Origin of the sequence: Mycobacterium sp. 141, assembly GCF_000382405.1 — a bacterium.
Taxonomy (GTDB): domain Bacteria; phylum Actinomycetota; class Actinomycetes; order Mycobacteriales; family Mycobacteriaceae; genus Mycobacterium.
Map to the genome: position 1 here is coordinate 1 of NZ_KB908278.1, position 57671 is coordinate 57671.

Annotated in this window: 49 protein-coding genes and 3 pseudogenes (1 of these 52 running past the window's edge); 18 read left to right on the top strand and 34 right to left on the bottom strand. The window is 66.8% G+C overall.

All coding sequences use genetic code 11. The annotated features are described in order from the left end of the window. From H276_RS25555 to H276_RS0121225, 3 genes are all read right to left on the bottom strand, one after another. Positions 1-111, bottom strand: a 111-nt coding sequence (locus H276_RS25555; protein ID WP_196807971.1) for a PIG-L family deacetylase, incomplete at its 3' end; no start/stop codon positions are given. Between the two features lie 122 nt (positions 112-233). Beyond that, positions 234-1154, bottom strand: a complete 921-nt coding sequence (locus H276_RS0121220) for a hypothetical protein (RefSeq protein ID WP_019973297.1) — start codon at positions 1152-1154, stop codon at positions 234-236. Beyond that, positions 1151-1873 carry a glycosyltransferase family 2 protein gene (locus tag H276_RS0121225; protein WP_036461555.1) on the bottom strand — a complete coding sequence of 241 codons (723 nt, stop codon included), beginning with the start codon at positions 1871-1873 and terminating at the stop codon, positions 1151-1153. Before H276_RS0121225 ends, H276_RS0121220 begins: the two co-directional genes overlap by 4 nt. Before the next feature lie 243 nt (positions 1874-2116). Between H276_RS0121225 and H276_RS0121230 the strand changes: the two genes are divergently transcribed. Beyond that, positions 2117-2695 (top strand): maleylpyruvate isomerase family mycothiol-dependent enzyme, encoded by a 579-nt coding sequence (locus tag H276_RS0121230; protein ID WP_019973299.1) that lies wholly within the window; start codon positions 2117-2119, stop codon positions 2693-2695. A gap of 106 nt (positions 2696-2801) precedes the next feature. Here the strand turns inward: H276_RS0121230 and H276_RS0121235 are convergent, their stop codons facing one another. The 6 genes from H276_RS0121235 to H276_RS0121260 all read right to left on the bottom strand — a co-directional run bounded on the left by H276_RS0121235 (position 2802) and on the right by H276_RS0121260 (position 8733). Beyond that, positions 2802-2996 carry an excalibur calcium-binding domain-containing protein gene (locus H276_RS0121235; RefSeq protein WP_019973300.1) on the bottom strand — a complete coding sequence of 65 codons (195 nt, stop codon included), beginning with the start codon at positions 2994-2996 and terminating at the stop codon, positions 2802-2804. Positions 2997-3243: 247 nt separating this feature from the next. After that, positions 3244-3900 carry a rhomboid-like protein gene (locus H276_RS0121240; protein ID WP_369758545.1) on the bottom strand — a complete coding sequence of 219 codons (657 nt, stop codon included), beginning with the start codon at positions 3898-3900 and terminating at the stop codon, positions 3244-3246. A gap of 103 nt (positions 3901-4003) precedes the next feature. Beyond that, a complete protein-coding gene (locus H276_RS0121245; protein WP_026357275.1) occupies positions 4004-4681 on the bottom strand; it encodes a hypothetical protein in 678 nt (225 codons plus the stop codon). Between the two features lie 132 nt (positions 4682-4813). Continuing rightward, positions 4814-5695, bottom strand: coding sequence for a family 16 glycosylhydrolase (locus H276_RS0121250; RefSeq protein ID WP_026357276.1), 882 nt, complete (start codon positions 5693-5695; stop codon positions 4814-4816). 211 nt (positions 5696-5906) lie between these two features. After that, positions 5907-7757 (bottom strand): Hsp70 family protein, encoded by a 1851-nt coding sequence (locus H276_RS0121255; RefSeq protein WP_019973305.1) that lies wholly within the window; start codon positions 7755-7757, stop codon positions 5907-5909. A gap of 322 nt (positions 7758-8079) precedes the next feature. Then, the gene (locus H276_RS0121260; RefSeq protein ID WP_026357277.1) at positions 8080-8733 is read right to left on the bottom strand and encodes a L,D-transpeptidase; all 654 of its coding nucleotides are present in this window, start codon (positions 8731-8733) and stop codon (positions 8080-8082) included. A gap of 82 nt (positions 8734-8815) precedes the next feature. Between H276_RS0121260 and H276_RS23420 the strand changes: the two are divergent. After that, positions 8816-10278, top strand: a pseudogene (locus H276_RS23420) (phosphatase PAP2 family protein). Here the strand turns inward: H276_RS23420 and H276_RS0121270 are convergent. From H276_RS0121270 to H276_RS0121280, 3 genes are all read right to left on the bottom strand, one after another. Then, a complete protein-coding gene (locus tag H276_RS0121270) occupies positions 10232-10903 on the bottom strand; it encodes a phosphatase PAP2 family protein (RefSeq protein WP_026357278.1) in 672 nt (223 codons plus the stop codon). The pseudogene H276_RS23420 and the gene H276_RS0121270 overlap by 47 nt on opposite strands. Before the next feature lie 234 nt (positions 10904-11137). Further along, complete coding sequence (locus tag H276_RS0121275; RefSeq protein ID WP_019973307.1) at positions 11138-11392, bottom strand: Txe/YoeB family addiction module toxin; 255 nt, start codon at positions 11390-11392, stop codon at positions 11138-11140. Beyond that, positions 11389-11640: a type II toxin-antitoxin system Phd/YefM family antitoxin gene (locus H276_RS0121280; protein ID WP_019973308.1), complete on the bottom strand. Its 252-nt coding sequence runs from the start codon at positions 11638-11640 to the stop codon at positions 11389-11391. Before H276_RS0121280 ends, H276_RS0121275 begins: the two co-directional genes overlap by 4 nt. A 141-nt stretch (positions 11641-11781) precedes the next feature. On the opposite strand from H276_RS0121280, the pseudogene H276_RS24320 reads away from it, so the two are divergent. Beyond that, a pseudogene (locus H276_RS24320) lies at positions 11782-11950 on the top strand (adenylyl-sulfate kinase); the annotation flags it as partial. Between the two features lie 36 nt (positions 11951-11986). Here H276_RS24320 and H276_RS0121285 read toward each other — a convergent pair. The 13 genes from H276_RS0121285 to H276_RS0121345 form a co-directional block, all read right to left on the bottom strand. Next, entirely contained in the window at positions 11987-12751 is a 765-nt protein-coding gene (locus tag H276_RS0121285; protein WP_019973309.1) for a trans-aconitate 2-methyltransferase, read from the bottom strand. Positions 12752-12782: 31 nt separating this feature from the next. Continuing rightward, positions 12783-13718, bottom strand: a complete 936-nt coding sequence (eccE, locus tag H276_RS0121290; protein ID WP_019973310.1) for a type VII secretion protein EccE — start codon at positions 13716-13718, stop codon at positions 12783-12785. Then, complete coding sequence (gene mycP / locus H276_RS0121295; RefSeq protein WP_019973311.1) at positions 13715-15088, bottom strand: type VII secretion-associated serine protease mycosin; 1374 nt, start codon at positions 15086-15088, stop codon at positions 13715-13717. Before mycP ends, eccE begins: the two co-directional genes overlap by 4 nt. Before the next feature lie 4 nt (positions 15089-15092). Next, positions 15093-16502 (bottom strand): type VII secretion integral membrane protein EccD, encoded by a 1410-nt coding sequence (gene eccD, locus H276_RS0121300; RefSeq protein ID WP_019973312.1) that lies wholly within the window; start codon positions 16500-16502, stop codon positions 15093-15095. Continuing rightward, complete coding sequence (locus H276_RS0121305; RefSeq protein WP_019973313.1) at positions 16484-17455, bottom strand: ESX secretion-associated protein EspG; 972 nt, start codon at positions 17453-17455, stop codon at positions 16484-16486. Before H276_RS0121305 ends, eccD begins: the two co-directional genes overlap by 19 nt. 18 nt (positions 17456-17473) lie before the next feature. Further along, the gene (locus tag H276_RS0121310) at positions 17474-17761 is read right to left on the bottom strand and encodes a WXG100 family type VII secretion target (protein ID WP_018602524.1); all 288 of its coding nucleotides are present in this window, start codon (positions 17759-17761) and stop codon (positions 17474-17476) included. 31 nt (positions 17762-17792) lie between these two features. After that, positions 17793-18086 (bottom strand): type VII secretion system protein EsxG, encoded by a 294-nt coding sequence (gene esxG / locus H276_RS0121315; RefSeq protein WP_019973314.1) that lies wholly within the window; start codon positions 18084-18086, stop codon positions 17793-17795. 67 nt (positions 18087-18153) lie between these two features. Next, positions 18154-19701, bottom strand: a complete 1548-nt coding sequence (locus tag H276_RS0121320; RefSeq protein WP_026357279.1) for a PPE family protein — start codon at positions 19699-19701, stop codon at positions 18154-18156. Between the two features lies 1 nt (position 19702). Continuing rightward, the gene (locus tag H276_RS0121325; protein WP_019973316.1) at positions 19703-20014 is read right to left on the bottom strand and encodes a PE family protein; all 312 of its coding nucleotides are present in this window, start codon (positions 20012-20014) and stop codon (positions 19703-19705) included. Continuing rightward, entirely contained in the window at positions 20011-24048 is a 4038-nt protein-coding gene (locus H276_RS0121330; protein WP_019973317.1) for a type VII secretion protein EccC, read from the bottom strand. The genes H276_RS0121325 and H276_RS0121330 overlap by 4 nt, the downstream gene beginning before the upstream one ends. Further along, positions 24045-25604 (bottom strand): type VII secretion protein EccB, encoded by a 1560-nt coding sequence (eccB, locus tag H276_RS0121335; RefSeq protein WP_019973318.1) that lies wholly within the window; start codon positions 25602-25604, stop codon positions 24045-24047. Before eccB ends, H276_RS0121330 begins: the two co-directional genes overlap by 4 nt. Further along, positions 25601-27370 carry a type VII secretion AAA-ATPase EccA gene (gene eccA, locus H276_RS0121340; protein ID WP_019973319.1) on the bottom strand — a complete coding sequence of 590 codons (1770 nt, stop codon included), beginning with the start codon at positions 27368-27370 and terminating at the stop codon, positions 25601-25603. The genes eccB and eccA overlap by 4 nt, the downstream gene beginning before the upstream one ends. A 186-nt stretch (positions 27371-27556) precedes the next feature. Beyond that, a complete protein-coding gene (locus tag H276_RS0121345) occupies positions 27557-28456 on the bottom strand; it encodes a class I SAM-dependent methyltransferase (RefSeq protein WP_019973320.1) in 900 nt (299 codons plus the stop codon). Positions 28457-28599: 143 nt separating this feature from the next. On the opposite strand from H276_RS0121345, the gene H276_RS25560 reads away from it, so the two are divergent. The 3 genes from H276_RS25560 (at position 28600) to H276_RS0121360 (ending at position 30710) form a co-directional block, all read left to right on the top strand. After that, positions 28600-28905 (top strand): hypothetical protein, encoded by a 306-nt coding sequence (locus tag H276_RS25560; protein ID WP_019973321.1) that lies wholly within the window; start codon positions 28600-28602, stop codon positions 28903-28905. Continuing rightward, a complete protein-coding gene (locus H276_RS0121355; RefSeq protein WP_019973322.1) occupies positions 28902-29708 on the top strand; it encodes an AraC family transcriptional regulator in 807 nt (268 codons plus the stop codon). Before H276_RS25560 ends, H276_RS0121355 begins: the two co-directional genes overlap by 4 nt. A 177-nt stretch (positions 29709-29885) precedes the next feature. Then, positions 29886-30710: an SAM-dependent methyltransferase gene (locus tag H276_RS0121360; protein ID WP_036461547.1), complete on the top strand. Its 825-nt coding sequence runs from the start codon at positions 29886-29888 to the stop codon at positions 30708-30710. Positions 30711-31046: 336 nt separating this feature from the next. On the opposite strand, the gene H276_RS0121365 is transcribed toward H276_RS0121360, so the two are convergent. Genes H276_RS0121365 through H276_RS0121385 form a run of 5 tightly spaced genes read right to left on the bottom strand, consistent with a single transcriptional unit; the run spans position 31047 to position 38450 of the window. Further along, entirely contained in the window at positions 31047-31346 is a 300-nt protein-coding gene (locus H276_RS0121365) for a hypothetical protein (RefSeq protein WP_019973324.1), read from the bottom strand. After that, positions 31340-35785, bottom strand: coding sequence for a cation-translocating P-type ATPase (locus tag H276_RS0121370; RefSeq protein ID WP_036461549.1), 4446 nt, complete (start codon positions 35783-35785; stop codon positions 31340-31342). The genes H276_RS0121365 and H276_RS0121370 overlap by 7 nt, the downstream gene beginning before the upstream one ends. Before the next feature lie 12 nt (positions 35786-35797). Continuing rightward, on the bottom strand, positions 35798-36259 hold the full coding sequence (locus H276_RS0121375) for a NifU family protein (RefSeq protein ID WP_231376731.1): 462 nt from the start codon (positions 36257-36259) through the stop codon (positions 35798-35800). Continuing rightward, positions 36259-38199 (bottom strand): ferrous iron transport protein B, encoded by a 1941-nt coding sequence (feoB, locus tag H276_RS0121380; protein ID WP_019973327.1) that lies wholly within the window; start codon positions 38197-38199, stop codon positions 36259-36261. Before feoB ends, H276_RS0121375 begins: the two co-directional genes overlap by 1 nt. Beyond that, positions 38196-38450, bottom strand: a complete 255-nt coding sequence (locus H276_RS0121385; RefSeq protein ID WP_019973328.1) for a FeoA family protein — start codon at positions 38448-38450, stop codon at positions 38196-38198. Before H276_RS0121385 ends, feoB begins: the two co-directional genes overlap by 4 nt. 115 nt (positions 38451-38565) lie before the next feature. Here H276_RS0121385 and H276_RS25445 point away from each other — a divergent pair. The 4 genes and pseudogenes from H276_RS25445 to H276_RS0121400 all read left to right on the top strand — a co-directional run. Further along, a pseudogene (locus H276_RS25445) lies at positions 38566-38646 on the top strand (hypothetical protein); the annotation flags it as partial. After that, a complete protein-coding gene (locus tag H276_RS0121390; protein WP_019973329.1) occupies positions 38622-39602 on the top strand; it encodes a 2-hydroxyacid dehydrogenase in 981 nt (326 codons plus the stop codon). The pseudogene H276_RS25445 and the gene H276_RS0121390, both read left to right, overlap by 25 nt. A gap of 115 nt (positions 39603-39717) precedes the next feature. Next, complete coding sequence (locus H276_RS0121395; RefSeq protein ID WP_019973330.1) at positions 39718-41934, top strand: acyl-CoA dehydrogenase; 2217 nt, start codon at positions 39718-39720, stop codon at positions 41932-41934. Between the two features lie 396 nt (positions 41935-42330). Beyond that, entirely contained in the window at positions 42331-42678 is a 348-nt protein-coding gene (locus H276_RS0121400) for a hypothetical protein (RefSeq protein ID WP_019973331.1), read from the top strand. Between the two features lie 66 nt (positions 42679-42744). Here the strand turns inward: H276_RS0121400 and H276_RS0121405 are convergent, their stop codons facing one another. Next, positions 42745-43527: an SDR family NAD(P)-dependent oxidoreductase gene (locus H276_RS0121405; protein ID WP_019973332.1), complete on the bottom strand. Its 783-nt coding sequence runs from the start codon at positions 43525-43527 to the stop codon at positions 42745-42747. Between the two features lie 29 nt (positions 43528-43556). Next, a complete protein-coding gene (fadD2, locus tag H276_RS0121410; RefSeq protein WP_036461552.1) occupies positions 43557-45260 on the bottom strand; it encodes a long-chain-fatty-acid--CoA ligase FadD2 in 1704 nt (567 codons plus the stop codon). Positions 45261-45315: 55 nt separating this feature from the next. Between fadD2 and ligD the strand changes: the two genes are divergently transcribed. The 7 genes from ligD to H276_RS23425 all read left to right on the top strand — a co-directional run bounded on the left by ligD (position 45316) and on the right by H276_RS23425 (position 52909). After that, positions 45316-46545, top strand: coding sequence for a non-homologous end-joining DNA ligase (gene ligD, locus H276_RS0121415; protein ID WP_019973334.1), 1230 nt, complete (start codon positions 45316-45318; stop codon positions 46543-46545). 141 nt (positions 46546-46686) lie between these two features. Beyond that, a complete protein-coding gene (locus H276_RS0121420; RefSeq protein ID WP_019973335.1) occupies positions 46687-47421 on the top strand; it encodes a (Fe-S)-binding protein in 735 nt (244 codons plus the stop codon). A 28-nt stretch (positions 47422-47449) separates the two neighbouring features. Then, the gene (locus H276_RS0121425; RefSeq protein ID WP_019973336.1) at positions 47450-48925 is read left to right on the top strand and encodes a LutB/LldF family L-lactate oxidation iron-sulfur protein; all 1476 of its coding nucleotides are present in this window, start codon (positions 47450-47452) and stop codon (positions 48923-48925) included. Further along, complete coding sequence (locus tag H276_RS0121430; protein WP_019973337.1) at positions 48922-49542, top strand: LUD domain-containing protein; 621 nt, start codon at positions 48922-48924, stop codon at positions 49540-49542. Before H276_RS0121425 ends, H276_RS0121430 begins: the two co-directional genes overlap by 4 nt. A 239-nt stretch (positions 49543-49781) precedes the next feature. Continuing rightward, complete coding sequence (locus H276_RS0121435) at positions 49782-50225, top strand: STAS domain-containing protein (protein ID WP_019973338.1); 444 nt, start codon at positions 49782-49784, stop codon at positions 50223-50225. 288 nt (positions 50226-50513) lie between these two features. Then, the gene (locus H276_RS0121440) at positions 50514-52403 is read left to right on the top strand and encodes an acyl-CoA dehydrogenase family protein (RefSeq protein ID WP_019973339.1); all 1890 of its coding nucleotides are present in this window, start codon (positions 50514-50516) and stop codon (positions 52401-52403) included. A gap of 155 nt (positions 52404-52558) precedes the next feature. Continuing rightward, positions 52559-52909 carry a hypothetical protein gene (locus tag H276_RS23425; RefSeq protein ID WP_019973340.1) on the top strand — a complete coding sequence of 117 codons (351 nt, stop codon included), beginning with the start codon at positions 52559-52561 and terminating at the stop codon, positions 52907-52909. A 10-nt stretch (positions 52910-52919) separates the two neighbouring features. Here the strand turns inward: H276_RS23425 and H276_RS0121450 are convergent, their stop codons facing one another. Further along, entirely contained in the window at positions 52920-54374 is a 1455-nt protein-coding gene (locus tag H276_RS0121450) for an NAD-dependent succinate-semialdehyde dehydrogenase (protein WP_019973341.1), read from the bottom strand. A gap of 165 nt (positions 54375-54539) precedes the next feature. On the opposite strand from H276_RS0121450, the gene H276_RS0121455 reads away from it, so the two are divergent. Further along, a complete protein-coding gene (locus H276_RS0121455) occupies positions 54540-56003 on the top strand; it encodes a PucR family transcriptional regulator (RefSeq protein ID WP_019973342.1) in 1464 nt (487 codons plus the stop codon). A 27-nt stretch (positions 56004-56030) separates the two neighbouring features. Here H276_RS0121455 and H276_RS0121460 read toward each other — a convergent pair whose 3' ends face one another. Then, positions 56031-57671: the 3' portion of an RND family transporter gene (locus tag H276_RS0121460; protein ID WP_019973343.1), read on the bottom strand. Its footprint extends 1293 nt past the window's final position; 1641 of the gene's 2934 nt are visible here — the last part of the coding sequence; the start codon falls outside the window, past its right edge — the gene reads right to left on this strand; it ends in the stop codon at positions 56031-56033.

Here is a 57671-nt window from a genome sequence, read left to right on the forward strand (position 1 = left end):
GGCGCCACCATCGGTCACCGAAAGCACCTGGAAGTCGACACCCGCGTCGCGCAGCAGGGCTGCGGTCGCACCCAAGCCCAGGGTCTCGTCGTCGGGATGCGGGGCCACCACGACGAGGCCGGGGCACTCGGTGAGATCGAGCTCGGGAAACGTTCTGCCCTAATCGATCCACTCCTGAGTGGAAGTGCCTCCATCAGCCAGCGGTTTCGCGGCGAACCGATGCCCGTTGCCGATCATCGGGCCACCAGTCGGCCCAGCGCCGCGAGGTCGCGTTCGGCGTGACTCTGCCGCACGTACACCGTGAGATCGGCGACTCGCTGCGCGTGGTCGGTATCCTGCGTCAGCAGACCCGGACCCAGCGCGCGCCCGGTCCGCGTGAGGGCCTCGTCGAACGCAATCTCGACGATCGCGCGCACGCGCCGGGCGCGGACCTCGCCCACACCCGCCTCGTCGGACGGATCGCCGTCGATTTCGGCGGCCGCGACCTCCATCGCCGAATCCGCCGCGGCCAGTGCTGCGTCGACGGCGCCAAGGTGTGCCAGGGCATGCTCGTCCGACCCAGCCCTCCGATACAGCGGCGCAGCAACGGCTTTCGCGGCTCCCAGCCAGCACGCGGCAACCCCGATCGCGCCGTGCCAGAAGCCCGGGCGCTCCAAGTACGCACCGGGCGAGCCGACCGGCACACCGATCGCCCCGTCGAACTCGACCGCTCGGGTGTCGCTGGCGAGCATGCCGATATTGCTCCACGTGTTGTCCGAAGGGCTCACATCTGCGACTGCGACGGCGAACAGCGCTCGGCGACCGTCCTCGAAGCGGGCGGTCACCAGTGCGTTGTCACACAGTCCCGCTCCCGAGCACCATGCTTTGGTGCCGGTCAGATGCACGACGTCACCGCTCGGACGCGCCGTCACCACCGCGTCCGGTGGTTCGGCGGCCCAGACCCCCCATAGCTGACCCGGACGGGGAGCCGGGCCGTCCAGCTCAGCCAGAATGGCTACGGCGTCGGCGTGCGCTTCCGCCAATCGTCCGGCGACAGTGTCAATCTCGGTCAGTGCCGATAACGCGCGCCACCGCGGCAACGTCCCTCCCCAACCGGGCAGCGGCAGGTCCAGTTCACCGGCGGCCAGCCATTCGCGCAGAAGGTCGACGCTCACGCCGCACCTCCGCCAACCTTGCGCAGATAGCCTGCGAAGCCGCGCGGAGCACGACCCGCCGGTCGTGCCGACGTGACCACGGACAGTTCGGCGTCGCGATGGATGTAGTACCCGGCGGCGGTGAAGCGTTCGACGATTTCGACGTCCTCACCACTGGGCAACGCGCGGAAACCACCGACGGCCCAGTAGGCGTCGGCCCGGAAACCCATGTTGGCGCCGTGCACGTGGTCGTGACTGCGACCGCGAGCCTTCCGCCGATACGCCAGCAGATAGCGCCGCACTGCCGCCGCGGAATGCTGGCGCCAGTCGTTGACTCGGACCACTCCGAGCACCATGTCGGCGTCCGCGTCGATCTGGCGGACCAGCCAGTCCGGGTCGACCTGGGTGTCGGCGTCCGTGGTGGCGTACCAGGTTCGCGCGAGATTAGCTGTGGTGCAGATTTTTTCGGCGTAGGTGAATCCCGCCGCGCGGGCTGCGCCGACATTGCCTGCGTCCACGGTGACGAAATGGACGTCGGGCCCGAAATCGCCTGCCAACTCTTCGCTGCGGTCACCACACCGATCCAGCACCACCACCGTCGAAGTGGGGACGGGCGAGCATGCGGCGGCGGTGATGACCGCGCGCAGGGTACGCGGTAACTCCCGCATCTCGTTGTGGGCAGGGATGACGATGGCCGCCGTCTCGACGGCGCCGCTGCGGAGAGGACCAGGTTCTGACACTCGGACGGAGTATCCCGATCGCCCCAGTTCCACACCCCGGCTGGGCGTGATATTCACGTGGAACGATGTGATGGTGACCGCAACCGTCGGCATCGCCGTGTTCGACTTCTCCACGCGTGGGCGAACCGCGACCCGATAGCGAAGTGCATCGGGTTGCCGCGGCGGACGGTATCGTGGCGGCTCGGTCGCGGTTCGATTCCCGTCATCGGCTCCACGAAGATCGGTCATCAGTACCGTTCGGATATGGACTCCGATGCAATCTGGCGCACCATCGACGAGCAGCGCAATGCACTTGCCGATCTGCTCGACACCTTGACCCCGAAACAGTGGTCGACGCAGTCGCTGTGCGAGGGCTGGACGGTGCGCGACGTTGCGGTCCACATCACGCAGTCGCAGCTCGGCCGCAAGGACCTCGCGTTGGCGGCATTGAAGTCAGGCTTCCGTTTCGACACCATGGTCCGCCGGTCAGCGCTGACGGACCCGGCCACTCCACAGGCCATCACCGCGCGACTGCGGGCCATGGCCGGCTCGCGGCGACGCCCACCGATGACCACCGAAGTCGACCCCCTTATGGACATTCTGGTGCACACCCAAGACATCTGCACTCCCCTGGATATCGACCGGCCGATGCCTGCAGAAGCTGCCGTTACCGTCGCAGAACGGTTGTGGCACATGAAGTTTCCGTTCAACCCGCGGCGTGACCTGCCGGGCTACCGGTTCGTGGCCACCGATGCGGGCTTTGCGGCGGGCCCGCAGTGGGGAACCGTCAGGGAGGAACCCATCCGCGACATCGTGATGACCTTCGCACGGCGCCGCCCTTGAGATCTCATCCGACAGCAGTATTCCAGCCTGCCGCTGCGGTGAAATCCATGTCAGGAAAATGCAGGCGCGCGCAGCCAACCGAATGATGCGGTTCTAGCACCCACATTCACGACTCGCAAGCGATCCCGTCACCGTCGCGATCCCCGCCTGGCCAGTAGGCCGGATCGTCCTGCGGAATATCCCATCGTCCGTCTTTGTGCGCCTGGGTGCAGTTGGCATACGGCCGCGCGACGGCAATGGGTGCAAGACCGGTACCGGCGACGGCGACGGCCGCAAAGACGAGGAACGTGCGGAGAAGCATGGAGACCCAACCCTGGTATTGACGTGACCGTAAAACTCACGACAGAGTAACGGTTCCGCGAAGTTCGTCACAAATCGGATTCCCGCTGCGGTACGGACCGCGTCACGCAGGAACGAAGGCACGGGCGCCACCGCACCGCCCTAACCCCTTCATACGACAGCGTAGACAGAAGACTGAATATGGTTTGAGATAACCGTGTCGGCCCGCGATGAGTCGGACACACGAGCATCTGGCATAAGTAGCAGTGTCAGACGGTAGTCCGGGATCTGCTGTTGGAGTCCGGGGTACTGGCCCGAGCTGTCACCGGCCGCCGCGCGAACGGGTAACAGCACAGGCCGATCAGGAGCGCCGACAGGTGCCCGATCGCGGTGAAATTGATGTTGCCGATCAGGGCGGCCCCGAAATAGATGAACGCCGTGCCGAGATACACCCACCGCCAGGGCCGCACGATGCGGTAGGCCAGCACGGCACCCACGCCGACAAGGAAGTAGCTGACCCCGACGTCGCGTACCTGGATAAGTCGCGCGGGTGCGACATGGTCGTGGATCGCCAGGTACAGCAGGCCTTCGCTGATGTAGGTGGCCAGTATGTGCGTAATTAAACCCACACTGAGCCAACGGATTTGGCCGAGCCAGCGTTCGGCCGGCGCGAGGATGAGGCTGAACAACACCAGGTACGGAGCCCAATACTGGCCGTCGATCCAGAACAGACTCGTCGTCAGTACGTAGAGGGGATCGGTCTCCAGGTGGTGGATGTTGGTCGAACTCTGGACCAGCAGGTCGTGCAACTCCCGGCCATGCGTTTGATGCTGAACAATCGTGGTGACCAGCAGGACAGCCAGCCACGCATAGGTCAGCGGAGCGCTGCGTACATATCGCCCCGCCGCCGTCAGCCACGATTTCACCTGCACAGCACCAGTATGTGCATGTCAGCTGCTGCAGACTCTCAATTCCCGTGCGCAGCATGCTGTGAAGTGGCTGGGGACTAACGCTCGAATGACCGACGACTCAGCGCGGATAGACCTCGCCACCGGTGGGGTAACCGCCGCCCGTGGTGGTGAGGTGTACGTGGTCGTAGTGACCGTAGCCGCTGCTCTGCGGACCGCTCGGCGTGTAGTAGGTGCCGCGCCAGATCGCGTCCTGCAGCCCGAACCGATCGGCATTCTTGAGCGCGTACGCGACGATGGCATTGCCCAGCGCGATGCCATCGGCACTGCCGGGGTTGGGGATCATCACGTCGAGTGCCAAACCGTCAGGATGCCACCGCAGCGCGTCAGGACGGACGCCGCCGATCTCATGTATCTCGGGGAACGCGGCGCTGACGGCGCGGGCTGTCAGGATCGTGCGGACCTGCAGGCCCCGTTCGGGCGCGACCCCGACCGGCAGGAATCGGGGAACGACGGCGACGGGGACGACGCGGTAACGCGACCGCGATGCCACTTGCGGGGAGACGACGGCCATGCCCGATTCCTCGTCGGACGGGGCTGACGAGAACTTGCTCAGCACCGGTGTCACCACCCGTAGACCATCCGCCATGCCGCCCTCGACGACAGACCTGGCGGACTGCGCGGCGGTGAACTCAGCGGCGCTGCCACCCGCCGCGAAGCACACCGCGACCGAGGCGAGCAGAGCAGCCCCGACGGCCGGTGCTACCCGCCGTCGGCTGGCTAATGCATGCCGCGCCACAGAGAGCACCATACGAGTGCTCAAAAACAGGCGCAGCAACCCCGTTGGTGATCTTCGAGTTTCCTCAGAGCCCCGCCAGATAACACACAGTTGTCTTTCAGCGCGCAATGACGCGTAATGCGAGCCGGACACTCAGCCTTGGAAGACGCGAATCCAGTCGACCAGCATCTCGGCCGGGTAGCTGCCCCCACTGGGGTCGCGACCGCCCGAGCCGCCGACGGCGATGTTGAACACCGGCACCAGTGTGTAGCCGGGATCGTTGAATGGCCAGTCGTCCAGAGAGTACGCCGGCACCTGGAAGTACGGCTCCATACCCGGGGCGTAGTCCTTCCAGAAGTACATGCCCTGCGGTGTCCACGACATGCGCCAGTTGTGCCATCCACTATCGATCGGGTGGGGATCAGTGGCGAAGGACTCGCCGTCCAGACGGGCGTGCACCGTAGTTCCCGAAGGCCAGTCACGGTTGCCGTACCACTCGACCAGATCGACCTCACCACCGCGGACGGGATCGTCGTTGAGAAGCCAGAAAGCGGGCCAGGCCCCGTCGGTGAGGCAGTTGAGCTTGATGCGCGCCTCCCAGGTGGTGCCGATGCCACCGTGCCAGGTCCCGACGACCTTGGCGCTGGCGTATTTCTCCTGGATGGTGGTGCCCGGCCCACGCGTCGCGCGGATCACCAGGTTGCCCTTGCCGTCCTGGAACGCATGATCCGTGTCGGTCACGTACCGCCCCATGTTGAACGGTTTGTCCCACTCGACCGGGTTCTTGATGGTCTCCCGCTCCGGTACCAGGTACCACCACGCCGGATCTGGTGGCGACCCAGCCGGCCCGTTGAATTCGTCTTGGAAGATGAATGTGGGTGTTGCAGCAGCCGCCGGTGTCGGCATCCCGGGCGCGGGCGCAACAGGTCCGGGCGGGTCACCTCCGACGACCGGGTCGGCATTGGCTACTCCAGCAGGCAGCGCAACGGCTGCCACCCCCAGACCCATCATGAACATCACACTGCGACGATCCATATCAGGCACAGGCACACAATAGATGGGCTAAGCACGTTCTCGAGTACATAGGTGCTGTGAACATGTTTGCGCCCGCTCGTCCTTACCGCGGCACTGGCGTAAACGCGCAGCTCACCCCCGTCGAGCCCGATCGCGTGCGCCCTGGCGGGTATCGCGACGAGTAGCCCCACCGCGTCGTCCGATCCCGTCCGGCGATCTGCGGGGCCGCCCGCTACGGCTGATACGGGCTCTCCTGCTGGTACGGGTATTGCTGCTGGTAGGGGTTCTGCTCGTACGGGTACTGCTGCTGCTGCGTGGTCGGGCCCGTGTTGGGCACCTGTATCGGGATCGGTACCGGGACGAACGGCACCGTGATGTAAGTCGTGGTCATCGGGTTTGTCGTCGTCGTTGGCGGCGGCGTGGTGGTCGTCGTAGTTGTCGTGGTCGGCGGCGGTGTCGTCGTGGTGGTAGTGGTGGTCGTCGTCGTATGCGTCGGCGGCGGGGTCGACGTCACGGTCACCACGCGGGTCTCCGTTTCCGGTGGAGGGGGTGGCGGCGGCGCCTCCTTCACCGGCGTCGGAGGCGGCGGGGCAACCTCGGTTACGGGCTCGAGTGGCGGCGGCACCGCGGACGGGGGCGGTGGCTCAACAGGCGCCGCCTGCCGCTGAGTGACGGGTTGCGGCGCAGGTGCAGGTGTAGGTGTTTCCGAAGTCGTCACACTTCCTGTGGCACCGGTCAGCGCATAGGTCACCCCGCCGATAGCGACGAGCACCAACGCCGCGGCGACCCCGAAAACCGCCAGGGGAAGTTTCTGCCACGCCGACCGCGGCTCCTCGATCGGCCCGGTCGGCGGCACATACTGCACGGTGGGCCTAGCGGCTGTGCGAGTGCTGAAGGAGTCCATCAGGTCCGGCCCCGTGTAGGGCACCACGTCGTCGTCGGCGTCGTCTTGCGACCAGGCCAGCGCCCGGAATGTCGACGAATCCGGTTGCTGGGCAGTCATTTCCGGTATCGGGGTGGCTGCCACGCCGACGGTCGGTGCGACCCCGGTCTGGGCGTCGGCATCGGCCGCGTACGCCGCCGACAGCGCAACGCCGATCGCGGCGTCCAGTGCGGGTTGCGGTGTCGTCACCACCGGCGCCTGCGAATGCTCCGAAAGTCGTTGGGTGACAAGTGGGATGCTGGCGCCGCCACCGATGGTGACCACGGCGGCTACCGCAGGCCAGCCGATCCCGTTGCGTTCCAGCGCAGTTTCCAGCGCGGCCAGTGCTCCGGAGAGAGGCTGTTGGATCAACGCCTCGAGCTCGGCACGGGTAACCCGGACCGTGGCCGAGTACCCGGGCAGTTCGACCATCAGATCGGTCGCAGTCTCCGCCGACAATCGCTCCTTGGCCTGCCGGCACTCCTCGCGTAGCCGCACCAGTGAGCCGACCGACGTGGTGCCGGCTGGATCGATATCGCCGGCCTGCGCGGCATCGTCGAGTACGTGCGTCATGAGCGCCTGGTCGATCTGATCACCCGAAAAGTCCAGATAACGAGTGGTTTCGTCAATCGGCTCGAACGCCGCCGCCGCGTCGGCCAGCGTGATGCTGGTGCCGCCACCACCGAAGTCGAGCAGGGCCACCACACCGCTGAGCGGTAGGCCCGGGTTTGCCCGCAGCGCCGTCAACGACGCCAGGGCATCGGACACCAAGCGGGCCGGCATCCCGTCGTGGCACAGGTTCGGGTTGGTGCGCATGGCGCTGCGCAACGCTCGCAGGGTAGGGGCACCCCAATGCGCGGGAACGGCGATGGCGAGCTGCGATGACGAGCCGCCGGCCGCGTCGACCATCGCGTCAAGCGCCTCGACCAGGAGGGCATCGGCGGCATACGCGGCCCCGTCGGGAGCCACGAGCGGTACCGGGTCACCGACCCGTTCGACGAATCCGCCCAGCGTCACCCCGTGCCCGTCTGCAGGCATGCCGACTTGCGGCGTGCGGTCTGCCGTCAAGGTCAATACCGATCGCCGTATGACAGGGTGATTGCCGACGCGCGCCGCAACCAGGTTGGTGGTCCCGATCGACAACCCAAGCGGGTCGCTCATAACGGAGATCACAGTAGTCGGTCCGGCAGGCACACAGTCCTCTGACACACTTTCGTAATCGAATCGAACATGTTCCGCCATCGCAGTTTTGGACTTCACATGCGTTCACAGCGACCTCTATACCTACGCACACACGCCGCATAGGCCCTGCTGTTGTGGTGCAATCCCGAAATCTGCGGTCTTTTACCACGACACTTATCGCCGCACCAGCGATTGCTGGCGGATCAACAGTACCGGATGCGACCGCTCCTACGATGCCACAATGTCGGCCTCGGGCTTGACCGTCAATCTCAAACCCCGTACAGGCCTGTATATTTGACGCCTACTTTGCCACCGCGATCAACGCGCCGGGCCGCAACCACTGCATGATCTGTACGAGTTTTCCGTCGTCGATCGCCACGCACCCTGCGGTCGGTCCACCGTCGGTGGTGTGCACGAAGAACGCACCACCATTGCCCGGCACCCGCGCCTTGTTCACTCCCATCACCACGGCGTGCTTGTACGCCGAGATGTTCAGGTTCTCGGTGCCGCTGGCCGGGTCGGTGTTGAACGGGCACTGGGCTTTCTGACATACCTGCATGGTGTTGTAGGTCGGGCTGTTGACGTCGCCGTCCCACCAGTGGTTGTTGTCGGCGATCTGAACGTACTGAAGTCCGCCACCGGGATTCGGCGCGGTGCCGAACGCGAAGTCGAGGGTGAATATGCCCATCGGGGTAGCCATGTTGCCGTCGTGGGTTTCCGCGGCCATGCCGTTGGCACCGATGCTGGCGGGGATTCCTGCGGCCACGGCCTGCCAGCCGGTGGGTCCGCGTTGATACACATCCATCATCGCCTTCGAACCGCCAACGCCGACAACGGAAATCACCTGGGTGGCATTACCCACCGAGTTGGCGAACCACGGGTCGGTGGCGTTGGCCACCGGCGCACCCGCCAGGGCCAACACTGCGGCGCATAGCAAGGCTCCCAGTCGTCGCACCCAACCATCGTTACCGCAAACCGCATCGTCGGGGTAAAGGTTCGGACACGATCAGGTCGCGGACACTCGGTACCGTGGTCTGATGAACGCGCGGAAGATCGCCAGAGACCTGGGCACGTTGGACCGCGAGGTCTTCGACGCCGTTGCCGAATCCCCCAGCCCACTGCTGGACACCGCCATGCCGCGGCTGACCGACGTCGCCGACCACTCGAAGCTGTGGCTGGCCATCGCCGCGGCACTCGGAGCATTGGGCGGCCCCGCGGTGCGGCGCGGCAGCGCCCGCGGGGTGGCCAGCCTGGCTGTCACCAGCTTGGTGACCAACCAGATCGCCAAACGGCTGTGGCACCGGCCCCGGCCCGACGCCACCCTGATCCCGCTAGCGCGCCGATCCCGGCGCCTTCCGACCTCGCATTCGCTGCCGTCGGGTCACTCCGCCAGCGCCGCGGCGTTCGCGGTGGGGGTCGGCCTGGAGAGTCCGCCCGTCGGCCTGGGACTGGCCGTGCTCGCGGGCCTGGTCGGGCTGTCCCGGGTGGCTACCGGGGCGCACTATCCGGGGGACGTGTTCGCCGGGTTCGGTATCGGCGCAGCCATCGCCATCATCGGCGCCAGAGTGGTGCCCACAATTCCCACTGCCAGCCTGCCCATCGCCGACCCGCTGCGGTATGACACCGACCCCCGGCCGGACGGCGAAGGAGTGGTCCTGGTGATCAACCCGGACTCCGGTGAGGGCACCGGGGGCCGCGTCATCGAAGAGATCCGAAAGACGTTGCCGCGCACCGATATCGTCGAGCTGGGTGCCGACGACGACGTCGTGGAGGTGATGCGCGCTGCCGCCGCGCGCGCCGCGGTGCTCGCCGTCGGCGGCGGTGACGGCACCGTCGCCTGTGCTGCCGGGGTGGCGTTCGATGCGGGAGTGCCACTGGCCGTGTTCCCCGGCGGGACGTTCAACCACTTCGCCAAGGACATCGGATGTGACTCCGTGGCGCAGACCGTGGACGCCATCCGGGATGGCAGCGCCGCCTACGTGGATCTGGTGTGCCTCAACGAGAAGACCACCGTGGTGAACACCGCGAGCATCGGCGCCTACCCGCGCTATGTCCAGGCGCGGGAGAAGCTCGAGGGCAAGATCGGCAAGAGGTTGGCGGGGGCCTACGCGGCGTATCTGACGCTGCGCCGCGACCAGTCGGTCCGCATCACCTATGACGACAAGACTTTGCAGACTTCGCTGTTCTTCCTGGGCAATTCGACATACTTGCCGTCAGGGTTCGCGCCGTCGGTGCGCCCACGTATGGACGACGGGCTACTCGACGTGCGGATATTGGAGAGCGGCCGGCGGTTCAGCGGGCTGCGGATCGCGGTCGCCATCGCGCTGGGACGGCTTGTCCGTAGCCCGCTCTATCACGAGCTGCAGGTCCCTGAATTCCGGCTTTCCACCGTGGACGGTCCACCGTGGTGGCCCACGACGGCGAGGTCGGGGAAACCTGCACCGATGCCCACTTCAGCGTGCGATATCGGGCGCTACCGGTGTTCCGTCCACTTCCGTGACCGTCGGGTAGGGCCGCACCACCAGCCAGCAGATGACGAAGTAGACGTATCCGAGCGCCCAGCCTGCCACCACGTCGGATGGGTGGTGAACGTTGAGCACCACCCGGCCCACGCCGATCGCGACGACGACGACTGCCCCCGCGACCATCAACCAGGTGCGCAGCGGTGCCCGCAGCAGCGGCCAGGCCACCGTCAGCAGCGCCAGCACGCCGACCATCGCCCCCAACGCGTGCCCGGATGGGAACGACGTCGACGGCGCATGCGTCAACGCGGTGGCCGGACGGGGCCGGTCGGCGAGATTCTTGGCCAACACGGTGACGAGAGCGCTCAGTTCGATCGCGAGCAGTAGGAACAGCGCGATCCGGAGCTGCCGACGCACAAGCGCCACGACGATAGCCACCAGGGCCGCGATCCGGAAGGCCACCGGGCTCAGCACCGTGCAGAACAGGTCCCATCCCGCCACCCAATCCGGATGTGCTGCGTCATAGCGGTAGGGCCGGGTGAGCCCGGCCGTGTCGAACTCCGCCAGCCAGGTCCAGTGGAACCCATAGCCGATCCACATCAATGCGTACACCGCGACGGCAAGGACCGCCGACGCGATGAGCCATCCGGTTCGCGTGCTCACCGCTCCATTCAAGCGCGCCCCGGCAGCACAGGCGCGCCCGCGATGTAGAGCACACGAAGGCCCTACCTGGCGCTCAACCTTATCGTGAGCCGACCCGACGTGCTCGATGTTGCGTGCCCCGCGCCGCGAGGACCACACGATCTGCACCGCGATCCCCCGAGGCAGTCTTCACAGTGCGCACGTACGCCACCCGCGCCTAACGACCAACCACGCCGCTGAACATGAGCCAAGTCGTCAGTAGTGGTAGCGGACTTGGAAGATCTCTAGGTTGTCATCGACGACGCGGTAGACGAGTCGGTGTTCATCGGTGATCCGGCGCGACCAAGCCCCCGCGAGCCCGTACTTGAGTGGCTCGGGCTTTCCGATGCCTTCGTATGGAGCGCGGCAGGTTTCGTTGATGAGTCGGTTGATGCGCTTGACGATCGTCCGATCGGCGGTCTGCCAGTGCTGATAGTCGTCCCATGCCTGGGGCGAGAACACAATGTTCACTCGTCGATGTCGAGTTCTCGACGGACCCCGCGGCCGGCGTCGAGGGCTTCGGCGGCTTCCAGGAGCCGGCGGGCGTTGGCTGGCGATCGGAAGAGGTAAGCGGTCTCCTGCCATGCTTCCCACTCGTCGGCCGCGATGAGGACCGCGCTGCCGTTCTTCGAGGTGATTTCGACGGGTGCGCGGTCGTCGTTGACCTGTTGGATCAGGGGGAATAGGTTTTTGCGGGCTTCACTCGCTGAAATCGCCATTAGCAGAACCTTCCAAGTGGTACCACTTATGGTACCACTTGAGGGCGGCCGGTTTATTGCCCACGGATTCCGCTACCCGGACTGCGCGTCTGCGAAGACCCGACGTGCAGCGCCTCCGACGGTTGTTCCGACGAGGGTGACGCGGCGAAGCTGCCATTCATCGAGATCCACGTAGCGACCTCGTTGGCCGAATGCGAACGGCGCGATCCCGAGGGACTCTATGCCCGGGCGCACCGGTGAGCTCCGCGGACTCACAGGTGTCGACGCGCTCGTTGCACAGGTCATCGAGCAGCTGAATTCGCGTCGTTGACTTGCGCGTTGTGGTTGCGGTGTCGGCGTGATCGCATCAACCGACCTGCGCGACCACGAATACGCGCCGGAACGGGAAGAACGTGATTCCGTCGGCCCGCCGTGGATACGCCTCGGCCAGCAGCGGGATGATCTGCTCCCGGTACTGCTGCCACGCCTCCTCGGTGAGCCGGTCCTTGACCTGGGTCAGCGCGGTCCCGGTGATCCAATCCAATACCGGTGTGTCGCCGGTCAATTGATGTGTGTAAGTGGTTTCCCAAGCATCGACGGCGCAGCCCGCATCCGTCAGTAGACCTGCGTACCGCTCAGGCGCGTCCACCACGTCGATCTCCCGAAACGGCATGTCCCGCAAGGCATCGGCGAATTGTGGGCGACGTGCCACCTCGCGCACGGCCTGATGCGACGGGGAGTCGAAGTTGCCGGGTACCTGAAACGCGATCCATGAGCCGGCCGTCATCTGCACGGCCCACCGCAACAGCAGCTCACGGTGTATCGGCACCCACTGCAGCGCGGCATTGGACACCACCACATCGGTGTCGGGCTGAGGTGACCACTGCTCGATGTCACCCACCCGCGCGTCGAGGCCCCGCTCCTGCGCCGCAGCCACCATCTCGGGGGAGCTGTCCCAGGCTTCCACCACCGCATTCGGCCAGCGCTGCGCGAGCGTGACGGTCAGGTTGCCCGGCCCGCAGCCCAAGTCGACCACGCGGCGCGGAGCGTCCGCGCCCACGCGTCCGACGAGGTCGAAGAACGGTCGGCCGCGGTGATCGGCGAAGGCCAGGTAGGTATCGGGGTTCCACACTGTTATAAGGATCCTCCCCGCGTGCGGGGCACTATGTGGCGCCCTGCAGTCCCGCTTCCTGGGGAATGTCGTGTTCGAGTAACGGCCCCTCGAACAGCACGTCGAGCGCGTCCACCGGGATGCCGTCCAACCGCACCGCGGACAGCGGGCTCAGCGCCTGCAGTGCGAGGCCGTGCCGTCCCTGCTGGGGGGTGAGGCCGGGTACCGGGGCCTTGGCGCCGGGACGCTCATCGGTGTGGACCGCGCATCCGACGACGAGCTGCGGCTGCGACGGCTCTCCGATGAACTCCAGCACGGTCCAGAGCTCCCGTGCCGACAGACCACGTACCGCGGCCAGGGTGTTAGCCAAGGTGTCGGTGACCGCGACGCGGTAGGCCGCGGTGAAGCCGGAGTCATCCTTCACACCGCGCCAGGTTTCCTTGGCCGCGTCCGGCAGCGGAGTATCCACACCGTCGACGATCGTGACGGTCCAGCCCTCCTCGCGCAGATGATCGGCGAGCCGACGGGCCATGACTTCGGCGGTGTCGCGCAAGGGAATCCGCGATGACCGGGCCTGTAGTGCCGCGAGATTGTCGGTGGCGGCCACAGTCAGGCTGATCCAGCTGCGCCGGGTGCCGTCGACGTCGCGGTGGGTGAGCCGTACTTTGTCACACCGGATGCCGTAGCGGTTCAGGTAGCTGACCACGATCGGCAGTTGCGCTTCGGCGGCCGGGTCGACCCGCAGCACGACCGTCTCGACGTTCGGATCAACAGCCTTGCCTCCCTTGCCCTTCGAGAAGTTGCGCCACCACATCCCGAACAGGCGACCGATCCGGGTGGTCAGGAACATCCCGCCCCACCATGCGATCAGCACGAGCACTGCGGCGACGGAGACACCGAGCACCCAGCGTTCCACCGGGCTCTGCCAAGGCCTGGCCAGCACCGCCGCCACGACGAACAGGGACGCCAACGCGAGGCGGGCGGTCATGTGGTGTTGTCCTTTCGTCGATGCGCGATCAGCGCTGCAAGAGCCGCGAGTGCCAGTACTGCGGTACCGGCGAACGCGATGGTGCGCGGGGTGTGGTCCCGTGGAGCTGGCGCTGCCGGCGCGGCAATGGGTTTGGCGGCCGGTGGTGTCGGCCCGTCAGCGGGGACGTCGGCGACGTCCCAGGTGAGCGCAGCCACCGGGTCGACACCGCCTGCCCCGGTCAGATTCGACGGTGAGCGGGCGGCGCCCTGCGCGGTCGCGGTCAGCCGGTGCACGACCTGCCGAGCGGTCAGCCCGGGGTACCTACTGCGCACCAGCGCCGCAACGCCGGACACGTAGGCGGTGGCATAGCTGGTGCCGCTCAACGGGGTCAGCTTGTCCTGTTCGGTGTGCGCGGCATTGGCCAGTCCACCGCCCGGAGCGTTGCTCACCGAGACGACGTTCTCACCCGGTGCCGCGATCCCCACCCACGGCCCGGCCATGGTGAAGCCGGACGGCTGCCCACCGGCGGTGAGCGAACCGACCGACAGCACGTACGGCTGCCACCAAGAAGGTATCGACACCGATGTCACAGCATCCCAGTTCCGGGGATCGCCGGTGCCCGCGACCGACAGCGGATTGGATTCACAGGCCGAGCCGGTGCTCACGCCGCCGCGGTTGTTGCCCGCAGCGGCGACGATCACGGCATCCTTCTCGACGGCCGCATACCGCAGTGCCGCACCGAGATCGGTCTGGTCGATGGGTTTGTCGGCAGGCAGGCACGTCACCACCGAGATGTTGATGACGCGGGCCCCCAGATCAGCGGCCCGCACCACGGCACGCGCAAGGCTTGCGACGTCGGAAGACGCGCGGGCCACGGCATCGGTGCCGGGAGTGCGCGGGGCGAATCGCGGTGAGTTCTGCCGGATGGAGATCAACCGTGCCGCGGGCGCCACCCCGGAAAAGCCATCGGCCCCTGGCTGTCCGGCGATCAGGCCGGCGATGGCGGTGCCGTGCCCATCGCAGTCGGTGAGCCCGTCCGTCGACTCGATGTAGTCGCCGCCGGGTTCGACGTTGGGCAGGCGCGGTCCCGGCTGCACACCGGTGTCGATCACCGCCACGGTCTGTCCTTCGCCGCGACTGTACTGCCAGGCCCCGGAAAGGTTGAGCGCCAACTGGTTCGGGCTGACCGCAGCGGGATTGCTGCCGGGCAGAACCGTCGTCGTGGTGCAGGCGGTGCGCTGCATCATCGGTTGCAGCGCACCGGCGCTGCCCGGTGGCGGGCTCACCTGCGAGTCGACCACCGGCGGGCTGATGGCGCCCGCGGACGGGCAGCCGATCAGCGCCACCAGTGCGGCCGTCGCCACGACGCCAAGGTTCTTGCGGATCACCGCGTCACCTGTCGAGAACCAGGCTGAAAAGCCCGACCAGATAGGCCATCACCGGGATCAGCGATGCGTCGAGACCGGTGGACAGGAACCCGACCAGCCGGCGCATCGGCAGCGAGTAGGTGTCCGGCGAGACGACGCGCGGGCTGACCGCGGCCACCACCCAGGCCAGCACGAGCACGGCAAGGGTCGCCAGCGCCCACCACGCCGCCTGATGACGACCCTCGACGGCGAACGCCACCAGCAGGGCCACCGTCAGCAGGTAGGAGTGCCCCAGCAGCCACGCCTTGCACGGCGCCGAGTCCCAGATGCGGGCCCGCAGTGCGGCCCCGAGAGCGGCCGCAACCACGACGTACCACGCCCACCGCGACGCGGACGACGAGGCCACCAGCGCCAGCGACCCGGTCACGCCGAGCAGCACCCCTGCAGCAATCACGCCGGTCTGGTGCGACTGGCTCACCCGAACCCGTCGCGGCAGATCAGCCAGTACCGAATCCGGCAGCGCGGAGGGGGTCGGGTCGCCGGGTGCAGGAATCGCGGGCAGCGGGAACCGGGCCCACATCGCCGACAATTGCGGCGCCTGCACGGTGACCAAAAGACCAGCGAGTACGAAGGCGCAGCCGAGAACGACGGCCGAAAGAGCCCATAGGGACGCGGCGCCCGCGGCCAGCAGCACAGCCACCCCGGCAACCGCGACAGCGGTGAACACTGCGATACCGCGGTCATCGCGAGATCCGGCCATGCTGATCAACGCCCATGCGGTGACGCCGGCGGCGGCAAGCACCACGCTGGGCGCACCGAACCCGCCTGGCACGGCCAGCACAAGCGCCGCGGCGACAGGGATCAGCGCGGTGACCGACAGCGCTGTCGACAGCGCGGGTGCGTGGGCGCGGGTGGTCAGGGCGGCCAGCACGGTGACCGCGGCGATGCCCGCAACGACTGCCAGGCCGAGCCATTGCCCGGTGGCGATCCGCTGAGCCACCGCCAAACCCGTTCCCACGACAATCAGTCCGATCACGGCCAGCAGGGCGCCACGAGCGATATGCGCAGGGCCCCAAGGTCGTTGACGTGCGTCGGAGAAGATGACCGCAGCGTCGGCGATGTCCTCGACAATGCGCGGGGCCGGCGGGCCTACCGGAACAGACTGCAGCGCAAGCAGATCGCCATCGGCGACTCCGACGGTGTCCAAGGTGGCATCGAGACTGAACGGCGCGCCGCCGACCGGGGCCAGGCTCAAGCGCACCGGATCCGGCGCTGCCGGGTCCTCGCCGGCGGGCAGAACGATCCGTTGGACCGCAGGCAGGATCTCACGCAGCGGCAGCTCGGAGGGCAGCGCCATCTCGGTCAGCCGACCACCGTCGTCTCCGGAGGCCAGCACGGCCACCCGGACAATCGGCATCACAGTGTTGTCGAGCATTCGTTCTCTCTGGGTCTTTCTCGATAGGTTGCTGAGTTGTCGGGCAGAGCGGACTCGTGGAAGTCGCGGGTGAGCGGATGGTCTGGGAACCAGCGTCCGCCGGGCAGGGTTGCGGTCAGCCGTTCGACCGCCACGGCGATCGCATCGGCATTACCCGAGTTGAAGGTCGAAACCCATTCCCCGTCAAACGCTTTGGATGGAGCAACCAGGATACGGCCGGCGGTGGTGTCGACGATGCTGACCCCCACCTCGGTCGTCACCCGGTGACCGTCGCGGTGTTCGCCCGCGACGATCTCGACATAGGTGCGTCGGCCGTCGAACACCGACTCCACCACGGCGTGCGCCGAGCGCGGGATCCCGAGGAACCCAAGCACTTCGGCCAGCGGCGTGCCGGAACGGAGCTGTTCGTCGGCGCGGGCACCGGCCGAGGCCGGCATCGCGAACTCCTCGAAACTGGCCGGCTTACGGTTCGACAGCCCGGCGGTCAGCACCGGCACCAACGCATGCGGGTGGCTGATGTCCAACTCGGTGAAGGTGACCAACTGCGCATTGCGCAACACCACGACGGTACGGCCGTGACCAAGGTGTTCGTCGGCTCCTCGCGCAAGCGCTCGTCGGGGTTCGTCGGCTCCTCGCGCAAGCGCTCGTCGGGGTCTCGCCACGATGCCGCGCAACAGGTCCCCCGACCCCGACACGAACCGTAGATCCAGCCACCGGTCCGGCCGGCAGGCCAGCCGAACCCACTGGGCGACTTCGGTTCTGATCTCGCCGCCGGGACCGATCACGCCCAGCCGGGTCAGCTCGGCGACCTGCTCGGCGGCGAAGGACGCACGCTGCGCCGGGTCGCTGTAGGGCTGCGTGATCGCCAGCACCCATGGGAACGCTCCGGCGCCCAACGCATCGGCGAGGTACCAGGCCTGCTCGGTCGTCAGCTCGACGGCGTTAACGACCACTGCACCGGCGGCCGTAGGTCAGCCCCACTTGGCGCCCTCGGCCTGGTCCCGTGCGCTCATCGACATGGTGTTCATCTCATGAGTGCTGGCCATCGAGCGGTAGGCGTGGACCAACTCCTCCATGGCCTGGTTCCACTGGGCCTGCCAGGCCTGGTAGGTCATTCCGGTGTCACCCTGCCAGGCACTGGCCAGGGCGGCCTGCTCGCTGGCGATGTCGGCGCCGACGGCGTGCAGTGCGCCCGAGTAGCCGGTCATCTCGCTGGCATGGGCGAGCATGGCCGGGTAGTTGTACATGATCTGCGACATGAAAACTCCTGTGTCTCTTGGGCTCGGGTGATCAGACGGAGGTGTAGGTGCTCGCGGCCGCGGCGTCCTGTGCCACGTAGGTGCTGGCAGCGTCGCCCAAGTTGAACTGTGCAATGTCCAGCAGTGCGTTGACCTTGGCCGAGACCTCGACGAATCGGGCATGCGCGGCCTGGAAAGCAGCCGATGCCTCGCCCATGTGGAACGCCTGGGCAGACATCGCGGCCTGCTCGGCCTGGGAGATGGTGGTGCGCATCAGCGCCGCCTTGGCGCCGAAGGCCGCCTCGGAGGCAACCAGCTGAGGAATGTGAGCGTCCAACAGGCTCATGGACTTTCCTTTCGGATCGGTGGTGCGTGGTGGGCTTGGTAGGTTGGAAAGTGCTGGTGTGATGTGGTCAGCGGCGCGAACCCCCGTCCGGATCGGCCGGGTTATCTCGCGGCTCCCAGCTGCCGGGCAACATCGGCGCGGCCGGGCCCTCATCGAGCCCGGAGTCGTCGGCCAACGTGGTCAGCCCCGTCGCGGCGGAGTCGGATTTCGTTGCGGTACCGGTGAATCCCATCTGCCCGGCGCCCTGTGCGGAAGCACTCGCCGTGGGTTCCCGCCGCGGTGTCGGCTCCGGATCGGGTTCTTCGTAGTCCATGTAGGCGTCGGCGTAACCGTAGTCCTGGAGGTCGGCGGTACGCTTGCGCCGCCGCTTACGCCGTGCCGCCACCGATGCCGCGACTCCTGCTGCGGCGGCGGCCGGGATGCCCGACGCAGGCGCCTGCGCACTGGTCTTGTCGCGCAGCGTCGGGGTGAATCCCTCCCCCGGATCACCTCCCGCCACCGCATACAGCGCCATCGGTGCGGCGGGTGCCGCTGGTACTGCTGGGGCTCCTGCCGCGGGCGCCGCGCCGGCCGGCGCACCGGCGCCGGCTGCACCGACGCCGGACGGCACGCCCGCCAGGGCGTAGGCGCTGGGTTGTTGCGATCTGGGCTGTGCGACGTCCTGCGCCTGCTCAGGTGCGGCTTCCGGCGCCGGCTGCTCGGCCGGGTCGGCCATCTGCGCCATCCCGGTGACGCCGAGCACTATCAACAACGGGATCAGAAACGGAGCGGACAGGATCATGGCCCAGGTCGGCCAGCCCACCAGGTTGAAGAAAACCTCGTAGGCCACGAGAAACAGCAACGGCCCCCAGGCGACGAGGGCGGCCGCCGGATCGGTCTGGAAGTCGGTGATCAGATTCTGCAGACTCCCGATGGGATCTTTGAGGAAGTCGATGAGGTCCTGAATGACGGGAATATTCTTGAGCAGGTCGGACAGCGAATCGGAAAGATTCAGGGACGACCCGGAATCGGCCGCCTGGGCTTGCGTTGCCATCTGTTGTGCCGTCGCAGCGGAATTGCCGGCCTCACCGACGCCGGGGGAGAGCAGCATCGGTGCCGGCGTACTGGTCGGCACGGCGGCCACCGTCGCACTCGACACTGCCTGGTAGGTGCTCATCGTGGTGGCCGCCTGGACCCACATCCTGGCGTAGTCGGCTTCGTTGACCGCGATCGGAATCATGTTGATACCGAAGAAGTTCGTCGCGAGCAGCACACCGTGGACGGTGTGGTTGAGTGCCAGCTCAGGCAGCGTGGGCATGGCCGCCAGAGCCGTGGTGTACGCCCCGGCCGCGGTCTCGTGCTGCACCGCGGCGGCAGCACTGTTGGCGCTCTGCTGCGCCAGCCACGCCAGATAAGGTGCGTGTGCGGCGACGTACTGCTCAGAACTCGGCCCTTCCCATGAGCCGGCCTGCACTGTACCCATGACACTGGTGAGTTCAGCTGCAGCAGAAGCATATTCGGCACTGAGTGACTGCCAGGCCCCCGCGGCGACGAACAGCGGACCCGGGCCCGGGCCGCTGGACAGCAGCGCCGAATGCGCCTCGGGTGGCAGCGCCATCCACACGGGGGCCGTCATCTCAGATACCGCCTGCGATCAGGTACGACGCCGCCGCCATCGCATCACCGGTGGCATAGCTCGCTGCGGACTCGCCGATACCGACACCCGATCGACCGAGTTCCTCGACCCCCTGGGCGGCGGCCGCGTTGTGTTCAGCCCCGTGGGCGCTGAAACCCGTTGCGGTCAGCAAGGAGACCGGATCGGCGGCGGGTGGGACCACCGCGGATATCACCGGTGCGGCCGCGGCGTGGACGGCGGCCAGCCGAGCGGTCAGCGCCTCGACGGCCGAGCTCGCCGCGGTCAACCCTTCCGGGATTACCAGCAATGTCATCGGTATTCCTTTCCTCTGGTGTTGATTCCGTTGTTCGCCGACAGCGCGGTCCCGGTACCGAACGGGTTGACCAGCTGTACGAATTCGGGTGTGTCACCGTCACCGAGCAGCATGCCGCGGCCGGCGGGGAACCGGGCGAACCGGTGGCCGCGGATCTTGCCGCTGTCGGCCGGATTGCCCGACAGCATCAGTGTGGTCGCCTGTAGATCGTTGAGCCGGCGCAGCAGCGGCGCAGTCATCACCGCGTGGGCTGATCCGGTGGCCCGGGCCGTCACGATGACGCGCAGCCCGAGGTCCGACGCTTCCGACAGCAGACCGACGATGTTGGTCCACGGTCGCTGCCCGGCAAACGGACCGCTGACCGACGGGCCGTCCGGAATCTGGTCGACGTCATCGACGATCAGATAGTGCGTGTGGCGCCCCGGATTAGCCCGGTAGCTCCACCCGCTGAGCTCCTGCGGACTCAAACCGACAGGTGGGCGGCGCTTTTCGATGAGTGCCGAAAGTCCCAGCATCGCCGGTAGCACGCGGTCGATGTTGGCCGTGTACTCGTTGTCCGGAAACAGTGGTTCGTCGACCAGGTGCAGCCTGCGGTCGATGACCGTGAACGCGACCTCGTCCGGAAGCGAGTTCTCCCGGATGGTCCGGATGATGTGCCGCAGCAGTGTCGTCTTGCCGGATTTGGAGTCGCCGAACACGGTCAGCAACGGGTTGTTCGCGAAATCGATGGCGACCGGAGCCAGATCCTCTTCGCGTTGCCCGATGACCACCGTCTCGGGCGCCCGGTACAGCGGGGCAACCGCGGCGGGTGCCAGCTCGGTGGGCAGCAGTCGCACCGGTGGCGCACTGAGGCCGGGGTGCCGGGCGTTGATGACAGCGATGTCGCGCTCCATCGATTCCCCGGTCGCTCCGCTCCTGCGCGCCGGGGCCGGTTGGGCGAACAGGAAGTGCTCGGCCGCCATGGTCAGACCACGCCCCGGTTGGTCGGCGGGCACGGACTCGGCCGGGCGGCGCAGTGCCCCCACCACCCGCACGATGCTGTCGTGTGCGTCGTGCAGCTTCAGTTCGAGCCGCAGTCCCAGGCCGTCGCGCATCGCCAGCGGCACCTCAAGCCAGTTCGGCGTGGTGATGACGACATGGATGCCGTAGGCCAGGCCGATGTTGACCAGCTCGGTCACCTTGGCCAGCAACGGGTTACGGGTGTTGAAGGTATCGGTGTTGTCGCGGCTGAACGCGTACAGGTTGTCGATGACCAGAAATACGTTGCCGTAGCCGTCTTCGAAATTTCCGGCGGAGCCGCTCCCGCGGTTCACCGAACCCTGCTTCTGTCGCGCCCGCAGCAGCTGCTCCAACTCGCCGAAGGTGCGGCGGATCCGCTCGGGTTCCAGCGGGGTGGCAACGCTTCCGACGTGGGCCAGGTGCTGTAACCCGGTCAGCTGCCCACCGCCGTAGTCCAGGCAGTAGAACGTCACCTCGCGCGGCGTGTGTAGGGCCGCCGCAGACAGGATGAACGTCTGCAGCGCAGTCGATTTGCCCGATCGCGGTCCGCCATGGATCAGCACGTTGGCAGCCGACGAGTTGGCGTCGAAGACCAGCGCGTCGCGGCGCATCTCGAACGGCTTGTCGATCTCGCCGAGCGGCCAGCGCAGCTGGCCGGCGTCGATTCCGGTGCGGGCCAACAGATCGTCGAGTGGGATGGCCTCGTCGAGCGGCGGCAGCCACAGCTCGGGTGCGTGCGGACCGTACTGTGCCAGCTGGTCGCCGACCGTGGTGATCAGTTTGCGTGGCGGGAGTGCGATCAAATCGTCCTGGTCGCCGCCCGTCGCAACGATCGTGTCCGGTTCGGGCTCCACGCGGCTTGCCGTGAACAACTGCGGCTGTGGAAGCGCCCGCACCACAATCGACTTCTCCACCTTCGGTGGATCGTAGATGCCGTCGACGTAGGTGCTGCGGAACTTGATCGGCACCGCCCCGGGCGCGGGCACCAGGAAGCCTTCGCCCTTGTGGTCGCGGCCGGATTCGATGTGGTAGGCGTCCTCGACCCCGATGATCTGCCGCGAGACGCTCGGGCTGGCGACCTTGAGGCCGATCCGGTAGGAGGTGTTCTTGTCGATGTCCTTGATCCGGCCGACATCCAGAGTCTGGGATGCGAACAGGATGTGGATCCGGAACGAACGGCCCTTGCGCGCAACGTAGTCGAACAGCTCGGCGTATTCAGGATGGTCGGCGAGCATGAGCGTGAACTCGTCGGCCACCACGAACAGCGTCGGCATGGGCGGCAGGTCGTACCCGGCGGCGATCGCTGCTTCGTACTCGGTCACCGAGTTGAAAGCGCTGCCCTGCACGCGACGCCCGGTTTCCTTGAGCAGCTGTTCACGGCGGGCCACCTCGCCGCGCAATGTGTCGGCGAACCGGTCGGCCAGCGACCGCTTCTCGGCCATGTTCGAGATCACCGCGACGACCTGCGGGAAGTTGCGGAAGATGTCGGCGCCGGCCTCACCCTTGAAGTCGGCGTAGATCACGATCAGCCGATCGGCGGAATGGGTTGTCAACAACGACAACAGGATCGACATCAGGGTCTGCGATTTGCCGGAACCCGTCATACCGATCATCAGACCGTGCGGGCCCATACCGCCCTCGGCCTCGTCCTTGAGGTCGAAGTACAACGGCTCGCCGGTGGCGGTGACGCCGATGGGAACCCGCAGTTCCTCGTCGCGGGGTCGCGGTGCCCACAGGGCCGCCACGTCCAACGCCGAGGCGTCGGGTATGTCGAGCAACGTCGTGAAGGTCGCGCCGCCGGTCGACGTGGACCGCACGTGACCCGGGTTGGAATCCCAGCGCGACAATCTGCGGGCGATGTGGGCAGCCTCGGCGGCAGGCATCTCGTCGGCCCGGTCGACGTACGGCTGCCACCCGCTGCTCTGCCAGCGCTCGATACGGCCGTCGACGATCCGCAGGATGGGCCGCTCAGGATCGGGATACTGCTCGCGGTTGGGCAGAGTTGTCGAACGGTGGATCACCGTCACACCGGCCAGGCCGGGTCGCCGGGCGATGTCGTCGGGGTCGGCCTCGGGGTCGTCGATGATCACCAACAGATGCTTGGCAGCCAGGTCGGTGTCCCCCGGGAACGGTGCCCGGTCGGCGAGCGCCGGTTGCAGCAGCGCATGCAACTCGGCCACGTTCGCGGCGAGGTAGCGGGCCGGGCCGACGCCGTCGGCTTGACCCGGGATATCTACGTGCGGAAGCCATTTCAGCCACGACCAGTCTTCGGAGTCGACGCCGGGCGAGGCCAGGGCGATACCGAGCATGGTGGGGTCGTGCCAGGTCACGGCCTGGGCAATCCAGGCCCGTACGGCGGCGCGCACCTCGTCGCCATCGCCGAGAACGGTGATGCGGGCCAGCTTGGTGACGTCGACGCCGGTGGGCGCATCGCGGACAGTGCGCTGCGCGTCGAGCAGGCCACGAAGGGTGCTGTGCGACACCGGTTCCAGGTCGATCTCGTCGACGGTGTCCTTCACGCGCATCGCGGCATCCAGCGGGACATCGTGCAACCCGGTGCGCAGCACCAGGAAATCACGGTCACGCGGGTCCCGCTCCCACTGCCTGCGGCTGCCCGGAATGGTGGCCAGCACCTCGGGCGCAGGATGCGACCACTCCAGGGCCGCACGCTGTTCGGCGGCGTGGGCGCGGACGTTGTCGCGCACCACCGACAGGTAGCGCAGGTAGTCGGCGCGCTCGGCGTCGACCTCCTCGGTGCGCATCTTGTCACCGCCGCCGCGGTACAGCGCGGTGGCTGCCAGCAGCATCACGAACGGGAAGAACAGGATGGTCGGCGAGATCAGCCGCATACCGGTGGCCACCAGCGCCACGATGATGCCGACGATCAGGATGACGATTAGGTACGGCAACACCCGACGCAAGAGCGACGGCGGAATCACCCGCGGCAATTCCGGTGGCGCTTCGATGGTGATGGTGCCCTTGCGGGTGGTCGGCGGCGCGGCGCGGCGCTGGTGTTCGAAGATCAACCTGCTCATGAACGGGTCTCCAACCGGGCCGGGCTCGAATCGGCCGACAGGGCGTCGTGCGCCACCAGTGCGTCGCCGCGGGACAGGGTGGGGCCGGCCGCGAACTGGGCCAGCACCGACCACGGAATAGGGAGGGCGGGGTTGCTGAGGCCAAGTGCACCAACGACTTTGTCGTCACCGGCGGTTTCGATGCCGTACCGCACGCCGGTGTCGCTCACCCAGAACAGCGAGCCCGCTGTCGGCGAGCCGGGTTCGGCACCGACGGTCTGGACGAAGTACCCGGTACCCGGCACCAGCGCGACGCGGTCGGCCGTTCCGTTGCTGCCCGCGCCGACCAGGTCGACGGTGTGCAGGCCGTCCGGCACCGGCAACGTCGCACCCGACAGCAGTGTCAGCGAACTCTCGGCCGCCCCATCGGGTTTCGTCCATTGGGCACACGTGACCGGGTCCGCCGAGGCCTGCACCAGGGTGACCGGCTGTTGGGGAAACGCCGCCGTATCGATACGTCGGGAGACGGGCGCCCCTGCGACCGCGTCGGGACCCAGCCGTGGCGGCTGCTCGAGACCGTAGGAGTCGGTGTTGCGCAGGATCGCGGCCAATACCGGGGACACCGGCTGCAGGCCATCGGCCAGCACCGCGTAGTACCGCAGGCTGTTGTCCGCGGCGTAAGCGGTCACCACGGCGCCGACGGGTACCTGGATCGGCAGGTCGAAATGCGGGGGCGACCCCGCCTCCGCGATGGCGGGCGCGGCCAGTGCGGGCGCCTCGGGGATCGCGTTGAACAACCCGGCCGCGATCGGGCGGGGTGCCGGGATGTCGGCGCCGAGGCCCAGCGCGTCGGTGACCGCACGGTTGCCCACATCGATCGGGCTGCGCTTGCCGTCCCACAGCAGCCAGTCACCCGGGTTGGGGCCGGAGTCGTTGTGCACCAGCACCCCCTGATCGGAGGGCAGCGACACCGCGCGCTCACCCGCGGAGCTGGGCGCGCCGGCCAGCACCGTGACGCCGGTGACGGCGCCTGAAACCGCGTCGCACACCGTCCAGTCCGCGTCGCGGGAGGTGCTCTGCACCATGCGCTCGGGAGCGCCGGGGATGCCCAGCAGGTTGCCGCGCGGGTATTTGTCGATCTCGCTGGTCTTGACGGTGGTGGGATTGTCCGCCGCACCGGCGATCAGCCGCGCCGAGGTCAGGTTGAGCACCGGGTGCAACTGCTCCCCGACCAGTACGTAGAGCGCCGCGGTGGACCGGTCGGCGAGTATCTTGTCCTGGCCCGCGACCCCGCCGGGGCGGATCAGCGAGAAGACGAAACAGCCGATCAAACCGGTGACGACGATGAGCGCGCCGGTCATCACGGCCCGGCTCTGGCTGCGCAGAGGGTCGACCAGCATGCGGGTGTCGTGCAGTGCCACGCCGGACGCGATGCGGCGCATGACGAACCGCCAGCCGGTCACCTGGTGGCGCGTGACGAAGCCACGGCGGTACTGCACCCGCTCGGGGTTCTCGTTGACGGGGGTGCGCGAGCTGAACGAACGCCGATCGTCTCGCCCTGGTCCCGGCGCGGTCATTCGGGCACCGTCAAACCGAGGCCACGCAGCAGCGGAGCAGCGGAATTACGGACGTCACCGGCCGTGATCGTCATCATCTCCTCGTCGGTGAAGTCGTCCTGTTCGGAGTGGTCCAGCCGGTATTCGCGTTCCTCCTCAGAACGCTCCACCAGGTTGCGGACGAACCGGCCGTTGCCGGCGATGTCGAGGCTGCGCCGCGAAACCCCGTTGGCGTCGGGTGTGGTGGCCTCGGCGAGGTGAGCGAACAGCTTCTCCATGTCGTCGTGCGCCTCGGTCTCGAACACGCTGTCGCGTTTCTCGGCCATCCGCACGGCGATCTCCACCAGCTCCGACGGGTTGTACGACGGGAAGTCGATGCTGCGGGTGAAACGCGACCGCAGACCCTCGTTGGTGTCCAAGAAGTTGTCCAGATCCTTGCGGTAGCCGGCGACGATGACCACCAGGCGGTCGCGGTCGTTCTCCATCCGGGCCAGCAGAGTGTCGATCGCCACCAAACCGAAGTCGTTTTTGGCGCCCGTGGAGACCAGCGCGTAAGCCTCGTCGAGGAACAACACGCCGTCCAGGGCGCTGTCGATGATCGCGTTGGTCTTGGCCTCGGTCTCACCGATGTGCTGGCCGATCAGGTCGGCACGGTGCACCTCGCGAACCGTCTCCTTCTTCAAAAGGCCCAGACCGCAATAGATTTTGGCGACGACACGGGCGATCGTGGTCTTACCGGTACCGGGCGGTCCGGCGAACACCAGGTGGTTGGTCCGCTGAGCGACGGTCAGTCCGCGTTCCTGGCGTCGGATGGCCATCGCCACCGAACTCTTGAGCCGGGCCACCTGAAACTTCACTTCTTCCAGGCCGATGAACTCGGCGAGCTCGGACTCGGCCTCGATCAGCAGATGCGCCTTGCGCTCCTTGGCGCCGGGGTCGATGAACTCGTCCTCGGTGGGCTCGGTCGCCGGATCCCACGGATTGCTCCTGGCGTCGATACGCGCCGAGGTGCTGGTGACCAGTCCGAAGGTCGGGTCCGACAACGCCTCTTCGACCTGCGTGTTCTCCGGATGGGCCGCGAACAGATCCTGCAGCACCTCGTTGGCGTCCTCGTCCTCGCCCTGGCCGCGCAGGGTCAGGGCTTTGGCCAGTGCACCGTCGACGGCAGCCACCACGATCGGTCCGGACGGCTCCTCCAGGTAGGACAGGGCGGGCGCGTACATGCCCAACCGGGCCAGCGCGATACCCAAGGTGGTCTTGGCCGCATGCGCGGTCACGTCGTCGAGGGACTCATCGGTCACCACCGGCGTCAGCAGGCGCACCACATCCGACCAGCGCTGCGCGCGGTGGTTGATCGCCACCCGCAGCCAGCGCGCGTTGAACCAGCCCGGTCGCCGCGTCGCAACCTCGTCGACCAGTGCGTCGGCCTCGGCCAATTCGCCCGCGGCGCATCGCCGCGCGGCATACGCGAGCTGGAAGTCGTCCGGCCCAGTGGCCCGGAACGCCAGGTACAGCCCGGTGTCGTAGGTGAATCCGAGGTCGCCGGCCGCGAGGTCGATCTCCCGTTGCAGAACGCCTGCGCTCGCCGCCGTGCGCCACACCGCGTCGATGACCGGTGCAGACACATCCCCCGCGGCGGCGAGCCCGATCCAGGCGTCGCAGTGATCGTGTGCGATGTGGGTCAGCCCGGCAAACCCGGATCTGGCCGCGGCCAGATCGGCCGGGCGCTGCCGGTCGTTGACCGTCAGACCGAGCGCACGACAACATGTGGCAAAGCGGCTGACCACATCGCGGTCGAGTCGGGGTGCTCCCTGAGCTGGAGCGGCGAGCGTGTTACTACCCATATGTGTGCACGGGAGCGACTGACGCCCCCGACTCTCTCCTTATGTATGGCTAAGCTAACTTTCGCTGAAGTTAGCATTGCATAACTTAACTGTCGAGAGGCACGTATCTACCCGAGGAGGTGCAGCCACTCACCTCTTAGTCGCGGTCACCAGGCTGATAGTTCCCGTCATCACGGCGGCCTCGGAAGTTACCGCGGGAATGGGCCTGCCGACGCGTTCCAGGTAGTCGTGCAGGGCAGTGGTCTCGACATCCCAACCACGTGGCGAAAACCACTGTTCAGCGGGTGCATGCTGCTGGTTGTAGACCAGCGAGAAGAATTCGGTGTCCTGCCCGGAGACCCGCCCCTCGGCACGCTTGGCCTCGAACACCTCGCGGTCCATCGGCACCGCCTCTTCGACCGCGACGAGGCTGCCGGGGGCCGCCAGGGCGTCGATACCGGCGAACAATTGCTCCTGCGCGGCTGCTGGCAAATAGATCAGCAAGCCCTCGGCAATCCACGCCGACGGCTTCGACGGGTCGAAGCCGCGGGTGCGCAATGCCTGTGGCCAGTCGTCGCGCAAATCGACGGCGATCTCGCGGCGCTCGGCCGTCGGAGCGTCGCCGTGGCTACTCATCGTCTCCCGCTTGAACTGCAGCACACGGGGCTGGTCGAGTTCGTAGACGACGGTGCCCGCGGGCCAGGACAACCGGTAGGCCCGGGAATCCAGGCCCGCCGCGAGCAGCACGATCTGCTGCACACCGGCCTGCGCGACACGCTGAAAGTAGTCATCGAAGTATCGGGTGCGGGCCCCCTGGAAATTGACGAAATGTCCGCCCCACTCGGTGCGCAGTGGGAAGTCCACGTCGGCGCCGTCAAGGACCGCGGCCGCAGCGCCGCCGACGGCGCGACAGAACACCTCGGCATACGGGTCGACAGCCAGCGGGTCAGGCTTCTGGGCTTCCAAAGCCCTTGCCGCGGCGACGAATAACGCGGTCTGGCCGACGCTGGTGGAGATGTCCCAAGTGTCTTTATCGGTACGGCTGCTCACGGCCGCGAGGGTACGCGCCGAAGCTGACAAGCTTCCTACACCAGCGGCCGTTGAACGGCGATGGGCCGGGCACAGCGGAACGCCGTGCGTTTCCTGATATCCGCTGCATACCTGACACGTTGTCGAGATGACACGATATCCGGGTGACACCCGTACAGCAGTACCGCGGCGTCGACACTGCCGCGCGCTTGGCCCGGCGGCGTGACCAACTCTTGGCGGCCGGGCCGGATCTGCTGGGTGCGGACACGATCGGGGCCACCGATCCGGCACGCAAACGAGCCGATCCGGCGACGTTCTTCGCCATGCCACCCGGCCAGCACACCGGGGCGATGCCGAATCTCGAAGAGAACAGATTATTTTGTGCCACAGCGTATTTCGTTGCCATAGGGGCCACCCGGACGATCAGCGAGCGGCTCGTCGGCGTCGAGTCGCAGCGAAAGACGCCATGAGCGGACCCGTGTTGTTCCAACCCAGCGCCCTGCTGGTATCGCACGTCGACTTCTTCGGCTACTGGGACCGTGCCGGCGGGCCCATCCATCGCAGTCGGGCGTTGCCTCGCGGCGCGGCAACGGTGATCATCGATCTCAGCCCACGCCAGCAGGTCGACTTCTACGCCGCCGACGGAATCACCCGCCTCGACGTACCGACGGCCTTCATCGCCGGGGCAGGCAGCGTCTCATACATCACCCAGATCGATTCCACCCAAACCGTCTTGACGATCCATTTTCGTCCCGGCGCGACGATCTCCACGGGGTTGAGCGAGTTGGAGAACTCCTGTGCGGGCCTGGCCGACGTGTGGGGCGCCGCGGGAGCTGAGCTGCATGACCGGCTGCTCGACGCGCGGTCGGTCCAGTCGCGGATCGCACTCGTGGAGGCCTTCCTGCTGGCCAGGATCAAGCCCCGGCACGCCGACGTGGACGCGGTGCTCGATGCGGCCGAACGCGATCCGTCGATGCGGGTCGCGCAAGCCGTTGCGTTGACCGGACTTTCACCGAAGCGGTTGATCGGACTGTTCCGCTCTGAGGTCGGGTTGACACCCAAGTCCTACCTACGGGTGCGCCGGCTGCAGGCGGCCCTGCGACTGCTCGACACCAGCGCGCGGCGAGGTGCCGATGTCGCGGCGGCCCTCGGCTACTTCGATCAGGCCCATTTCGCCCGGGAGTTCCGGGCCTTCACCGCGATGACGCCGACGCAGTACGCACACCGTCGTATGTGGCTGCCCAGCCATGTCGGGCTCAGCAGCCAGCCGTAGCATCCTCCAGGCGAGCGCCGAAGGCGCCGAGGAAATTACCGACCATTTGTGGTAGAGCCCGGCGATCAGAGTGGGGTCGGGCTGCCATTGACAGAAACCGGCCCAACACCAACAGGGCCCGTTGACTGGGCAAAAATATCCAAGACGGCCCGCCGGCCTGCCCCGCATGATGGCACCATGAGTTCTGGACAGGGCGTGGCCGACACCGGGCTGCTGGTGGCCGCCATCCGAGCCAAGGAAACCCAACGCGAAGACCGGCTGTTCACCGATCCATTCGCCGACAAGCTGGCCGGCGAATCCGGCCGACAACTGCTCGAGGAGACCGTCGCCACCGCCGGCGACAAGACCACCTTGCAGATCGTGATCCGCACCCGGTTCTGGGACGAGGCACTGCTGCGCGCGGTCGCGACGGTCGACCAGGTGGTGATCCTGGCAGCCGGGATGGACGCGCGGGCATACCGGCTGCCGTGGCCCGCCGCCACCACGGTCTACGAGCTCGACCAGCCCGCCGTGATGACCGCCAAGGCCGAAGCGCTCGCCGGCGAGGAGCCGCGGTGCCGGCGAGTGGCAATCGGCGTCGACCTCGCCGACGACTGGACAGGTTCGCTCCGGGCGGCGGGGTTCGACCCGCAGCGCCCAACGGTCTGGCTGATCGAAGGACTACTTCAGTACCTTGATGCATCCGCGGTGCAGACCCTGTTCGAGCGCGTCGACGCGGTCTCGGCACCCGGATCGGTGCTGCTCTACGACGTGGTCGGTAAGACCTTGCTGGACAACGTGATGCTGGCGGCAGTCCGCGAACACATGGCCCGCAACAACGCTCCGTGGCTGTTCGGCACCGACGAGCCCGAAGAGCTGAGCGAGCGGCTGGGCTGGTCGGCCGTCGTCACCGACGTGGCCGAACCGGGCAACCGCTGGAACCGGTGGTTCGCCCCCGCGGTGCCGCTGGATGTGCCCAACGTTCCGCGCGGCTATTTCGTCGAGGCGGCCAAAGGCGCCTGAGCCCTCCCCCGCGCCGCAGCCCCTTTGTCACACTGCCGAGCCCTCGCCACTGGCCCCCGCCGCTGTCCCCCGCCGTCACGCTGGAGTGGCACTCAGCACCGACAGCCACTCTGCCGTGACAAAGCCCGTGGTTGCCACGCTCGACGGGCGCCCGCGCCGTCCCCCCCACTACCGAGCCCTCCCCGTTGTCACGCTGGAGTGGCACTCAGCACCGACAGCCACTCCAGCGTGACAAAGCCGGTGCGACAAGACCCCGTGCAGTGCGACAAGACCCCGTGCTCGGCCGACACCATCGCCCGACGGATCGCGAACCGGTGGCGGTGAAGCTGTTTCGGCTCAGGCGTCGGGGGTCGAGTCATCCGCAGCTTCCGGCGGAGAAGCCGGTTTCGCCGATTCGCCATTCCCCGAGCCGCGTACCGTGAGCGCGTGTCCGACGCCGATGCCAAGCGCGACCGGCCACGGGATCAATTCGGTGACTCCCAGGACGCCGAGCACGCTGTAGAACGCCATGTGCTTGGGCGGCGGTACCGAGACCTTGCCTACCACCGGCAATGTGACCGAGAACTTCTCGGCCCCGTGGACGACCTTGGAAACATCGTTGTGCGAGGTTACGAAATCGCGAACAGAATTCAACATTGGTTAGGTAACCCTTCCCTATCGTGCGACACGGCATTACGCTCACTCGTGTGGACGACGTCATGCGCAAGCTCGGCACCGACACCCTGCTCGATTCCGGTGTCCGCCTCCTGACCCCCGCCGTCGAGCACGTCTACACCCTCCTGGTGCGTGTCGGCGTCCTCGACATCGACGACTGAGAGTCTCTCGGCTACCCGATCGATCACGCCGGGAAGTAGCGTGGCCACGCCACCGGCCAGCAGAGCCGAGACAATGGCTTGACCCCATCCGACCGGACCGACGGGCGTGCACCCGAACAACTGACTCAGCCCCGGCGTGCTGATAATCCCCGCCATCACCGTCACAGTTCCCACATTCGTGGCGATCACCAACGGCCCGTGCGAATCCGAGAGCGTCTGCATCATCTGCGACAGCACCAGCCCGATCAGGCCCACCGTGGCCGCGCGCTGCCGAGACCCCGTCGGGAGCGCCATTGCCCAGGCCAGCGTCGCCCCCAGCGTAGTGAACACCCCGCGTACCGCGACCGCCCGCCAGATCGACGCCTCGTCGTGATGCGCGACGTCATCGCGGGGCACCTGGGTGCTGACGGCGACCGCCGCCGCAGGCAGCGCATCGGTGAGCATGTTCACCAGCAGCATCTGGCGCGCCGACAACGCGGGCCGGCCCGTCAACAACGACGTTATCACCCCGAATGTGACCTCACCGACGTTGTGTCCCAACAACATTGACACCGCAGACTGCACCCGGCGCCACAGTTGCTCGCCCTCGTCGAGGGCTGATACCAGTGCGCCGATCTGACCGTCGAGCAGCATGACGTCGGCCGCCATTCGGGCAGGGTCGCTGCCCGCCGACACCACACCCACCCCGACGGACGCGGCTCGGATGGCCGCGGCGTCATTGGCCCCGTCACCGACCATCGCGGTCACCACACCCGCCGACTCGAGCGCCTGCACCACTTCGACCTTGTGCTCGGGCGACATTCGCGCGAACACGCGATAGTGCTGCGCGGCCCGGCTGCGCTCCGGGACCGTCATCGCATCCCACTGGGCACTGGTGAGCACCTCGTCGGTGGTCACCGGGAGGCCGAGCTGTCCGGCGATCACGGCAGCGGTGAGCGGGTGGTCGCCGGTGATGAGTTTGACGCCGATCCCGCGTGATTGCAGTTCCTCCAACAGCTCACGAGCGCCCTGTCGCGGAGTGTCTGCCAGCCCGAGCAACCCGAGCGGGTACAGCTGGGTCCGGCACAGGGCCTCGAACGCAGCGGGATCTGCCGCGGCCTCCCGCGCTTGCATTGCGGTCACGTCACGGTAGGCAACGGCCAGCACCCGCAGCCCGTCTGCGGCCATCGCGTCCAGCGCTGTCTCCATCGAGCTGTCGGGAACAGCGAACGCCCGCACCAGAACGTCGGGAGCGCCCTTGAGCACGATGCGGGTGCCGACGAGCGCGGCGGCGAACGGCCGGTCGGACTGGAACGGCAGCAGCACGTCGAATCCGTCGATCGGGATGCCACGTTCGTCCGCTGCATCGTGTACGGCCTGGTCGGTGGCGTGCTCAAGCCGGACGCCGTCGCCGATCACCATCGTCGCGGCCGCGGCCGCGAGTACGTCATGCTCGGCGAACCCGTCGAGGGGCCGCACGGCGGTCACCCTGAGTCGGTTCTCCGACAAGGTGCCGGTCTTGTCGAAGCACACCGCGTCCAACCGGGCGAAGGCCTCGATCGCGCGCGGATTGCGGATCAGCACCGAGGATCCCGTCAGCTGACGAGCCGAAGCCGACTGGGCCAGCGTCACCACCAGTGGCAGTCCCTCGGGCACCGCAGCTACCGCGATCGACACCGTGCCCGAGGCTGTGTCGCGAATCGGGGTGCGCCGCAACAGCGACAGCAACCCGACGAGCCCGCCGCCAGCCAGGCTCCACGGGAGCGCCTTCTTGGTGATCGAGCCCAGCTGCGCCGCGAGTCCGACCTCACTGATACGCACGGGCGACATCGCCAACGCCCGGCGAATCTGGGAAGACGGCCCGACGCCGACGACGATGCCGACAGCCCGACCGGCGACCATCGTGGTGCCGGCGTGAAGCGTGCCGCTGCGTTCGGCCAGCGGCGCGCCAGGCGTCGGCTCGGTGTCCTTGGCCACTGGCAGGGATTCACCGGTCAAGGCGGACTCGTCGACCTCGACCCCGTCGGCCTCCAGCAGTCGCAGATCAGCCGGCACGACCTCGCCGGAGCGGACCTCGACCAGGTCACCGCGAAGCAGAGTCGCCGACGGTAGTTCGCGAAAGCCACCATCGCACAACAGGAGTCGCGCCGGCGGTTCCTGAACTGCCAGTAGGCGATCCAGCAGGTGTTCGGCGTGCACGGTCTGCTGTGCGGAGATTGCGGCGTTGCCGAGGAGCACCGCGCCGACCATCAATGCGTCCAACGGAGAGCCGAGCAGTGCACTGGCCACCGCCCCGGTCGCCAGAACCGGGGTCATCGGATCGGACAGATCCGCGCGCATCGTCGCGACATAGTCGCGCGCGGAACGCCATATTCCGACGACGGGCCCGGGAGACGACGCCGCCGACTCGGCGCGGGTCGGATCGTTCGGACGCGGCAGCAACCGGGCGATTTCTTCGACGGGCAAGGCATACCAGTCGTGCCCCGACTCCGGATTGGGCAGCGGTTCACCGAACACCTTGCGGCCCAGGTCGAATCCTGACCACAGCCCCAAGGTCGCGGTCATGTCCACCGATGCGGGGCCACTGCCCGGCACACTGGGAATGAGCATGAGGGTGCCCAGCACAGAGCTGCCCGCCGACATCGCCACGCCCTTGTCGGCAGCAGCGCGCGCTGCCGGCAGGGTCCGCAGCACCCGCCAGGCGGCGGCGAGATCGGGCACCAGGATGTCGGCACCCCATGGCGGCGTTCCGCCGTCGCGCATCACTCCGACCGACAGGTCGGCATCCAGGGCCGCACGATCACCCGATGCCGACAGCAGCGCCACCTTTGCCCCGTCGGCGTGCAGCGCAGCAACCACCTCGGCCAACGTGTCGTCCAGCGATGCACCGCGGGGCACGAGTTCGTCGAAACCTTGTTTGAGCGAACGCAATCCGTCGTCGGCGACCGTGACGACCCGGGTGCCGGCCGTGCGCGCCTCGGTGACCAGGGCCGCGGCCAGCGGGTCGCGGATAGCGCTGACGAGCGCCTCACCGACCGCACCGCCGCCGGGGATGTTCGACAACGCATTCCAGCCCGGGGACAGCTCCCCGGCCTCCAGCGCGTCGTTGGCGGCGGCCCAGGCCTGCGCGCGCAGCGAGGTGTCGGGCAGGCCACGCACGCGGCTGACGGTGTAGGAGTCGGTGTAGAGGATGCGCGGATCGATCACCACGGTGTCCAGATCGGCCAGCCAGCGCAGTGCCTGCGGCTGCAGTACCAGGGCGCCGTGGTGGTTCTGCAGGCCGCGGCTGACCGCACAGCAGAACGATTCACGAACGGAGCGAATGGGTTTCGGGGTGGCAACCGCAGCAGCCGCGGCCGCGATGTCCGGGTCGGCGAACACGCCGAGCAGCATCGCGCCGACGATGCCCGCACCGATCGAGCCCTCGGCATACCTGGCACCGGTCTTGGGCTGCCGGCCGTCGCGGCGCGCGGCTGCTATGTCGCCGGACTTGGTGGCCAACTCAGTCAAGTGCGGCTCCATCCGCTCCCACGCCCGCCGCCCGTTGACGGCCTCCATGGTCTGCATAGCCCGGGTCAGGGTGCCCGACAACAGGGACGCCGGAGCGGCTCCCAACGCACCCGTCACGGCGCCGACGCACGCGAACGCGAGGTCGGCCCCTTCGACACCGAGCCTGCGCTCGACGAGCCGGCGCACTTTCGGATGATGGTCGGCCATCGCGACCGGGGCGGCCACCAAGCGTGGGATGCCGCGAATCGGCACCAGGCTAGCCAGCGTCGCGGCACCAAGGCCCACGGCCGAAACTGCTGTGGCGACCATCCTGGTGGCGACCAGTGCGTCGTCGCCCGGTAGCGACGACGGCGACGCGGATCCCGTTACCCCGCAGGACTCTTCGGCCGCAGCGACGACGCGGGCCAACTGCTGCGCCGTGGGTCCGGTGACGGTGACGGTGACGACAACTCGTGCGGTGGGCCCGTTCAGGTGAACCGCGGTGACACCGGGAGTGGCCCGCAATGCGGCACCGACGGCCTCTGCGACACCGTCAGTGCCGAGCCCACGTACCTCGATCCAGCGGGTGATCTCAGTGGAGGTGAATCGCCGGGCCGGGCCGACACCGGCCGCCTCGCCGAGCACGGCCGCTGCGGATTGCGTCGCCGCCAGGGTGTCCGCGGCAACGCCAGCCGCGACGGCGGTCACGGCCGAACCCACCAATTCGGCACTCGTCATCGACGTCGCGACCAACGTGCGGGTGATCGCAAAAGGTGCCGTCAGTAAAGACATCAACTCCCTCTCCTAGGTGCGCACCGCGCGGACCTCGCGGATCTCCGGAAACTCCGCCCGCACGGTGTCGGCAACCAACCTCGTCAACGTGCGGTTCCGTAGAGCGCAATGGCCGCACGCACCTTCCAGTGCCACCTCGACAACGTCCTCCCGGACCGACACTACGTGCAAGACGCCGCCGTGGGAGGAGACCAAAGTCCCCACTTCCCTGGCCAGAAGTGCCGCGATCTGCGACGGCAGATCCCGCGGAACGGTCCGGGAAAGCGCCTCGAACAACACGGTTCTCACCCTAGGCCCGTCGGCCGCCCACGAATACCCGGGCGCGAGTCTGGTGCGGATCTCGCCGGGGCCGATATCGACGGCAGCCAGGGCGTCGTCGCACAACAGCGTCGCCACCGCGTCCTCGGGCACCACCGCGTCGGTCACCCACCGCAACGTCGTCGGGTCGGCGGTCGCCTCTGGGTGTAGCTGCATCACGTCACCCACAGCGTGATGTAGCGCGCCGCAACCCCGCCGACCCACGCGAGCGCGAACATGTACAACCACGCGATCACCGGCCAGCGCCAGGAGTTGGTCTCGCGCCGGATCGTGGCCACCGTCGACATGCACAGCAGAGCGAACGCGAAGAAGACCAGAAGTGCGGCCACCGTCGGCGCAGAAAAGAGCAGTTCGCCCTGGTGTGAGCCCGAGGTCCACACCGCCGTGCGTACCGCTTCGATCGGGCTCTCCGGGTCGCCTGCGGCGAAGATCTGCCCCATGGTCGCGACGAACACCTCGCGGGCGGCCATCGCGCCGATCAACCCGACGCAGATCCGCCAGTCGAACCCGAGCGGGTCGAAGATGGGCTGGATGAACTTACCGATCGCTGCCGCGAACGAGTTGTCCACCACGTACGCGCCCGCGACGACGGGGTCCATTCCGGCGATCTCGTCGGTGCGCGCCGGTAGATTCAGCAGGAGCCACAGGATGACCGAGGTGGCAAGGATGATGGTTCCGGCCTTGCGCAGGAACGCTTTGGCCGAGTCCCACATGCTCAGCAGCACCGACTTGGCCGACGGGAATCGGTACGGCGGCAGCTCCATATAGAACGGCAACATGTCGCCGCCCAGCACTACCCGCTTGAACAGCCACGCGGTCGTCATCGCCGCGATACCACCGAGGATGTAGAGCCCGAACATCACCAGGCCCTGCATGCCGACCGGACCCCAGCGGGCAGCCGGGTCGACGAGCAACGCGATGAACAGGATGTACACGGGCAAGCGCGCCGAGCACGTCATCAGCGGCGCAGCCATGGTGGTGGCGATGCGATCCCGCGACGACGGCAACGTGCGGGTGGCCATGATGCCCGGCACCGCGCAGGCCACCGAGGACAGCATCGCCACGAACGCGCGTCCCTCCAATCCGGTGGTGGCCATGATCCGGTCGACCAGGAACGCGGCGCGCGCCATGTAGCCGATGTTCTCCAGCAGTGAGATCAGCAGGAACATCAGCATGATCTGCGGAATGAACACCAGCACTGCACCGACACCGCCGATGATGCCGTTACCCAGCAGGCCGGCGATCGTCTCGTTGGGCACGGTCGTGGCGACCGTGCCGGCCAACCACACGAACAACTGCTCGATCAAACCCTGAATCGGGGCGGCCACGGTGAAGATCACCTGGAAGAACAGGAACATCACCGCGATGAAGATCAGCGATCCCCATACCGGGTGCAGCAACAATCGGTCGATGTGGGCACTTCGCCGGTCGGCCTCGGGAGCACGGTATTTCGACGCGGCGAGCACAGAGGAGATCCAGGCGTTGAACTCGGCGTCATCGCGTGGCGGGGGAATCGGGACGCGAGGCCAGTTACCGGGCGCGGCCAGGAGTTCACGCAATGGCGCGAACCCCTTACCGCGGCTGCCCACCACCCCGACCACCGGGATTCCCAACGCCGTCGCCAGTTGTTCGGTATCCACCTGGCCGCCCCGGTTGGTGAGTTCGTCGACCATGGTCAGGATCACCATCGTCGGGAGGTCCAGCCGCAACACCTGGGCCAACAGCGACAGCGACCGTTCCAGCACCGTCACGTCCACCACGACGGCGATGGCGTCCGGGGCGGTGATCCCCGGCAACTCTCCGCGCAGTAGGTCGGCAACCACCTGCTCGTCCGGGCTCACCGGGTGCAGGCTGTAACTGCCCGGCAGATCCTCGACGGTGAACTTCACCGTCCCGCAGTGCGGACAGGTGTGCTTGCCGGTACCGACGCTGCGCGCCACGGTGACACCCGGATAATTGCCAGTGCGGGCCCGCAGGCCGGTCAGGTGGTTGAAGACGCTGGTCTTTCCCGCGTTGGGGCTGCCGACCAGCGCGATGCGCTGTTGTCCCTCGGGCGCATCGACCGCACCGTTCGAATGGCAGGCTGGGACGCTCATGCGGTCACCACGACCTGGATGTGGCGTGCCTCGTGGCACCGCAGACACATTTCGTAACCGAGGATGCGGTAGGCGACCGGATCGCCGAGCGGGGCGACCCGGATCGTATCGACCACGTTTCCTGCGCGAAATCCCAAGTGTCGCAACCGCAGCGCAATGTGCAGGGGCGCGTCTTCGGCGATTGCGACGATGGTTGAGCGGGTGCCGACGGGGACGTCGGGAAGCTGCTGAGGCAGGGGTGACGCGGTCATGCTGGCTACCTTTGTCGGAGAGTTGACGCTCGGTTTAGGTGAGGCTAACCACGGTATGGCGCGATGACTAAGGTCTTTGGTCCTCAGTAATGGACCTCGGGGGGGTAATCGGCAGGTTGACACCGAGCATTACTTCACCGCCAGCAGCGAGCAGGCCGATACCATCGCACGATGGATCGCGAATCGGCGGCGGTAACCCCCGGCCCGGTCCGGGTACTCGCGCATTTCATTCCCGGCGACCGGGTGCTGGATTTCCTTGCCCCACATAAAGACTGGCTCGACGTACGATTCTGCGCCGCCGACGACGACGCGACCTTCTACCGTGAGCTGCCTGAAACAGAGGTGCTCTGGCACATTCTGCGCCCGGTAACCGGCGACGACCTGCAGCGCGCATTGCGGCTGCGGCTCGTGCACAAGATGGGCGCCGGGGTGAACACCATCGATGTCGAGACCGCCACGCAGCTGGGCATCCTGGTGGCCAACATGCCCGGGGCGAATGCGGCCTCGGTCGCCGAGGGCACGGTGCTGCTGATGTTGGCGGCGCTGCGCCGACTCATCGAGCTGGACCAGTACACCCGTGCCGGCGAGGGCTGGCCGGCGGATGTCACCCTCGGTGAGACGGTGCGCGACATCGGCGGCTGCACAGTCGGATTGATCGGCTACGGCAACGTCGCGCGTCGGGTCGAGCGGATCGTCACGGCGATGGACGCCAGCGTGCTGCACACCACCAGCCGCGATACCGGCCATCCCCGCTGGCGCAGCCTCACCGAGCTGCTGGCGACCAGCGACATCGTGTCACTGCACGTCCCGTTGACCGACGCCACCCGCGGGCTCCTGGACCAGACCGCGCTGGCCACGATGAAGCCGGGATCGGTGATCGTCAACACCGCCCGCGGGCCGATCATCGACGAAGGCGCCCTGCTCGAAGCGCTCGGCACCGGGCGGATCGCGGCGGCAGGCCTGGACGTGTTCGACGTGGAACCCATCCCCGCCGGACATCCACTGCTGGATCTGGAGAACGTGGTGATCACACCCCATGTGTCCTGGTTCACGGTCGACACCATGCGGCGTTATCTGCAGGCCGCCGTGGACAACTGCCGTCGCATCCACGACGGTCAGCCCCTCGCGAACGTGGTCAACGAAGTGAACTAGGGCGGCCACGTGAACGAAGTGGCCTAGAAATGACCGCCGTGGCGGCGATCACCCCGGCGTACCCTCGAACCCGACCCACCGGTTAATAGGGAAATGCCGCCGACGGAGGAACCGCATGCCCATTGCCATCACGTCGGAGCACACCGATCTCGCCGATTCGGTCCGATCGTTCGTGGCCCGCGTCGCACCGTCGGAGGTGCTGCACGAGGTGTTGGACGCCGATTGGGAAAGCCCTATCCCCAACCCTCCACCGTTTTGGAAGGCCGCGGCCGGGCAGGGCCTGCAGGGTGTGCACCTGTCAGAATCCGTTGGCGGACAAGGATTCGGCATCCTGGAGCTGGCGATCGTGCTGGCCGAGTTCGGTTACGGCGCGGTTCCGGGGCCGTTCGTGCCGTCGGCGATCGCCGGCGCGTTGATCGCCGCGCACGATCCCGACGCGAAAGTGTTGGCCGGGCTGGCCTCCGGCGAGGTGATCGCGGCCTACGCCATCGATTCCGGCTTGACCGCCACCCGGCACGGGGACGGGCTGGTGGTACGCGGCGAGGTGCATGCGGTGCCCGCCGCTGCACAGGCCTCGGTCCTGGTGCTTCCGGTCGCGATCGATTCCGGTGAGGAATGGGTGGTCCTCGACGCCGACTCCCTGGAGATCGAACCCGTCCGCAGCGTCGACCCCCTGCGGCCGCTCGCCGATGTGCGCGCCAACGCGGTCGAGGTGAGCTCCGACGACGAAGCAGCCCGGGTGCTCTCGAACCTCAGCCGGCCGTTGGCCCACGCGCTGATATCCACACTGCTGTCGGCCGAGGCCGTCGGCGTAGCCCGCTGGGCCACCGACACCGCTGCTGCCTACGCCAAAATCCGCGAGCAGTTCGGCAGGCCCATCGGCCAGTTCCAGGCCATCAAGCACAAGTGCGCCGGCATGATCGCCGAGACCGAGCGGGCCACCGGCGCGGTCTGGGACGCCGCACGGGCCATCGACGATATCCGCGAAAATGATTCGGCGGAAGCTCATTTCGAGTTCGCCGCAGCTGTCGCGGGCACTTTGGCGCCGGCCGCCGCGCAGCACTGCACGCAGGACTGCATCCAGGTGCACGGCGGCATCGGCTTCACGTGGGAACACGACGCCAACATCTATTACCGCCGGGCCCTGGTGCTGGCCGCCAGCTTTGGCCGGGCCGCCGACTACCCGCAGCGGGTGGTCGATACCGCCACGACAACCGGTATGCGTCCGGTCGATATCGACCTGGATTCTGACACCGAGAAGCTGCGGACGGATATCCGCGCGGAAGTCGCTGTGCTCAAAGCGATTCCGCGCAATGAACGCAACGTCGCCATCGCCGAGGGCGGCTGGGTGCAACCGCATCTGCCCAAGCCGTGGGGCCGCGGGGCCGAACCGGTCGAGCAGATCATCATCGCGCAGGAGTTCTCCGCGGGCCGGGTGAGGCGTCCGCAGATGGGCATCGCCACGTGGATCATTCCGTCCATCGTGGCCTTCGGCACCGACGAGCAGAAGCAGCGGTTCCTACCGCCCACCTTCCGCGGTGAAATGATCTGGTGCCAGCTGTTTTCTGAACCCGGTGCGGGTTCGGACCTGGCCAGCCTGACAACCAAGGCCACCAAGGTCGATGGTGGCTGGCGGATCACCGGGCAAAAGATCTGGACCACCGGTGCCCAGTTTTCGGCCTGGGGCGCACTGCTGGCGCGAACCGACCCGAGTGCTCCGAAACACAATGGGATCACGTACTTCCTTCTCGACATGAAGTCGCCGGGCATCGAGGTCAAGCCACTGCGGGAGCTGACCGGCCACGCGATATTCAACACCGTGTTCATCGACGACGTGTTCGTCCCCGACGGCATGGTGCTCGGCGAAGTGAACCGTGGCTGGGAGGTCAGCCGCAACACCCTGACCAACGAGCGCGTGTCGATCGGCAGCAGTGAGCCGCCGTTCCTGGCCAACCTGGACCAGTTCGTGGAGTTCTTGCGCGCCGGGCACTTCGACCAGATCGAGCAGAACCGGGCCGGCCAGTTGATCGCCGAGGGCCACGCTGCCAAGGTACTCAACCTGCGCTCGGCCCTGCTCACCCTGGCCGGCGGCGATGCCATGCCCGCGGCCGCCATCTCCAAGCTGCTGTCGATGAAAACCGGTCAAGGCTATGCCGAGTTCGCGGTGGCGTCGTTCGGCACCGACGCGGCGATCGGGGACAACACCCGGGAGCCGGGCCGGTGGGCCGACTACCTGCTGGCCAGCCGAGCCACCACGATCTATGGCGGCACGTCGGAGGTACAGCTCAACATCATCGCCGAACGGCTGTTGGGGCTGCCGCGCGATCCGTGACTTCCTTGCGCGAGAACTTCCTTGCGCGAGCAGACGCTAAGGCCCCCGAAAACGCGGGTTTGGGGGACCTTAGTGACTGCTCGCGGAGATATCCGGTGCTACCGTCGAAATAGACGGACATCCCAAACGGTTGGTATTGGTGATGAAGATTTTCAGGCAACGTGTGCTGCGCCCGCTATTGGTGGGTGCGGCTGCGTTGTCGGTTGTCATCGCGCCGACGGCGGTAATTCAGCAGCTCTCGCCGGCGCCCACGGAGACCCGCGCCGACCCATGTGTAAACGGCGTCATTCCGTGGAACCCCTACGTTGTGAACTGCAACCTACAGCCCAGAAGACCGTATATCCGCGGCGCCGCTCCCGACGCCGGAGCCATCATTGCCTGCCGGAATAGGCCAGGATGCCTGTCGTGGTACGTGAACGGCGGCCCGTGATGATGACCAATGACGTCGAAAAGCGTTGGCATGACCCGCAGATGTTCCGGTCGGCCGTCACCTACGTGGTCTGCGTCGTGGTGGTGGCTGGCCTGGCTCTCGCCTCGTACGCATTCATCGGCGACCACTCGCTGCTGTCGGCCATCCTGGTGCCGACCGTGCTGTTCGTCGGAGGCGTCGGCGCATTCATGCGCACCTACCAGGTGTGGAAAGCCGGCGGTACCTGGCCCATCTGGCACGGCGCAGGCTGGTTCCTGCTGGCCCTGTCGCTGGTCTGCCTGGCCGTGCCGGGTTCAGCGATGCTGTCCACTTAGGACTGTGTCCAGTGGCCAGCTATTGCACGCGAAACACGAAATCAGTGCAATAACTGGCCATTCGGCCTAGGGCAGGATGGAGTCGACGTAACCACCGTCGACCCGAAGGGCACCACCCGTGGTCGCCGACGCGAGCGGCGACGCCAGATAGGCCACCATGTTCGCGATCTCCTCCGGCTCGATCAACCGCTGCAGCAGCGACTGCGGCCGGTACTTGATCATGAACTCGCGCTGGGCATCCTCCCACGGGAGTGATTTGTCGACGACCTGATAGACGAAGTCCTCGACGCCTGCGGTGTGGGTCGGCCCGGCGATCACCGAGTTGACCGTCACACCGGTGCCTGCGGCCTCCTTGGCGAAACCACGCGACACGGCCAGCAGCGCGGTCTTCGACACGCCGTAGTGGATCATCTCGGCAGGCGTCACGATCGCCGAATCACTGGCGATCTGGATCGCACGGCCCCAGCCCCGCTCGACCATCCTGGGCAGGTAGCTGCGGATGAGTCGTACCGAGACAAGGACATTCACGTCGAAGTAGGTGCGCCACTGCTCGTCGGTGATCTCCATGGGCGGTACCGCGCCGAAGATGCCGAGGTTGTTCACCAGAACGTCCACGGCAGGCAGCTGCCGCAGCAGCTCGGCCGTGCCCTCCTCGGTCGCGACATCGGCGGCCACGCCGATCACGTCGAGGCCCGCCAGCTTGGAGACGGCCTCGTCGACCCGTTCGGCGGTGCGGCCGTTGACGGCGACGTGCGCGCCGCTGCGGGCGAGGCGTTCAGCGATGGCCAGCCCGATGCCTTGCGTCGAGCCGGTGACGAGTGCGGTCTTTCCGGTCAGGTCGATGTTCACGTCGCAGTACTACCTCGCGTGGGATCCAGCTATTCCCCTGCTGATTCGTCGGCTCCGCCGGCGGCGATGTCGCGGAGGTCGCGCTTGAGAATCTTGCCCGTCGGGTTACGGGGCAGCTCATCGAGGAAGATCACTTCCCGCGGCACCTTGTACCGCGCCAGATGGTCCCTCACGTACGCCTTGATGGCGTCCTCGTCGATGCTGGCGCCCTCGGCCTTGACCACGAATGCCCGCAACCGCGCACCCCAGTCCTTGTCCTCGACTCCGAGTGCCGTTGCCTCGATCACCTCGGGATGCCCGCTGATGAGATCCTCGACCTCCGCCGGGAACACGTTCTCGCCGCCCGAGACGATCATCTCGTCGTCGCGGCCGCTCACGTAGAGCAGGCCGTGCTCGTCGAAGTACCCGACGTCACCCGAGGACAGCATGCCGTCGATGATCTGCTTGCCACCTCCGCCGGTGTAGCCCTCGAACGGGAAGGTGTTACCGACGAAGATGCGGCCGACCTGCCCCTGGGGCACCTCGTTGCCGTTGTCGTCGAAGATCTTCACCCGCACGCCTTTGACCACCGGACCCACCGTGGCCGGGTTGATCGAGAGATCCTTGGGCCGTGCGATGGTCGCGAACGCGATCTCGGTGGAGCCGTACAGGTTGTAGACGACCGGGCCGAGATCCTTGAGCGCGCGCGTGGCCAGCTCGGCACCGAGCTGCGAGCCCGAGACGAACACTATGCGCAGCGAGGACAGGTTCGGCTTGGGCGAAGTCTGGTCGAGCTGATCCAGGACGCGCGACAGCATGACCGGCACCACCACCATGGCCGTCACCTTGTGCTTCTCGATGTCAGCCAGCACGGTGGCCGGTCTGAAGCGGCGACGCAGCACCAGCGTGGTGCCGAGCATCATCGCTATGGTGCCGTGCAGAAAGCCCAGCGCGTGGAACATCGGCGCAGGCAAGGACGTCACCTCACCGGCTTTGAACGGCACATGCGACAGCACCCCACCGATCGGCGCGAGCGACGGCGGGGTGCTGCGGTTGGCGCCCTTCGGCGTACCGGTGGTTCCGCTGGTCAGGATGATGATCGACGAGTGTTTGGTGACCTTCGGCGCGGGGCTGTGGCTGCTGCGGGCGATGAGATCTGCCAGCGTCTCGTCGGTGCTGCCCGACGGTTGTTCTTTATCCGGGTTCTTGCCCAGCGCACGTAGCTTGCCCAGCATCGGTTCGGCCTGTGCGACGGCCTCGGTGTACTCGTCGTCGTAGACGATCACCTTGGCGTCTTCGCGCTCGGCGACCTCCTTGATCTGCGGCCCGGAGAACTCGCTGTTGAGCAGGATGATCCGGGCTCCCGTGCGGGCGGCACCGTACAACGCGATGAGGAACCAGCGGTGGTTACGGGCGAGGATGGCAACGCCGTCGCCGCCCCCGACGCCCATGGCCAGCAGGCCGTTGGCGACCGCATGAGCCGCGGCGTCGAGTTCACCAAAGGTCAGCTCGCCGTCGTCGTCGATGAGCGCGACGCGGTTGGGGTGACGACGCGCGTTGAGCGCGGGAATCATGCCGAACTCGCCCCAGCGCACGATGTCGGCCAGCATCGCGGCCATGTTCTGCGGCGCCTCCAGGCGCAGCGCGCCCGCCTCGAGCATCTTGCGTGCGTAGTGCAACTCGGCGGCGCCGCGGTCGAGGTATCGCTGGGCTTTCCCCGCCACCTGCGCGGGCAGGTCAGAAAGACTTGGCATGGAGCAACAATATGTGACGCCGGTCGCAGTCGGGAGGGATAGCTACCATGAGCTGATGGCCGGTGGTGTGACACTGGATGTAGACGGTCTGCAGGTGTCGATCAGCAATCCGGACAAGGTGATTTTCCCTGACGCAGGCGTCACCAAACGGGACCTGATCGACTACTACCTCGCGGTGGCCGACGGCGCGCTGCGCGGGGTCGCGGGCCGCCCGATGATCCTCAAACGGTTCGTCAAGGGCATCACGGCCGAGGCCATCTTCCAAAAGCGTGCGCCCGAGAAGCACCCGGAGTATATCGAGGTCGCCGAGCTCAAATACCGGTCCGGCACATCGGCCAAGGAGGCCGTCATCGACAACACCGCCGGATTGGTGTGGGTGGTGAACCTGGGCTGTATCGACCTCAATCCACATCCTGTCCTGGCCACCGATCTCGACCATCCCGACGAGCTGCGCGTCGATCTGGATCCGATGCCGGGCGTGAACTGGCGCCAGATCGTCCAGGTGGCGCTCGTGGCGCGCGAGGTGCTCGAGGATCACGGCCTGACCGCGTGGCCCAAGACGTCGGGCTCGCGTGGGTTTCACATCTACGCCCGCATCCACCCACACTGGCCGTTCAAGCAGGTCCGACTGGCTGCCCAGACCGTCGCCCGGGAGGTGGAGCGGCGCGCCCCGGAACTCGCGACGGCGCACTGGTGGAAAGAGGAGCGCGAAGGGGTGTTCGTCGACTTCAACCAGAACGCCAAGGATCGCACCGTCGCCTCGGCCTACTCGGTGCGCGCGACGCCCGATGCGCGGGTGTCCACCCCGCTGCGGTGGGACGAGGTGCCGGCCTGCCGACCTGAGAGATTCACCATTGCCACGGTGCCCCTGCGGTTTGCTGAGGTCGGTGATCCCTGGGAGGGCATGAACGACGCACCAGGCAACCTGGACGCGCTGCTCGAGCTCGCCGAGAAACTCGGCCCGGCCGAGAAGGCCCCCAAGGGTGCTTCGCGCGACGGCAGACGGGTTTCGTCGATGCCGCTCATCGAGATCGCCCGCACCAAGACCCGCGACGAGGCGATAGCCGCGCTGGACATCTGGCGTCAGCGCTACCCGAAGGCCGCTGAAAGGCTTGCGCCCGTGGATATTCTGGTCGACGGCATGCGCGGTCCGAGTTCGATCTGGTATCGCATCCGGATCAATCTGCAGCATGTTCCGGAGGCCGAACGCCCACCACAGGAGGACCTGATCGCCGACTACAGTCCGTGGGAGAACTACTCCGGAAAGCAGTGGCGGCAGGGCTGAGTCCTACTCGAAACGTCCTACTCGAAACGTCCCACTCGAAAAGTCCTACTCGAAAAGTTCCGGAAGCGGACGTCTGGCATGACCCTGTGGACCTACGCGTTCGCCGCCGCACCCACGACGCCGGAGGTAGCGTGAGGTGTCATGCGAATCGCCCTGTTCGCGACCTGCCTGGCTGACGCCCTCTTCCCGCCTGCAGCCATCGCCACCGTAGCGGTGCTTGAGCGGCTCGGGCACCAGGTCGTGTTTCCAACAAACCAAACCTGTTGTGGCCAAATGCATATCAACACCGGCTACCTCAAGGAGGCCACCGCCATGGTGCGTAACCACGTGCAGGTGTTCGAATCCGCGAACTGTGCTGTCGTCGTCGCGCCGTCGGGGTCGTGTGTGGGGTCGGTGCGTCACCAGCACGCCATGGTCGCGCGCCGCGCCGGTGACGAGGAGCTGGCCGTCCGGGCCGAGGCGGTCGCAGCCCGAACCTATGAGCTCTCGGAGTTCCTCGTCGACGTGGTCGGGGTCGAAGATGTCGGCGCCTACTACCCGCACCGGGTCACCTACCACCCGACGTGCCATTCGTTGCGCATGCTGGGGGTCGGCGACAAGCCGCTGCGGCTGCTGCGCCATGTCCGTGGCCTGACCCTGCTGGAGCTGCCGGCCGCCGAATCCTGTTGCGGTTTCGGCGGAACGTTCGCCATCAAGAATTCCGACACCTCCACGGCCATGTTGGCCGACAAGATGACGAACATCCTCGACACCGGCGCCGAGGTATGCAGCGCCGGCGATTCGTCGTGCCTGATGCACATCGGCGGCGGACTCAGCCGGTTGCGTACTGGGGTGCGCACCGTGCATCTGGCGGAGATCCTGGCGGCCGGGTCATGAGCGAAGCTTGCAAGCGAATCGAGTTCCCATGAGCACGTTTCTCGGCACCCCGGGCGTGGGTAATCTGCGTGGCGACGAATCGTTCCCCGCCGCGGCCCGCACCGCACTGGCCGATTCACAACTCCGCCGCAACATCGGCCACGCCACCCACACCATTCGAGCCAAGCGCCTCAACGCAATACGCGAATGCGCCGACTGGGAGGAATTACGCGCCGCGGGCAGCGCCCTCAAGCAGGACGTCATGGCGCGGCTGCCCGAACTGCTCGAAGAACTGGAACGCAACGTCACCGCCCGCGGCGGCGTGGTGCACTGGGCCCGTGACGCCGACGAGGCCAATCGGATCGTCGCCGACCTGATCCGCGCCACAGGTTCCGACGAAGTCGTCAAGGTCAAGTCGATGGCCACCCAGGAGATCGGGCTCAACGAGTACCTCGAGACGCAGGGCATCGCGGCGTTCGAAACCGACTTGGCCGAACTGATCGTGCAACTCGGCCATGACAAACCCAGCCACATCCTGGTACCCGCGATCCACCGCAACCGTGCCGAGATCCGCGAGATCTTCACCCGGGAGATGCCCGGCGTCGGTGAACTCACCGACGAGCCGCGGGTGCTGGCGATGGCCGCCCGGGCGCATCTGCGACGCAAGTTCCTCACCGCGAAGGTGGCGATCAGCGGCGCGAATTTCGCTGTCGCCGAGACGGGAACCCTGGCCGTGGTGGAATCCGAGGGCAACGGGCGGATGTGTCTGACGCTGCCGCAAACCCTCGTCACCGTGATGGGTATCGAGAAGATCGTGCCGAGGTTCTCCGACCTCGAGGTGTTCATGCAACTGCTCCCCCGCTCGTCGACCGCCGAGCGCATGAACCCGTACACCTCGATGTGGACCGGAGTTCATCGCGGCGACGGGCCGCAGCAGTCCCACCTGGTGCTGCTGGACAACGGCCGCACCCGGGTGCTCGCCGACGAGGTGGGACGCGCTGCACTGCACTGCATTCGGTGCAGTGCGTGTCTCAATGTGTGCCCGGTGTACGAGCGCACCGGCGGGCACGCCTACGGGTCCGTGTACCCCGGACCGATCGGGGCAATCCTGAGCCCGCAACTGACCGGCATCACGGGCCACGACGATCCCAACGCCAGCCTGCCCTACGCATCGTCGCTGTGCGGAGCCTGTTTCGAGGCCTGCCCGGTGCGCATCGACATCCCATCGATCCTCGTGCATTTGCGCGCGAACCACGTGGATCAGGAGAGAGGGGTACGTGGTGGCCTTCCGTCCGGCCAGGACCTGGCAATGCGGGCCGCCGGTTGGGCGATGTCGTCGGCAGGCCGCTTCTCACTGGCCGAGAAGGCCCTGGCCGCCGGACGTTTGATCACAGGACGCGATCACCGCATCTCGGCGCTACCGTGGCCCGCCTCGAAATGGACCACGAGCCGCGATCTGCCCGAACCACCGAAGGAAACGTTCCGGCAGTGGTGGATTCGCACCCATGGAGGAGGCGACCGGTGAGCGCAGCACGCACGACGGTGCTTGGCCGGATCCGCACGGCCCTGGCTGCCGCACCGCCGAAAGCCGTTGTGGTACCCCGGGATTACGACCATCGACCCCTGACCGAACCCGGCGACGTGCAGCGGTTCGCCGAAACGGTGGCCGAGTACCGGGCCCGGGTACACCGCATCGCGGCTGCCGACATCGCCGCCACGGTGCGCGAACTGGTGGGCGCCCAGGCGAGCGTGGTGATCCCCGCGGATGTTCCGGACGAGTGGGTGGCGGGTGTACGTACCGTCGTCGACGATCCAGTGCTCGGGATCGATGCCCTCGACAGGGCCGATGCCGTGTTGACGGGCTGCGCCGTCGGTATCGCGGCGACGGGCACCATCGTGCTCGACGCAGGTGCCACCCAGGGTCGTCGCGCCCTCACCCTGGTCCCCGACCACCACATCTGTGTGATTCGGACCGATCAGATCGTCGACACCGTGCCGCAGGGTTTCGCAGCGCTGACGGCGACCCGGCCGCTGACCTTCATCTCGGGCCCCAGCGCCACCAGCGACATCGAACTGGAACGGGTCGAAGGAGTACACGGTCCGCGCACGTTGGACGTGCTGATCCTCCTGCCTCGGAGGTGAACAAGATCGCGAGATTCCCACGGAAACTCGCCATCTTCTTCACGTTGGCGGTCTGAGCTCCGCGAGGTCACAGGTCCCTCGCAGCCCGCCTCTCCCTACCGGCCAGTACGAATTGAGGTTCTTAGCAAAGTATTAACGGCAGCACCCTGCCGCCTTAGATTGCCCACTTAACGTTGGGGTCAGGTTGAAGCGACGACGCACAGCCGACAAGCACAGGAACCACCGAAGGGAGGCTGATCATGACTATCACGACCAACACCCCGGCTTCGGACGGCAATCTCCGGTACGTGAGCCAAGCGCTCGTCTGCGACGGCGCCTCGATGCGATCACAGTGCCGGCAGCTGGCCACGGTGGTGACGATCAAAGGCGACGTCAACACTTCCAACATCGACACCATCACCGCATACGTCCGCCGCTTCACGCTTTCCGAGAAGCCACTCGTCGTAGATATGAGCGGTGTGAACGGTTTTGCCCCGCACTCGATCTCACTGTTCTACGAGGTCGATGAACGCTGCGGCGCACTCGGCGTCGACTGGGCCGTGGTCGCCAGCGACGCGGTCATCAGAGAGCTCGACAACATCGGCGTCCCCGTCGCCACCTCGGTGGCCGAAGCGCTGCACCACTTCGCTGAAGGCAACCAGGCCCGCCGCCGGCTGCTGCCCCTGCTTACCAAGAGCGCCTGACAGAAAGGGCCACCAATCATGTTGATCGACGTCCGATGGCTGACGATGCTTCTGGGCCGGCGGCGCCGGGCTACCCATCGGCATCTGCTCGCCCACTGAGCACCGCCGGGTAAACCCCGGTAATTCACGACCGTTGGAACCGGCGGCGTGCAGCAGAGATCCCCTGCTGCACGCCGCCGGTTTCCGTTTTGCCGCGCTCGGTGTACCGCGCGTGAACCACGCAGATTTCGGGTATTCGCTGGGCCGGGGAGTTACCGTCGAGTAAGGCCCAACCTATGGAGGCCGGCGATGACCGTCAACGAAGTCAACGAACGCCAAGCCAGGCAGGTCGCCGAGCAGGCGCGTGAGGCGCAATGGCACCAGCCCAGTTTCGGCAAAGAGTTGTTCCTGGGCAGACTCCGGTTGGACCTCGTACATCCGCATCCTCGTGGTCCAGCAGAGACGACGCAGCGCGGCGAGGCGTTCCTGACCAGGTTGCGCGAGTTCTGCGAGACGCAGATCGATGCCGCGGTGATCGAGCGCGATGCGCAGATCCCCGACAGTGTGATCCGAGGCTTGAAAGAGCTCGGCGCGTTCGGCATGAAGATCGGCACCGGGTACGGCGGGCTCGGCCTGTCCCAGGTGTACTACAACAAGGCACTCGCCCTCGTTGGCTCGGTTCATCCTTCGTTGGGCGCATTGCTTTCGGCACACCAGTCGATCGGCGTGCCGCAGCCGGTCGCGATGTTCGGCACCGAAGAGCAGAAACGCACGTGGCTGCCGCGATGCACGCGGGAGATCAGCGCATTCCTACTCACCGAACCCGACGTGGGAAGCGACCCGGCCCGGCTGCACGCCACCGCCACTCCCGACGGCGACGACTACGTGCTCAACGGCGTCAAACTGTGGACCACCAACGGTGTCATCGCCGACCTGCTCGTGGTGATGGCCCAGGTGCCCAGGAGCGAGGGACACCCAGGCGGTATCACAGCGTTCGTCGTCGAGGCCGATACCCCCGGGATCGTGGTGGTGAACCGCAACAAATTCATGGGATTGCGCGGAATCGAGAACGGTCTGACTCGGCTGACCGACGTCCGGGTGCCTGCCGCCAACCGCATCGGCCGCGAAGGAGAAGGGTTGCGGATCGCGTTGTCCACGCTCAATGTGGGGCGCCTGTCACTGCCTGCCGTATGTACCGGAACGGCGAAATGGTGTCTGAAGATCGCGCGGGAATGGTCGAAGGAACGCGTGCAGTGGGGCCGGCCGGTCGGTGAGCACGACGCGGTGGCCGGCAAGGTCGCGTTCATCGCGGCCACGGCCTACGGAATAGAGGCCATGGTCGAACTCGCCAGCGAGCTGGCCGACGCAGGCCGCACCGATATTCGGATCGAGGCCGCGCTGGCCAAGCTCTACGGCTCGGAGATGGCGTGGCTGATCGCTGACGAACTGGTGCAGATCCGGGGTGGACGCGGGTTCGAAACAGCCGAGTCGCTGGCCGCCCGCGGTGAGCGCGGGGTGCCTGCCGAACAGATCCTGCGCGACATGCGGATCAACCGGATCTTCGAGGGATCGACCGAGATCATGCATCTGATGCTCGCCCGGGAGGCCGTCGATGCCCACCTGTCGGTGGCCGGCGACATCATCGACCCGGAGGCCGATCTGCGGGACAAGGCACGAGCGGCCGCGCAGGCCGGAAAGTTCTATGCCCGCTGGCTGCCCACCCTGGTGACCGGCAAGGGCCAGTTGCCCACGTCGTATTCCGAATTCGGGCCACTGGCCGAACACCTGCGCTATGTCGAACGGGCCAGCCGAAAATTGGCCCGCAGCACCTTCTATGCGATGTCGCGATGGCAGGGCAGGCTTGAGCACAAGCAACGGTTCCTGGGCCGGATCGTCGACATCGGCGCGGAATTGTTCGCGATCACCGCGGCCTGTGTCCGGGCCCAGAGCAACGCGGCGGAAGACGGTGCTGCCGAACTTGCCGACGCGTTCAGCCGTCAGGCCCGGATCCGAGCCGACCGGCTGTTCGAGCAGCTGTGGGACAACAGTGACGACTCCGACCGGTCGCTGGCCCGAGATGTGCTTGCCGGCCGATACACCTGGCTCGAGCGCGGGATCATCGACCCGTCCATCGAGGGACCGTGGATCGCTCAGGAGGGCGGTGCAGTCGGAGAAGACGTGCACCGGAACATCCGCTGAACGAAGTGTCCGACGATGCTCTACCGGGGCCATGCCCGCAGAACTAAACTTGACAAGTTATGGCGTCGGCGAATGCGCATGGCGGTGAATGGGGATATTGGCCCCATCCGGCGCATATGCGGGATCGCGCTCTAAGCCGCCGACAAGCACGACTGATGAGTCGGCGATTCGCCGATGTCGGTGTCGGCATCGCTGCGGCTCGCCTGCGCGAGATCGCCACCGGCGCACCGGTCTCCGATGCTGAACTGACCGATGTCGAGTTCGCCGCTTACGCAAGCGAACTCAAACACGACGAAGTACTGGCGAAGTATGAGCACGCCAAGCGTAAGTGCATCAGAGGACTTCTCGTCGTCGCGATGACTCTCGTTGTCCTGGGATTCCTGCTGACCGCGACCGTCTGCATGTTGAGCGTGACATTGCACACCACGCCTTTCAACACCGGTCAGATGTGGCAGTCGGCCATATTTGAACTGCCCGGCGGACACCCGGCCGTCGTCATAGGATGAAACGCGCCACTCAGTCGAACGCCACGCTGAAGTACTGCGTCTCCTGGAACTCGTGCAAGCCCTCGCGGGCACCTTCGCGTCCCAGCCCGCTCTGCTTCGTCCCGCCGAACGGCGCCGACGGATCCGACACGATGCCCCGGTTGATACCGACCATGCCTGCATCGATGGACTCGGCCAGTCGCAGGGCGTCCTGCAGGCGGCCCGCGTAAACATAAGCGGCCAAACCGTATTCGGTGTCGTTCACCCAGCGCAGCATCTCGTCGCGATCCTCCCACACCACCACGGGTGCGACGGGGCCGAAGATCTCGTCGGTCAGGATCGCGGCGTCGGGGGCGACCCCGGTGAGCAGGGTCGGCGCGACGTACCAGCCGTCGCCCGGAGCCTGTGCCTGCGCGGCGATCGTTGCGCCCTCGCTCACTGCGGCGTCGATCGCGGCACTCACCCGCGCGGCAGCTCGGGCGTTCACCAGCGGGCCGACCTGCGAGGTCGGGTCCGCCGCCGGACCGACCCGCAGCGCGGCGATCTCGGCGCCGAAACGGGCGACGAACTCATCCACCACAGCGGCGTGCACATAGAACCGGTTGGCCGCGGTGCAGGCCTGTCCGCCACCGCGGAACTTCGCGATCATCGCACCCTGCACGGCAGCCTCGATGTCAGCGTCGGCGGTCACCACGAATGCAGCGTTACCGCCGAGTTCCATGCTGGCGTTGACGATTCGATCCGCTGCCTGCTTGAGCAGCAAGCGGCCGACACCGGTGGAGCCGGTGAACGAGATCTTGCGGACCCGCGCATCGGCCATCCAGTCCGACACCACGGACCCGGAGGCGGTGCTGGGCACCACGTTGACCACGCCATCGGGGACGCCCGCATCGGACAGGATCCTCGCGATTGCCAAGGCGGTCAGCGGAGTTTCCGAGGCCGGCTTGAGCACCACGGTGCAACCTGCGGCCAGCGCCGGAGCGATCTTGCGGGTCGCCATTGCAGCCGGAAAGTTCCATGGCGTCACCAGTGCAGCCACCCCGACCGGCTTGTGCGTCACCAGGGTGCGCGCACCACCGGCGGGGTTGACCCCGTAAGCACCGTCGGTCCGCACCGCCTCCTCGCTGAACCAGCGGAAGAATTCGGCGGCGTACAGAACCTCCGCCCGGGCGTCTGACTGCGGTTTGCCGTTCTCGGCACAGATCAGCGCGACCAGGCGGTCGGCGTCGGCGACCATCAGATCGTATGCGCAGCGCAGTATTTCACTGCGCTTGCGCGGGCCCAGCGCAGCCCAAGCGCCGAAGGCCCGGTGGGCGGCGTCGACTGCGGCCTGCGCGTCGGCCACCGTGCCGTCCGAAACGTCGGCAATGACGGATCCGGTGGCCGGGTCGTACACCTCGAAGGTCGTCGCCGCACCCTGCCCCCGGCCGTCGATGAGAATGCCATGTTTGGCGTCGAGTTCGGCAATGGCTTTCTGGTAGTTCACGATTGGCTCCCCAAGGGTAGAGCCCACGCAGCTACGCGACCGGTCACACGCTCCTCCTTGAAAGCTACCGAGCAGTACTGCTGACCCACGTTAGGGAGACCGCGGTCACAGCGGCATGCCCGGAAAGCACAATTTTCAATCGTTTACTTGTGCAAAACTGGCACCATGGTCACCGTTGGCGAGATCCTGCAATCCGAGACGCTTGGACTGCACGAGATCCATGTCCCCCGGGCCGACACCGACGTCCGCTGGGTGGCGACCAGCGAACTCGCCGATCCGGCACCCTTTCTGGAAGGTGGTGAGATCCTGCTCACCACAGGCCTGGAAACTAGCCGCTGGCGCACCGAATGGGATGGCTACGTACAGCGACTGGCGGAAGCCCGGATCGCGGCTATCGGCATGGCGGCCGGGTTGACCTACACCAAGACACCGGCCAGGCTGATCAGCGCCTGCCGCACCCACGAGGTGAACCTGTTCGAAGTGCCACGACGCACCGCATTCGTCACGATCAGCCGGCACATCGCGCAGCTGCTCGAAGAGCAGGAGTCCACAGCTGCGCGCGAAGCCCTCGCGGCCCAGCAACAGCTGATCTCCGCGGCGGCCAAACCCGACCCGACAACTGCGGTCGTCACGGCCCTGGCCCAAGCTGTCAACGGCGCGGTGTGCCTGATGGCCCCAGACGGCCGGGTGGTGACGGGTCCGGTGGGGCCGCGACGCGACGACTTTCCGCTCGACGAGGTTGAGGAGGATGTCCGTCGGCTCCAAACGCATGGCAGGCATTCGGCTGCGGTTCAGTCCGGGCCCGGTCAGTCAGTGTCGATCTACCCGATCGGGTTACGCGGCAGGCCATCGACGTATCTGGCCGCCATGGGTCCGATGCGGCTGTCCGACGGTCAGCGCCACGCTGTCACCACTGCGGTGGCGGTCCTGGGCCTCGTCGACGAGCAGGACCGCAGCCGCGCCAGGACCCGGCACCACCTGCGTAGCCGGGCTGTCGAGCTTGTCGTCGGGAATGACTCCAGGACAGCACAATTGGTCCTCGAGGTGGACCGGTCGGCGTCCGTGCTGCCGGAGCGGGTCAGGATCTTGCGCGCGACGGGTCCGGAGCACGAGACGGACGATGCGATATCAGCGCTGGAACGACGCGGCATTCTGGTCGGCACGGTCGCCGGCGAGCTCTGCGCAGTGCTCGCACCCAAACAAGACCGGACCGCCGCCGACCGATTGGCCCAAACCGGGCATCTCGTCGGCATCGGGCACGAGGTGCCGCTGAGCGACGCCGCGGCCGGTTACCGCACAGCGGGTATGGCTCTGACCCAGGCCACTCCGACCGCGCGACTGGTGAACTGGGACCGGATCATCAGCGACGGTCCGCTCGGTCTGATCGATCCCGAGCGCGCCGCAGCGTTCGCCGAATCATGGTTGAGCGACCTGGATTCCGAACAGGCCGAAACGCTGCGTTGCTTCCTGCGCCACCACGGGTCCAGGCTCAAGGTCGCCGAGGAACTCGGCCTGCATCGCAACACCGTACGTAACCGACTCGAAGCCATCGAGGCAGCGCTGCCGGGAAAGCTCGACGATCCGCAGACCCGGGTCAGCGCCTGGATCGCGTTACAGGTCAGCCCTTGAGACAGTCGAGTTGGCCGCTGGAGCCGATTACGCCTGGGCGGGCAGCGCTACCGTGTCGTCGTCCCTGCCGTCGGTCTCCTGACGACGTGGCTGGTATTTGTGGATGTGGTAGTCACCGCGGGGATAGACCACCTGCGGCCACCAGAACCACCGGCCCAGCAGCGTTGCGATCGACGGCATCAACAGTGAGCGCACGACCAACGTATCGAGCAGCAGACCGATCGCGATGGTCGAACCCATCTGGGCCAGCACCACCAGCTGACTGCCCATCATCGCCGCCATCGTCGCCGCGAACACGAGACCTGCCGACGTCACCACACCGCCGGTGCCGGCCATGGAACGGATGATTCCGGTCTTGAGGCCGGCGTGGATCTCGTCCTTGAACCTGGACACCAGCAGCAGGTTGTAGTCCGACCCCACCGCCAGCAGGATGATCACCGACATCAGCATGACCAGCCAGTGCACATGGATCCCGAAAAGGTCCTGCCACAACAACACTGAAATGCCGAACGACGCCGCGATCGAGCTGGCGGCAGTGCCGACGATCGTCAACGCGGCCACCGCGCTACGCGTCAGGATCAGCATGATCATGAAGATCAGGGTCAGCGCCGACACCACCGCGATCATCAGGTCGTAGCGGGCACCGTCACTCATGTCCTTATAGGTGGCTGCCACACCGCCCAGATAGATCTTGGCGTCGGACAGCGAGGACATCTTCAGACCCTCCTGCGCAGCCGTCCGCTCCGCGTCGACCCGCGCGATGCCTTCCGGCGTCGCGGGATCGCTCTGGTGGGTGATGAACATCCGGGCGGACTTGCCGTCCGGGGACAGGAACATCTTCAGACCGCGCTCGAAGTCGGGGTTTGTGAACGCCTCGGGCGGCAGGTAGAACATGTCGTCGTTCTTGGCGTCGTCGAAGCTCTGCCCCATCGCCAGGGCAGTGTCGTTCATCGCCTGCATCTGGTCGAGCAGTGTCTTCTGCGAGTTGTACGACGCCAGCGACATGTCCCGGCTGGCCTTCATCGTCGCAATCGTCTGCGGCAGCAGTGCTGTCAGTTTCGGTGCGAGGTCGGCAAGTTCGTCGGTGTTGACTTGCACCGACGCCGTCTTGTCGGTCAGTTCGTCGAGCCCGTCGAGGGAGTCGAAGATCGACCTCGCCGCGGCGCACATGGGGATGTCGAAGCAGTGCGGTTCCCAGTAGAAGTAGTTGCGCAGCGGCCGGAACTGGTCATCGAAGTTCGCGATGTTGTCGCGCAGTTTTTCGGTGACAGCCAGTAGATCCCGCGACTTGGCCGCCGAGTCCTGCGTGAGCTTGGTTTGTTCCAGCGAGAGTTGATACTGCTTCTCCATGATGGAGATCGAGTCGTTGGTCGCGTCGATCATCCTGAGTTGGTCGGCCAACTGCTGCCGCTGGAATGGCAGGTTCAGATTCTGCGTCTGACCCTGGATGGCGGTCTGGAACGGAATCGAGCTGTGCTGGATGGGAATACCCAGCGGCCGGGTGATGCTCTGCACCATCGCGATCCCGTGGGTGCGCAACACGTTCTTGGCCACGCGGTCGAGCACCAGCATGTCGGCCGGGTTGCGCATGTCGTGGTCGGCCTCGACCATCAGGATGTCGGGGTTCATCCGGGCCTGGGTGAAATGCCGGTCGGCCGCAGCGAATCC

Bases quoted from the DNA above. Each gene is read 5' to 3' on its own strand.
- H276_RS0121365 (WP_019973324.1), bottom strand. From the start codon at position 31,346: ATGTTGAATTCTGTTCGCGATTTCGTAACCTCGCACAACGATGTTTCC.
- esxG (WP_019973314.1), bottom strand. From the start codon at position 18,086: ATGAGCCTGTTGGACGCTCACATTCCTCAGCTGGTTGCCTCCGAGGCG.
- eccE (WP_019973310.1), bottom strand. From the start codon at position 13,718: ATGACCGCCCGCCTCGCGTTGGCGTCCCTGTTCGTCGTGGCGGCGGTG.
- H276_RS0121385 (WP_019973328.1), bottom strand. From the start codon at position 38,450: ATGACCGCGTCACCCCTGCCTCAGCAGCTTCCCGACGTCCCCGTCGGC.
- H276_RS0121440 (WP_019973339.1), top strand. From the start codon at position 50,514: ATGACCGTCAACGAAGTCAACGAACGCCAAGCCAGGCAGGTCGCCGAG.
- H276_RS0121455 (WP_019973342.1), top strand. From the start codon at position 54,540: ATGGTCACCGTTGGCGAGATCCTGCAATCCGAGACGCTTGGACTGCAC.
- H276_RS0121355 (WP_019973322.1), top strand. From the start codon at position 28,902: ATGAGCGGACCCGTGTTGTTCCAACCCAGCGCCCTGCTGGTATCGCAC.
- H276_RS0121320 (WP_026357279.1), bottom strand. From the start codon at position 19,701: ATGACGGCCCCCGTGTGGATGGCGCTGCCACCCGAGGCGCATTCGGCG.
- H276_RS0121375 (WP_231376731.1), bottom strand. From the start codon at position 36,259: ATGCAGCTACACCCAGAGGCGACCGCCGACCCGACGACGTTGCGGTGG.
- H276_RS0121280 (WP_019973308.1), bottom strand. From the start codon at position 11,640: ATGGCGATTTCAGCGAGTGAAGCCCGCAAAAACCTATTCCCCCTGATC.
- H276_RS0121360 (WP_036461547.1), top strand. From the start codon at position 29,886: ATGAGTTCTGGACAGGGCGTGGCCGACACCGGGCTGCTGGTGGCCGCC.
- H276_RS0121425 (WP_019973336.1), top strand. From the start codon at position 47,450: ATGAGCACGTTTCTCGGCACCCCGGGCGTGGGTAATCTGCGTGGCGAC.
- H276_RS0121395 (WP_019973330.1), top strand. From the start codon at position 39,718: ATGCCCATTGCCATCACGTCGGAGCACACCGATCTCGCCGATTCGGTC.
- H276_RS0121235 (WP_019973300.1), bottom strand. From the start codon at position 2,996: ATGCTTCTCCGCACGTTCCTCGTCTTTGCGGCCGTCGCCGTCGCCGGT.
- H276_RS0121310 (WP_018602524.1), bottom strand. From the start codon at position 17,761: ATGTCGCAGATCATGTACAACTACCCGGCCATGCTCGCCCATGCCAGC.
- fadD2 (WP_036461552.1), bottom strand. From the start codon at position 45,260: ATGCCAAGTCTTTCTGACCTGCCCGCGCAGGTGGCGGGGAAAGCCCAG.
- feoB (WP_019973327.1), bottom strand. From the start codon at position 38,199: ATGAGCGTCCCAGCCTGCCATTCGAACGGTGCGGTCGATGCGCCCGAG.
- H276_RS0121230 (WP_019973299.1), top strand. From the start codon at position 2,117: ATGGACTCCGATGCAATCTGGCGCACCATCGACGAGCAGCGCAATGCA.
- H276_RS0121420 (WP_019973335.1), top strand. From the start codon at position 46,687: ATGCGAATCGCCCTGTTCGCGACCTGCCTGGCTGACGCCCTCTTCCCG.
- H276_RS0121325 (WP_019973316.1), bottom strand. From the start codon at position 20,014: ATGACATTGCTGGTAATCCCGGAAGGGTTGACCGCGGCGAGCTCGGCC.
- H276_RS0121250 (WP_026357276.1), bottom strand. From the start codon at position 5,695: ATGGATCGTCGCAGTGTGATGTTCATGATGGGTCTGGGGGTGGCAGCC.
- eccD (WP_019973312.1), bottom strand. From the start codon at position 16,502: ATGCTCGACAACACTGTGATGCCGATTGTCCGGGTGGCCGTGCTGGCC.
- H276_RS0121370 (WP_036461549.1), bottom strand. From the start codon at position 35,785: ATGTCTTTACTGACGGCACCTTTTGCGATCACCCGCACGTTGGTCGCG.
- H276_RS0121390 (WP_019973329.1), top strand. From the start codon at position 38,622: ATGGATCGCGAATCGGCGGCGGTAACCCCCGGCCCGGTCCGGGTACTC.
- H276_RS0121330 (WP_019973317.1), bottom strand. From the start codon at position 24,048: ATGAGCAGGTTGATCTTCGAACACCAGCGCCGCGCCGCGCCGCCGACC.
- H276_RS23425 (WP_019973340.1), top strand. From the start codon at position 52,559: ATGAGTCGGCGATTCGCCGATGTCGGTGTCGGCATCGCTGCGGCTCGC.
- H276_RS0121400 (WP_019973331.1), top strand. From the start codon at position 42,331: ATGCCTGTCGTGGTACGTGAACGGCGGCCCGTGATGATGACCAATGAC.
- H276_RS0121255 (WP_019973305.1), bottom strand. From the start codon at position 7,757: ATGAGCGACCCGCTTGGGTTGTCGATCGGGACCACCAACCTGGTTGCG.
- eccB (WP_019973318.1), bottom strand. From the start codon at position 25,604: ATGACCGCGCCGGGACCAGGGCGAGACGATCGGCGTTCGTTCAGCTCG.
- ligD (WP_019973334.1), top strand. From the start codon at position 45,316: ATGGCCGGTGGTGTGACACTGGATGTAGACGGTCTGCAGGTGTCGATC.
- H276_RS0121435 (WP_019973338.1), top strand. From the start codon at position 49,782: ATGACTATCACGACCAACACCCCGGCTTCGGACGGCAATCTCCGGTAC.